71 protein-coding genes, 1 rRNA gene and 2 other annotated features (1 of these 74 only partly in view) are annotated in these 55,905 nt (G+C 39.8%); of the genes, 1 reads left to right on the top strand and 71 read right to left on the bottom strand.

Going from position 1 to position 55,905, the window contains the following annotated elements; translation table 11 throughout:
- On the top strand, positions 1-724 hold the 3' portion of the coding sequence (locus ACFX4N_RS28800) for a LysR family transcriptional regulator (RefSeq protein ID WP_192101314.1). Its footprint begins 185 nt before the window's first position; the window shows 724 of its 909 coding nt (coding positions 186-909); the start codon falls outside the window, past its left edge; its stop codon occupies positions 722-724.
- Positions 725-762: 38 nt separating this feature from the next.
- Here the strand turns inward: ACFX4N_RS28800 and ACFX4N_RS28795 are convergent, their stop codons facing one another.
- The 71 genes from ACFX4N_RS28795 to rrf form a co-directional block, all read right to left on the bottom strand.
- Positions 763-1,836 (bottom strand): Mrp/NBP35 family ATP-binding protein, encoded by a 1,074-nt coding sequence (locus ACFX4N_RS28795; RefSeq protein ID WP_014462004.1) that lies wholly within the window; start codon positions 1,834-1,836, stop codon positions 763-765.
- 90 nt (positions 1,837-1,926) lie between these two features.
- Positions 1,927-2,634 (bottom strand): N-acetylmuramoyl-L-alanine amidase CwlD, encoded by a 708-nt coding sequence (cwlD, locus tag ACFX4N_RS28790; protein WP_013054961.1) that lies wholly within the window; start codon positions 2,632-2,634, stop codon positions 1,927-1,929.
- Positions 2,635-2,704: 70 nt separating this feature from the next.
- The gene (locus ACFX4N_RS28785; RefSeq protein WP_013054960.1) at positions 2,705-3,127 is read right to left on the bottom strand and encodes a DUF2521 family protein; all 423 of its coding nucleotides are present in this window, start codon (positions 3,125-3,127) and stop codon (positions 2,705-2,707) included.
- Between the two features lie 111 nt (positions 3,128-3,238).
- A complete protein-coding gene (gene rpsI, locus ACFX4N_RS28780) occupies positions 3,239-3,631 on the bottom strand; it encodes a 30S ribosomal protein S9 (RefSeq protein WP_013054959.1) in 393 nt (130 codons plus the stop codon).
- Between the two features lie 22 nt (positions 3,632-3,653).
- Positions 3,654-4,091, bottom strand: coding sequence for a 50S ribosomal protein L13 (rplM, locus tag ACFX4N_RS28775; protein ID WP_013054958.1), 438 nt, complete (start codon positions 4,089-4,091; stop codon positions 3,654-3,656).
- Between the two features lie 156 nt (positions 4,092-4,247).
- Positions 4,248-4,988, bottom strand: coding sequence for a tRNA pseudouridine(38-40) synthase TruA (gene truA / locus ACFX4N_RS28770; RefSeq protein WP_192101316.1), 741 nt, complete (start codon positions 4,986-4,988; stop codon positions 4,248-4,250).
- Between the two features lie 18 nt (positions 4,989-5,006).
- On the bottom strand, positions 5,007-5,804 hold the full coding sequence (locus ACFX4N_RS28765) for an energy-coupling factor transporter transmembrane component T family protein (RefSeq protein ID WP_057275198.1): 798 nt from the start codon (positions 5,802-5,804) through the stop codon (positions 5,007-5,009).
- Positions 5,801-6,670: an energy-coupling factor ABC transporter ATP-binding protein gene (locus ACFX4N_RS28760; RefSeq protein WP_192101317.1), complete on the bottom strand. Its 870-nt coding sequence runs from the start codon at positions 6,668-6,670 to the stop codon at positions 5,801-5,803. Before ACFX4N_RS28760 ends, ACFX4N_RS28765 begins: the two co-directional genes overlap by 4 nt.
- A complete protein-coding gene (locus ACFX4N_RS28755; RefSeq protein ID WP_013054954.1) occupies positions 6,646-7,485 on the bottom strand; it encodes an energy-coupling factor ABC transporter ATP-binding protein in 840 nt (279 codons plus the stop codon). Before ACFX4N_RS28755 ends, ACFX4N_RS28760 begins: the two co-directional genes overlap by 25 nt.
- A 138-nt stretch (positions 7,486-7,623) precedes the next feature.
- Positions 7,624-7,986 carry a 50S ribosomal protein L17 gene (rplQ, locus tag ACFX4N_RS28750; protein WP_057275196.1) on the bottom strand — a complete coding sequence of 121 codons (363 nt, stop codon included), beginning with the start codon at positions 7,984-7,986 and terminating at the stop codon, positions 7,624-7,626.
- Between the two features lie 44 nt (positions 7,987-8,030).
- Positions 8,031-8,975: a DNA-directed RNA polymerase subunit alpha gene (locus ACFX4N_RS28745; RefSeq protein ID WP_013054952.1), complete on the bottom strand. Its 945-nt coding sequence runs from the start codon at positions 8,973-8,975 to the stop codon at positions 8,031-8,033.
- A gap of 180 nt (positions 8,976-9,155) precedes the next feature.
- Entirely contained in the window at positions 9,156-9,545 is a 390-nt protein-coding gene (gene rpsK, locus ACFX4N_RS28740) for a 30S ribosomal protein S11 (protein ID WP_013054951.1), read from the bottom strand.
- 23 nt (positions 9,546-9,568) lie between these two features.
- Complete coding sequence (gene rpsM / locus ACFX4N_RS28735; RefSeq protein WP_013054950.1) at positions 9,569-9,934, bottom strand: 30S ribosomal protein S13; 366 nt, start codon at positions 9,932-9,934, stop codon at positions 9,569-9,571.
- Between the two features lie 24 nt (positions 9,935-9,958).
- Entirely contained in the window at positions 9,959-10,072 is a 114-nt protein-coding gene (rpmJ, locus tag ACFX4N_RS28730; protein ID WP_003156543.1) for a 50S ribosomal protein L36, read from the bottom strand.
- A 37-nt stretch (positions 10,073-10,109) separates the two neighbouring features.
- Positions 10,110-10,328: a translation initiation factor IF-1 gene (gene infA / locus ACFX4N_RS28725; protein ID WP_010285101.1), complete on the bottom strand. Its 219-nt coding sequence runs from the start codon at positions 10,326-10,328 to the stop codon at positions 10,110-10,112.
- A 235-nt stretch (positions 10,329-10,563) separates the two neighbouring features.
- Positions 10,564-11,310: a type I methionyl aminopeptidase gene (map, locus tag ACFX4N_RS28720; RefSeq protein WP_014462024.1), complete on the bottom strand. Its 747-nt coding sequence runs from the start codon at positions 11,308-11,310 to the stop codon at positions 10,564-10,566.
- A complete protein-coding gene (locus tag ACFX4N_RS28715; protein ID WP_013054948.1) occupies positions 11,307-11,960 on the bottom strand; it encodes an adenylate kinase in 654 nt (217 codons plus the stop codon). Before ACFX4N_RS28715 ends, map begins: the two co-directional genes overlap by 4 nt.
- A 66-nt stretch (positions 11,961-12,026) precedes the next feature.
- A complete protein-coding gene (gene secY / locus ACFX4N_RS28710) occupies positions 12,027-13,319 on the bottom strand; it encodes a preprotein translocase subunit SecY (protein ID WP_013054947.1) in 1,293 nt (430 codons plus the stop codon).
- Positions 13,319-13,759, bottom strand: a complete 441-nt coding sequence (gene rplO / locus ACFX4N_RS28705; RefSeq protein WP_013054946.1) for a 50S ribosomal protein L15 — start codon at positions 13,757-13,759, stop codon at positions 13,319-13,321. The genes secY and rplO overlap by 1 nt, the downstream gene beginning before the upstream one ends.
- A gap of 33 nt (positions 13,760-13,792) precedes the next feature.
- Entirely contained in the window at positions 13,793-13,975 is a 183-nt protein-coding gene (gene rpmD, locus ACFX4N_RS28700) for a 50S ribosomal protein L30 (protein WP_013054945.1), read from the bottom strand.
- Between the two features lie 14 nt (positions 13,976-13,989).
- Positions 13,990-14,490 (bottom strand): 30S ribosomal protein S5, encoded by a 501-nt coding sequence (gene rpsE / locus ACFX4N_RS28695; RefSeq protein ID WP_013054944.1) that lies wholly within the window; start codon positions 14,488-14,490, stop codon positions 13,990-13,992.
- Between the two features lie 20 nt (positions 14,491-14,510).
- On the bottom strand, positions 14,511-14,873 hold the full coding sequence (rplR, locus tag ACFX4N_RS28690; RefSeq protein WP_013054943.1) for a 50S ribosomal protein L18: 363 nt from the start codon (positions 14,871-14,873) through the stop codon (positions 14,511-14,513).
- A gap of 32 nt (positions 14,874-14,905) precedes the next feature.
- A complete protein-coding gene (gene rplF, locus ACFX4N_RS28685) occupies positions 14,906-15,445 on the bottom strand; it encodes a 50S ribosomal protein L6 (protein WP_013054942.1) in 540 nt (179 codons plus the stop codon).
- A 30-nt stretch (positions 15,446-15,475) separates the two neighbouring features.
- Entirely contained in the window at positions 15,476-15,874 is a 399-nt protein-coding gene (rpsH, locus tag ACFX4N_RS28680) for a 30S ribosomal protein S8 (RefSeq protein ID WP_013054941.1), read from the bottom strand.
- 30 nt (positions 15,875-15,904) lie between these two features.
- The gene (locus ACFX4N_RS28675; RefSeq protein ID WP_013054940.1) at positions 15,905-16,090 is read right to left on the bottom strand and encodes a type Z 30S ribosomal protein S14; all 186 of its coding nucleotides are present in this window, start codon (positions 16,088-16,090) and stop codon (positions 15,905-15,907) included.
- Positions 16,091-16,123: 33 nt separating this feature from the next.
- Positions 16,124-16,663, bottom strand: coding sequence for a 50S ribosomal protein L5 (gene rplE / locus ACFX4N_RS28670; protein ID WP_013054939.1), 540 nt, complete (start codon positions 16,661-16,663; stop codon positions 16,124-16,126).
- A 31-nt stretch (positions 16,664-16,694) separates the two neighbouring features.
- Positions 16,695-17,006, bottom strand: a complete 312-nt coding sequence (rplX, locus tag ACFX4N_RS28665) for a 50S ribosomal protein L24 (RefSeq protein WP_013054938.1) — start codon at positions 17,004-17,006, stop codon at positions 16,695-16,697.
- Positions 17,007-17,055: 49 nt separating this feature from the next.
- Positions 17,056-17,424, bottom strand: a complete 369-nt coding sequence (gene rplN, locus ACFX4N_RS28660; protein ID WP_013054937.1) for a 50S ribosomal protein L14 — start codon at positions 17,422-17,424, stop codon at positions 17,056-17,058.
- 51 nt (positions 17,425-17,475) lie between these two features.
- Entirely contained in the window at positions 17,476-17,739 is a 264-nt protein-coding gene (gene rpsQ / locus ACFX4N_RS28655; protein WP_013054936.1) for a 30S ribosomal protein S17, read from the bottom strand.
- Positions 17,740-17,764: 25 nt separating this feature from the next.
- Positions 17,765-17,965, bottom strand: a complete 201-nt coding sequence (gene rpmC / locus ACFX4N_RS28650) for a 50S ribosomal protein L29 (protein ID WP_013054935.1) — start codon at positions 17,963-17,965, stop codon at positions 17,765-17,767.
- Complete coding sequence (gene rplP / locus ACFX4N_RS28645) at positions 17,955-18,389, bottom strand: 50S ribosomal protein L16 (protein ID WP_013054934.1); 435 nt, start codon at positions 18,387-18,389, stop codon at positions 17,955-17,957. The genes rpmC and rplP overlap by 11 nt, the downstream gene beginning before the upstream one ends.
- A gap of 2 nt (positions 18,390-18,391) precedes the next feature.
- The gene (gene rpsC, locus ACFX4N_RS28640) at positions 18,392-19,048 is read right to left on the bottom strand and encodes a 30S ribosomal protein S3 (RefSeq protein WP_013054933.1); all 657 of its coding nucleotides are present in this window, start codon (positions 19,046-19,048) and stop codon (positions 18,392-18,394) included.
- Positions 19,049-19,051: 3 nt separating this feature from the next.
- Positions 19,052-19,393: a 50S ribosomal protein L22 gene (gene rplV / locus ACFX4N_RS28635; RefSeq protein WP_013054932.1), complete on the bottom strand. Its 342-nt coding sequence runs from the start codon at positions 19,391-19,393 to the stop codon at positions 19,052-19,054.
- Positions 19,394-19,412: 19 nt separating this feature from the next.
- Positions 19,413-19,691, bottom strand: a complete 279-nt coding sequence (rpsS, locus tag ACFX4N_RS28630) for a 30S ribosomal protein S19 (RefSeq protein ID WP_013054931.1) — start codon at positions 19,689-19,691, stop codon at positions 19,413-19,415.
- Positions 19,692-19,748: 57 nt separating this feature from the next.
- Entirely contained in the window at positions 19,749-20,579 is an 831-nt protein-coding gene (gene rplB, locus ACFX4N_RS28625) for a 50S ribosomal protein L2 (protein WP_013054930.1), read from the bottom strand.
- A gap of 27 nt (positions 20,580-20,606) precedes the next feature.
- Complete coding sequence (rplW, locus tag ACFX4N_RS28620) at positions 20,607-20,894, bottom strand: 50S ribosomal protein L23 (protein WP_013054929.1); 288 nt, start codon at positions 20,892-20,894, stop codon at positions 20,607-20,609.
- The gene (rplD, locus tag ACFX4N_RS28615; RefSeq protein ID WP_013054928.1) at positions 20,894-21,517 is read right to left on the bottom strand and encodes a 50S ribosomal protein L4; all 624 of its coding nucleotides are present in this window, start codon (positions 21,515-21,517) and stop codon (positions 20,894-20,896) included. Before rplD ends, rplW begins: the two co-directional genes overlap by 1 nt.
- A gap of 28 nt (positions 21,518-21,545) precedes the next feature.
- Positions 21,546-22,175: a 50S ribosomal protein L3 gene (gene rplC / locus ACFX4N_RS28610; RefSeq protein ID WP_013054927.1), complete on the bottom strand. Its 630-nt coding sequence runs from the start codon at positions 22,173-22,175 to the stop codon at positions 21,546-21,548.
- A 41-nt stretch (positions 22,176-22,216) separates the two neighbouring features.
- A complete protein-coding gene (gene rpsJ / locus ACFX4N_RS28605; RefSeq protein WP_013054926.1) occupies positions 22,217-22,525 on the bottom strand; it encodes a 30S ribosomal protein S10 in 309 nt (102 codons plus the stop codon).
- A 315-nt stretch (positions 22,526-22,840) separates the two neighbouring features.
- Complete coding sequence (gene tuf / locus ACFX4N_RS28600) at positions 22,841-24,031, bottom strand: elongation factor Tu (protein WP_013054925.1); 1,191 nt, start codon at positions 24,029-24,031, stop codon at positions 22,841-22,843.
- 116 nt (positions 24,032-24,147) lie between these two features.
- Positions 24,148-26,226, bottom strand: coding sequence for an elongation factor G (gene fusA, locus ACFX4N_RS28595; protein ID WP_013054924.1), 2,079 nt, complete (start codon positions 26,224-26,226; stop codon positions 24,148-24,150).
- 57 nt (positions 26,227-26,283) lie between these two features.
- Positions 26,284-26,754, bottom strand: coding sequence for a 30S ribosomal protein S7 (rpsG, locus tag ACFX4N_RS28590; protein ID WP_013054923.1), 471 nt, complete (start codon positions 26,752-26,754; stop codon positions 26,284-26,286).
- Positions 26,755-26,804: 50 nt separating this feature from the next.
- Positions 26,805-27,227, bottom strand: coding sequence for a 30S ribosomal protein S12 (gene rpsL / locus ACFX4N_RS28585; RefSeq protein WP_013054922.1), 423 nt, complete (start codon positions 27,225-27,227; stop codon positions 26,805-26,807).
- Positions 27,228-27,326: 99 nt separating this feature from the next.
- Positions 27,327-27,575 carry a 50S ribosomal protein L7ae-like protein gene (locus ACFX4N_RS28580; protein ID WP_013054921.1) on the bottom strand — a complete coding sequence of 83 codons (249 nt, stop codon included), beginning with the start codon at positions 27,573-27,575 and terminating at the stop codon, positions 27,327-27,329.
- A 131-nt stretch (positions 27,576-27,706) separates the two neighbouring features.
- Positions 27,707-31,300: a DNA-directed RNA polymerase subunit beta' gene (gene rpoC, locus ACFX4N_RS28575; protein WP_013054920.1), complete on the bottom strand. Its 3,594-nt coding sequence runs from the start codon at positions 31,298-31,300 to the stop codon at positions 27,707-27,709.
- Positions 31,301-31,362: 62 nt separating this feature from the next.
- Complete coding sequence (rpoB, locus tag ACFX4N_RS28570) at positions 31,363-34,926, bottom strand: DNA-directed RNA polymerase subunit beta (protein ID WP_013081368.1); 3,564 nt, start codon at positions 34,924-34,926, stop codon at positions 31,363-31,365.
- A gap of 245 nt (positions 34,927-35,171) precedes the next feature.
- Entirely contained in the window at positions 35,172-35,774 is a 603-nt protein-coding gene (locus tag ACFX4N_RS28565) for a class I SAM-dependent methyltransferase (RefSeq protein ID WP_013054918.1), read from the bottom strand.
- A 112-nt stretch (positions 35,775-35,886) separates the two neighbouring features.
- The gene (gene rplL, locus ACFX4N_RS28560) at positions 35,887-36,249 is read right to left on the bottom strand and encodes a 50S ribosomal protein L7/L12 (protein ID WP_013054917.1); all 363 of its coding nucleotides are present in this window, start codon (positions 36,247-36,249) and stop codon (positions 35,887-35,889) included.
- 44 nt (positions 36,250-36,293) lie between these two features.
- Complete coding sequence (rplJ, locus tag ACFX4N_RS28555; RefSeq protein WP_013054916.1) at positions 36,294-36,794, bottom strand: 50S ribosomal protein L10; 501 nt, start codon at positions 36,792-36,794, stop codon at positions 36,294-36,296.
- Positions 36,795-36,834: 40 nt separating this feature from the next.
- Positions 36,835-36,978, bottom strand: a sequence feature (ribosomal protein L10 leader region).
- Positions 36,979-37,043: 65 nt separating this feature from the next.
- Positions 37,044-37,739, bottom strand: a complete 696-nt coding sequence (gene rplA, locus ACFX4N_RS28550) for a 50S ribosomal protein L1 (protein WP_013054915.1) — start codon at positions 37,737-37,739, stop codon at positions 37,044-37,046.
- A gap of 110 nt (positions 37,740-37,849) precedes the next feature.
- Complete coding sequence (rplK, locus tag ACFX4N_RS28545; protein WP_013054914.1) at positions 37,850-38,275, bottom strand: 50S ribosomal protein L11; 426 nt, start codon at positions 38,273-38,275, stop codon at positions 37,850-37,852.
- Between the two features lie 165 nt (positions 38,276-38,440).
- Positions 38,441-38,974 carry a transcription termination/antitermination protein NusG gene (gene nusG, locus ACFX4N_RS28540; RefSeq protein WP_013054913.1) on the bottom strand — a complete coding sequence of 178 codons (534 nt, stop codon included), beginning with the start codon at positions 38,972-38,974 and terminating at the stop codon, positions 38,441-38,443.
- 195 nt (positions 38,975-39,169) lie between these two features.
- The gene (secE, locus tag ACFX4N_RS28535; RefSeq protein ID WP_013054912.1) at positions 39,170-39,349 is read right to left on the bottom strand and encodes a preprotein translocase subunit SecE; all 180 of its coding nucleotides are present in this window, start codon (positions 39,347-39,349) and stop codon (positions 39,170-39,172) included.
- Between the two features lie 53 nt (positions 39,350-39,402).
- Entirely contained in the window at positions 39,403-39,552 is a 150-nt protein-coding gene (rpmG, locus tag ACFX4N_RS28530; protein WP_013054911.1) for a 50S ribosomal protein L33, read from the bottom strand.
- Positions 39,553-39,633: 81 nt separating this feature from the next.
- A complete protein-coding gene (gene sigH / locus ACFX4N_RS28525) occupies positions 39,634-40,284 on the bottom strand; it encodes an RNA polymerase sporulation sigma factor SigH (protein WP_013054910.1) in 651 nt (216 codons plus the stop codon).
- A gap of 68 nt (positions 40,285-40,352) precedes the next feature.
- A complete protein-coding gene (locus ACFX4N_RS28520) occupies positions 40,353-40,862 on the bottom strand; it encodes an NYN domain-containing protein (RefSeq protein WP_014462033.1) in 510 nt (169 codons plus the stop codon).
- 2 nt (positions 40,863-40,864) lie between these two features.
- Entirely contained in the window at positions 40,865-41,608 is a 744-nt protein-coding gene (gene rlmB, locus ACFX4N_RS28515) for a 23S rRNA (guanosine(2251)-2'-O)-methyltransferase RlmB (protein WP_013054908.1), read from the bottom strand.
- The gene (locus ACFX4N_RS28510; protein ID WP_192101318.1) at positions 41,598-42,023 is read right to left on the bottom strand and encodes a Mini-ribonuclease 3; all 426 of its coding nucleotides are present in this window, start codon (positions 42,021-42,023) and stop codon (positions 41,598-41,600) included. Before ACFX4N_RS28510 ends, rlmB begins: the two co-directional genes overlap by 11 nt.
- A gap of 7 nt (positions 42,024-42,030) precedes the next feature.
- The gene (gene cysS / locus ACFX4N_RS28505; protein ID WP_025753194.1) at positions 42,031-43,428 is read right to left on the bottom strand and encodes a cysteine--tRNA ligase; all 1,398 of its coding nucleotides are present in this window, start codon (positions 43,426-43,428) and stop codon (positions 42,031-42,033) included.
- Entirely contained in the window at positions 43,418-44,074 is a 657-nt protein-coding gene (gene cysE / locus ACFX4N_RS28500; protein WP_013054905.1) for a serine O-acetyltransferase, read from the bottom strand. Before cysE ends, cysS begins: the two co-directional genes overlap by 11 nt.
- 77 nt (positions 44,075-44,151) lie before the next feature.
- Positions 44,152-44,375, bottom strand: a binding site (T-box leader).
- A 39-nt stretch (positions 44,376-44,414) separates the two neighbouring features.
- Positions 44,415-45,872 carry a glutamate--tRNA ligase gene (gltX, locus tag ACFX4N_RS28495; protein WP_028412658.1) on the bottom strand — a complete coding sequence of 486 codons (1,458 nt, stop codon included), beginning with the start codon at positions 45,870-45,872 and terminating at the stop codon, positions 44,415-44,417.
- A 105-nt stretch (positions 45,873-45,977) separates the two neighbouring features.
- Positions 45,978-46,457 (bottom strand): 2-C-methyl-D-erythritol 2,4-cyclodiphosphate synthase, encoded by a 480-nt coding sequence (ispF, locus tag ACFX4N_RS28490; RefSeq protein WP_013054903.1) that lies wholly within the window; start codon positions 46,455-46,457, stop codon positions 45,978-45,980.
- The gene (gene ispD, locus ACFX4N_RS28485) at positions 46,454-47,155 is read right to left on the bottom strand and encodes a 2-C-methyl-D-erythritol 4-phosphate cytidylyltransferase (protein WP_057275193.1); all 702 of its coding nucleotides are present in this window, start codon (positions 47,153-47,155) and stop codon (positions 46,454-46,456) included. The genes ispF and ispD overlap by 4 nt, the downstream gene beginning before the upstream one ends.
- Positions 47,156-47,180: 25 nt before the next feature.
- Complete coding sequence (locus tag ACFX4N_RS28480; protein WP_013054901.1) at positions 47,181-48,278, bottom strand: PIN/TRAM domain-containing protein; 1,098 nt, start codon at positions 48,276-48,278, stop codon at positions 47,181-47,183.
- Between the two features lie 147 nt (positions 48,279-48,425).
- On the bottom strand, positions 48,426-49,505 hold the full coding sequence (gene disA / locus ACFX4N_RS28475) for a DNA integrity scanning diadenylate cyclase DisA (protein ID WP_013054900.1): 1,080 nt from the start codon (positions 49,503-49,505) through the stop codon (positions 48,426-48,428).
- 3 nt (positions 49,506-49,508) lie between these two features.
- A complete protein-coding gene (gene radA / locus ACFX4N_RS28470; RefSeq protein WP_057275202.1) occupies positions 49,509-50,885 on the bottom strand; it encodes a DNA repair protein RadA in 1,377 nt (458 codons plus the stop codon).
- A gap of 123 nt (positions 50,886-51,008) precedes the next feature.
- Complete coding sequence (gene clpC / locus ACFX4N_RS28465; protein WP_014462041.1) at positions 51,009-53,450, bottom strand: ATP-dependent protease ATP-binding subunit ClpC; 2,442 nt, start codon at positions 53,448-53,450, stop codon at positions 51,009-51,011.
- Between the two features lie 20 nt (positions 53,451-53,470).
- Positions 53,471-54,544 (bottom strand): protein-arginine kinase McsB, encoded by a 1,074-nt coding sequence (mcsB, locus tag ACFX4N_RS28460; protein ID WP_013054897.1) that lies wholly within the window; start codon positions 54,542-54,544, stop codon positions 53,471-53,473.
- A 3-nt stretch (positions 54,545-54,547) separates the two neighbouring features.
- Complete coding sequence (mcsA, locus tag ACFX4N_RS28455) at positions 54,548-55,090, bottom strand: protein-arginine kinase activator protein McsA (RefSeq protein WP_013054896.1); 543 nt, start codon at positions 55,088-55,090, stop codon at positions 54,548-54,550.
- A 41-nt stretch (positions 55,091-55,131) separates the two neighbouring features.
- Positions 55,132-55,593, bottom strand: coding sequence for a CtsR family transcriptional regulator (locus ACFX4N_RS28450; RefSeq protein WP_013054895.1), 462 nt, complete (start codon positions 55,591-55,593; stop codon positions 55,132-55,134).
- Between the two features lie 235 nt (positions 55,594-55,828).
- Positions 55,829-55,905 (bottom strand): 5S ribosomal RNA (rrf, locus tag ACFX4N_RS31130); the annotation flags it as partial.

The raw sequence follows: 55,905 nt of genomic DNA, 5'->3' as shown, positions 1-55,905 counted from the left end.
CTTTTACGAGCGGGCAAATATTTTACTAAAGGAATATGAATATCTAAATAACACCTTAAAGGATTATTCAACAGGCGAAGCTGGCACGATCCGTATAGGTGCTGCGGAACCTACAGCAAGCAGTCGACTGCCTTCCATTCTCTCATTATTTAAAAAAAGATATCCCAACACAGAAATTAGCTTACTCGTTGCAGACGAAAAGCACCTTCATCAACATATACGCAATCAAGAAATTGATTTCGCGATTGGCACTGTCTCAGAATCGTTCAGAGATATAGAATTTGAGGCATTACTAACGGAAAAACTTGTGCTGCTACTACCATTCAATCATGCTCTAACAAAAAGAAAAACAATCTTTGCAAAAGATTTAATACACGAAACGCTGATTACAGCTGGGCAATCTTCCGTTCAAAAGAAAATTGAGCAGCTAATCTTTGAGCGAACAGGCCAGCTGCCTGCTAAAGTCCAGTTAGGCACTATTAGCACACTTCAGCATTTTGTAAAAGAAAACTTAGGAATAGCCGTTGTTCCACAAATAAGCGCAACTCTTCCGCCAGATCAAGTGGTGGTTAAAACAATTCATGACTTGCATGACGGGCCTGCAATCGGCATTTTAAAGCACCAGTCTCACACCGTAAGTACAGCTGGAAAAACATTTTTAGCTCTCTTAAAACAAAACCTTGCATTTGATTTAAAAAAGGCGCAGATTGAACTCTCTGTATAATAACAAAAAGCACGCGCTCGAACAGCGCGTGCTTTTTGTTATTTTCCTGTTGCTGCTTTTTCATTTTCGCAAATAAATGCAATCTTGCTTGCAATCTCTCCGTATATTTGACCTAAACGATGCGATTCATCGTAAATGGAAGGTGCAAAATCTTCTTCATTCCAGTCGGGCTGACTTAACGGAAGCTGTCCTAACAGCTCTGTCTGAAGTTCCTCAGCAAGTTTTGGACCTCCGCCTTTGCCAAATACATACTCTTTTTCCCCTGTTAGCTGGCTTTCAAAGTAGGCCATATTTTCTACAACTCCAATTACCTCATGATCAGTTTTCAAAGCCATAGCACCCGCTCTAGCTGCAACAAATGCGGCTGTAGGATGTGGTGTCGTAATAATGACTTCTTTACAAGCAGGAAGCATGGAGTGAACGTCTAATGCGACATCACCTGTTCCGGGAGGTAAGTCTAGTAAAAGATAATCTAATTCTCCCCATTCAACTTCTGTAAAAAAGCTCGTCAACATTTTTCCAAGCATAGGTCCTCGCCAAATAACGGGTGAATTATCTTCTACAAAGAAGCCCATGGAAATAACTTTTACTCCGAAACGGTCAACTGGAATAATCTTTTCACCTTCTACTACAGGACGCTGTGTGATTCCCATCATATCTGGGACGCTGAATCCATAAATGTCAGCATCAATTAAACCAACTTTCTTTCCTAAACGAGCTAGAGAAACGGCCAAGTTAACAGAGACTGTTGATTTACCAACGCCTCCTTTACCGCTGGCAATAGCAATAAATTCAGGTGCATTCGGACTAGTTAGTAAGTTGCCAGTATTCGGTTGCTCAGCGCGGTACTGCTGAAGTTCTTCAGGCGTAAACTCAACAAATCGCAGTCCAACCGACTGTACACCTGCTTTTTTTAATTCTTCTACAATCGTGCCTTGAAGGCTCAGCTGTTCACTAGTACCTGTTTTTGCAACAGCAATCTTCAGGCTTATATGCTGTTTTTCAGCTTTGATTGTTATTTCTTTAATCGCATCTGTTTCTGATAGTTTTTTATTTAAAAATGGATCCGTAATTTCCCCTACTACTTCTTTTACTTGCTTTTCCGTTAGCATACTCCCACCACCATGTTAAAATCTATTTATTTATACTATCAAGTATATCATACATATTAGATTTTTCTGAATAGAAGGATGCTATGCTTTTTATTTGGGCTTTTCTCCAGTAAAATACCGGCTGACTCCTTCATAAATGGATTCAGCTAACTTTTTTTGATAGCGTTTCGATTGAAGCATTTTACGTTCTGTAGGATTTGATAAGAATCCTACTTCAACCAAAGCACCTGGTGGCTTGGAATGCTTAAGAAGGTAAAGCGTTTGAATAGCTTTTGCTTCACGACTCGTATTATCCAGATTATTTCTTAGCTCTTGTTGAATGAGTTTGGCCACTTGCTCGTTTTCTTTTAGGGACCCGTAATAGAAAGTTTGAGCCCCTCTCCACGCAGAGGATGGAATAGCATTCAAGTGAATACTTAAGTACAAATCAGCATTGGATTTATTAATCATCGTTAAGCGATTTTTTAAGTCTTCTACTTTTCTGCGACTGTATCCTCTTGTGTCTTTGGCCGCTAGGTCTTCGTCTTTTTCTCTTGTCATAATAACAAGTGCCCCTTGCTCTTGCAGATAGTCCCGAAGCATTAACGAAATTTTAAGAGTTATTTCTTTTTCAAGCACTTCATCCCCTCCTACGGCTCCTCCATCAACACCGCCGTGTCCAGGATCTAGTACAATAACTTTCCCGCTAAGAGGAAGTGAAAGCGAACCGGATGATGTTCTATGATCTATCTGATATTGTACAATGACAAAAAGAACGAGAAGCGCTATAATTGTGCTCATTATTTTTACTTTAGACATTTTATCCCTTCCCTTCTTGCCTCACCTATTTATTTCTATATGGGACAAGAACGGGAATTATGAGTACTTTTTAATGCAAACGTAACCGACGTCTTTTTTCTGCGGTTCGATAACCTTCTTTCCACCAGTCTTGCACATATCCTTGACACAAATAATACAGACCATCTTGATAAAGATCTGTTACAGACATGCTGACGGCTCCGTACAATGTATCAATTAAAAGAGACTCTTCTTGCTTACTGTGCTTCTGAAAGTCTTCGTAGCCTTTACCACGTTTACTCACCCGGGCACCTAATAAAAATGATTCGATGGCAATATCAAGACAGTACTCCTCTACATGTTCGTCTCCTAGCATATTCCACTGAAACATTGGATGAAAATAACGGCGCAGCCTCTCTTGAAGCAAATCAAACGACAGTTCCCTTAGGACTTTGCGTTCATATTTCATTTCTTTTTCATAACGTTTTTCTTTTAAATATGTAACCTCATTCACGATAACGCCTCCCTTTTTTACATATTGTCTGCACAAGCCTTCGTCTCATACGCAAACAACAAATAAAAAAAGCCTTGGTCCAAAGACCAAGGCTTGAAACGTAATATAAAATTAACGTTTTGAGAATTGTGGTGCACGACGAGCGCCTTTAAGACCGTATTTTTTACGTTCTTTCGCACGAGCGTCACGAGTTAATAGACCAGCACGTTTTAATGTTCCACGGTATTCAGGGTCTGCTTCTAATAAAGCACGAGAGATTCCGTGACGAATAGCGCCAGCTTGACCTGCATAACCTCCACCATTAACGTTTACAAATACGTCATAGTTACCTACAGTTTCAGTTAAAGCAAGTGGTTGTTTTACTACTTCACGTAGTGCAGCAAATGGAATGTATTCTTCGATTTCACGACCGTTGATTGTTACGCGACCGTTACCTGGTACTAAACGTACACGAGCAACAGAGCTTTTACGACGACCAGTTCCGTAATATTGTACCTGTGCCAAGATAATAACCTCCTCTTATTAATTATCCGCGAAGTTCGTAAACTTCTGGTTTTTGTGCTTCATGTGGATGTGTTTCACCAGCATACACATGTAATTTTTTGAACATTTGACGGCCTAGGCTACCTTTTGGAAGCATGCCTTTGATTCCTAATTCAAGCATTTTCTCAGAGTAGTTAGTACGCATTTCTAATGCTGTACGTTGTTTCAAACCACCTGGGTGCATGCTGTGACGGTAATAAATTTTATCAGTTAATTTTTTACCTGTTAGTTCGATTTTTGACGCATTGATAAGGATCACGTGATCACCAGTATCAACATGTGGTGTAAAAGTTGGTTTATGTTTACCGCGTAAGATTGATGCTACTTCACTTGCTAAACGACCTAAAGTTTTACCTTCAGCATCGACAACATACCATTTACGCTCTACTTCGTTTGCTTTCGCCATGAAAGTTGTACGCATGAGTTTCCCTCCTAATTTTCATCATCAATTATAAAATTATTTCAACCTTCTATTTCAACACGATTAATTTCCGGGGCTAACCGTGGGGTTAAAATACATACCATATGATATATTATATCTTTAAGCTACTAATGTCAAGAAAATGTTACACCAGGTTTAGTTGTCATAGAAAACGCGCCATAAATATAGTCCTTGCGAAGGTGCAGTTTTCCCTGCACGAGGACGTGATTTGCTTTCTAGAATATCTTTTATAGCATCTGGTTCAATACGCCCTTGTCCTACTTCTAAAAGCGTTCCAACAAGAATACGAACCATATTATACAGAAAGCCACTTCCAACGAATCTAAACACAAGCTGACTATTCTCTTCATACATATCAATCTTGTAAATCGTACGAATCTTATCTTCCACTTCTGTTCTCGCTGAACAGAAGCTTGTAAAGTCGTGTGTACCGAGTAAATATGTGATGGCTTTTTTCATTTTTGAGTAGTCTAATGGATAAGGGTAATGGTATGCATAAGAACGAGTGAAAGGATTTCGATCTTCGCCGCGCAAAATATGATAGCGATACTCTTTTGAAATAACGTCATACCGGGCGTGAAAATGTGCATCAACTTCACATACATTCTTCATTACAATATCATCTGGTAGCATTGAATTCAATGCTTTTTTCCACTTATCACATGGAATATTTAGGTTTGTATCAAAATGAATGACTTGCCCCTGTGCATGAACATTTGTGTCCGTTCGTCCAGAGGCGTAAATCGGCACTTTTTTGTTATGCATTTTCTCTAAAACGGCTTCAATCTCCAGTTGAACAGTTCGCTTATTGGGCTGAACTTGATAACCTGAAAAGTGTGTGCCGTCGTATGCAACTATACATTTTAAACGTTTCATCTTTTCACCAAACAATCTTTACGTTCTAATCAGCACTAAAACAACTGCTACTGCCAGCAGAAGTAAAAGCATAATTGTATCTATGCTTCCCCATTTCAATTGACGATACTTTGTACGCCCTTCTCCGCCTTTATAACCCCTTGCCTCCATGGCAATAGCTAGCTCTTCAGCACGCTTAAATGAACCTATAAATAGAGGAACAAGCAAAGGAACGACAGCTTTCAAACGATCCGTAACGGGGCCGCTGCTAAAGTCCACTCCTCGTGCTGTCTGCGCTTTAATAATTTTATCTGTCTCTTCCATCAATGTAGGAATAAAGCGAAGAGAAATGGACATCATTAAAGCTAATTCATGAACAGGAAGCTTGAGCTTTTTAAATGGATTCAGCAAGCTTTCCATTCCATCTGTTACTTCAATGGGCGTAGTCGTTAAAGTGAGCATCGTCGTAATTAAAATTAAGAACAAGAAGCGCAAGGAAATTAAAACACCTTGAATAAGGCCACCTTTATAGACAGAAAACCATCCCCATTCAAACAAAAGAGGACCTTCCTTTGTCATAAAAATGTGCAAAAGAAACGTGATGATAATAATAAACAGAACGGGCTTTAACCCTCTTAAAATAAATGAAACAGGCACTTTACTCATGGCCACTATCATAAGGGTATACACACCTAAAAAAGCATAGCCGATAGGGTTATTTGCTAAAAACACAATTAATACATACGCAAACACAAGAAGCAGCTTGGCCCGAGGATCCATTCGATGGACAACCGATTGACCCGGCACATACTTACCAATAATGATTGAGTTCATCATAATCGTTCACCTTGCTGCATAAGGTGCTGCACTTTCTCTACCACTTCAGAAAAGGTAATTACCGTATCCGATGCTTCAAGCTGAAATTTCTCTTGCAGCTTCAGCATAAAGCGAAGCGATTCTGGAACATCCAATCCATATTCTTTTAGCTGCGTATGCTGACCAAACACTTCTCTAGGTGACCCTTTCATCGCAACCGTTCCCTTATTCATCACAATTAGCTCATCAGCGTACATAGCTGCATCTTCCATGCTGTGAGTCACGAGAATCGTCGTCAAGCCTTTTTCTTTATGAAGACGATAAATCATATTCATAATTTCTTGACGCCCTCTAGGGTCCAATCCAGCAGTTGGTTCATCTAAAATTAGCACATTAGGATTCATCGCTAAAATACCTGCTATCGCTACACGACGCATTTGTCCACCGCTCAAATCAAAAGGAGATCTGGTGAGAATGTCTTCTGGCAACCCTACTAACTTGATAAGCTCTCTTGCTTTTTGCTTTGCTTCTTCTTCCGAAACGCCATAATTCATTGGTCCAAAAGCTATATCTTTTTCCACCGTTTCTTCAAAAAGCTGATGTTCTGGAAATTGAAACACCACGCCTACTTGCTTACGAATAGCTTTTAAATTCTTTTCTTTTCGATTGGCTTTAATGGTGCGCTCACCGATTTGAATTTCACCAGCAGTTGGCTTCAATAAGGCATTCAGATGCTGTATGATTGTTGATTTCCCAGAACCAGTATGGCCAATAACAGCCAAAAATGTACCTGATTGAATGTTTAAATTTAAGTCATGTAGAGCAATTCGTTCAAATGGTGTATTAACTTGATAACGATGCTCTACTTCTTTGAATATAATGTCCATAGTTCGTCCACCAAGTCCTCATCTGTTAAATGAATTTTTGATAAAGGAATTCCTACGGAAGCAAAACGATGGCTTAGTTTAACGGAAAACGGCAAGTCTAGTCCAATATCCGTTAACTTGGAACCTAATGCAAATACTTCGCGTGGAGTACCTGTTGCATATATCTTCCCTTTGTTCATCACAACGACTCTGTCAGCCATTGCTACTTCATCTAAATCGTGAGTAATTGAAATAACCGTCAGTTGTTTTTCTTCTTTTAATTTTCTAACAGTTTCAAGCACTTCAGTTCGCCCAATAGGATCTAACATAGATGTTGCTTCATCTAGAATGATGACAGATGGCTGTACGGCAATTATACCCGCAATGGCCACACGCTGTTTTTGTCCACCTGATAGCTGATGAGGCTCTTGATCCAGAAAAGCACTCATATTGACCATTTCGATTGCTTCAGGTATACGTTTTTCCATAATCTCAAATGGAATCCCGTTGTTTTCAAGCCCAAACGCAATATCGTCTTGAACGGTTGAGCCAACAAATTGATTATCTGGATTTTGAAACACCATTCCAATCTGCTTGCGCACATCCCATATTGTTTCTTCAGATAAAAGAGTATCGCCCACTCGAACCGTTCCTTTTTCAGGTAGCAAAAGGCCGTTTAGAATTCGTGCCAGCGTCGACTTACCAGATCCATTATGTCCAGCTATTGCTAACCATTCACCTTTATAAGCAGAGAGAGAAAGGTGATCTAATGTTAGGTCTGCTTCAGGATCGTATCGAAAGCATAAATCTTTTACCTCTAAAGACATTTCTTTCAACGCTATCTTCCTCTCAGCTTTTTCTATTGCAGCATTGCCTACATTGATTTTTTACACTATTTACCCGGTTTTAGGTATAAAAAAAGGGCAACGACTAGTTACACACTGTCTCGCCCTTTTCTATCTGTATTAAAAATATTAAACTAATTCAATGATAACCATTGGAGCACCGTCACCACGGCGAGGTCCAACTTTTAAGATACGAGTGTAACCGCCTTGGCGATCTTCGTAGCGAGTAGCGATATCGCTGAATAGTTTTTGTAAAGCGCTTTGACCAGCTTCTTCGTTAGCTACTTCATTACGGATGTAAGATGCAGCTTGACGAAGAGCGTGTAGATCTCCACGTTTACCTAAAGTAATCATTTTTTCAACAGTTGAACGTAATTCTTTTGCACGAGCTTCAGTTGTCTCAATGCGTTCACTGATGATTAAATCAGTTGTTAAATCACGAAGAAGCGCCTTGCGTTGTGCGCTTGTACGACCTAATTTACGGTAAGACATGTGAGGTCCCCTCCTTTGTTAAGTAGTTAAACAGGTAGATATAATCAGTCGTCCTTACGTAGACCCAAACCTAATTCTTCAAGTTTAGCTTTAACTTCTTCTAAAGATTTACGGCCTAAGTTACGAACTTTCATCATATCTTCTTCTGTTTTATTAGCAAGCTCTTGTACAGTATTGATGCCTGCTCGTTTTAAGCAGTTGTAAGAACGAACAGATAAATCCAGTTCCTCGATCGTCATCTCTAGAACTTTTTCTTTCTGGTCTTCTTCTTTTTCTACCATAATCTCTGCTTTTTGAGCTTCATCTGTTAAGTTAACGAAGATATTTAAGTGTTCCGTTAGAATCTTTGCACCTAAAGCAACAGCTTTTTCTGGCTCGATGCTACCGTCAGTCCAAACATCCAACGTTAACTTATCGTAATTTGTCATTTGACCAACACGAGTATTCTCTACATAATACGATACGCGAGTAACAGGCGTATAGATTGAATCAATTGGAAGTACACCAATTGGTTGGTCTTCACGCTTGTTAGCATCGGCAGGATTATAACCTCGACCTGTGCGAGCAGTAAGTCTCATACGGAAATGAGCATCTGACTCAAGTGTTGCAATATGAAGATCCGGATTTAGAACTTCGATATCGCTGTCTGCTTGAATGTCAGCAGCCGTTACTGTACCAGGACCTTTAACATCGATCTCAAGTGTTTTCTCTTCATCAGAGTAAATCTTTAACGCTAACTTTTTAACGTTTAAAATGATGTTTGTTACATCTTCAACAACTCCAGGAACTGTTGAAAATTCATGTAATACACCTTCAATTTGAATAGATGTTACAGCTGCACCAGGGAGTGAGGATAATAGGATACGACGTAAGGAGTTACCCAAAGTAGTACCATATCCACGCTCAAGTGGTTCGACGACGAATTTACCGTACTTTCTATCATCGCTGATTTCTACCGTTTCGATTTTTGGCTTTTCAATCTCTATCAATATAAACCCTCCTTCAAAACGTCGAAACCTCGGCTAGACGGCTGATTTCTCAAATGCCTAACCGAAATTCCCTATTAGACAGTTCCCGAATGTGCACAACAAATGGAAAACATTTCGTTGCATGAATAAATTCTACACCATCATCATTATAGACAACGAAATAGAATCTATACATATTAATTATACACGACGACGTTTTGGTGGGCGGCATCCGTTGTGAGGTACAGGAGTAACATCTTTAATAGCTGTTACTTCTAAACCTGCAGCTTGAAGAGCACGGATAGCTGCTTCACGACCAGCACCAGGGCCTTTAACTGTAACTTCAAGAGTTTTCATTCCGTTATCCATAGAAACTTTAGCAGCAGTTTCAGCAGCCATTTGCGCAGCAAATGGAGTAGATTTACGAGAACCTCTGAAGCCAAGTGCGCCTGCACTAGACCAAGCAATCGCATTACCGTGAACATCTGTAATTGTTACAATAGTGTTGTTAAACGTTGAGCGAATATGAGCTACACCAGCTTCAATATTCTTTTTCACGCGACGTTTACGTGTATTAGTTTTACGTGCCATCTGTTAATGACCTCCCTTACTAATTATTTCTTCTTGTTCGCTACAGTACGGCGTGGGCCTTTACGTGTACGAGCATTGTTTTTACTGTTTTGACCACGAACTGGTAAACTACGACGGTGGCGGATACCACGGTATGAACCAATCTCAATTAAACGTTTGATGTTTAAAGAAACTTCACGACGAAGATCGCCTTCTACTTTATAGCTATCTAAAATATCACGAATTTTACCTAATTCTTCTTCTGTTAAGTCACGAACGCGAGTATCTTCAGAAACTCCAGCTTCAGCTAGAACTTTTTCAGCAGTTGGACGACCAATACCGAAAATGTATGTTAATGAAATTACTACACGCTTGTCACGAGGAATATCAACACCAGCAATACGTGCCATATGAATAGTGCACCTCCTTATTGATTAACCTTGTTTTTGTTTATGCTTAGGGTTTTCACAAATTACCATTACTTTACCTTTTCTACGGATAACTTTACATTTTTCGCAGATTGGTTTAACTGATGGTCTGACTTTCATGTTTCATACCTCCTTGATAGTACGGAGTGCATAGGTTTTATTTGAAACGGTACGTAATTCTACCGCGAGTTAAATCGTATGGTGACAATTCTACAGTTACTTTATCACCAGGTAAGATTCGAATGAAATGCATGCGAATTTTTCCTGATACGTGAGCAAGTACTGTATGACCATTTTCTAATTCTACCTTGAACATAGCGTTAGGTAAAGTCTCAGCAACTGTACCTTCAACTTCAATTACATCGTCTTTTGCCATTAAAGTGCTCTCCTTTCTTTGAAACAGTAACAAGCTATCATTAAACGACTTAAAAAGAACCTGTTCTGAACATCCGGAGATCGTAATCATTAAATTCAAGATGATTGACGCTAATATACATCTTTACCATTTTAACAGCAATTCAGACGAAAAACGATCATCGTGAATTTAGATAATTACTGTTTACTGTCCAGTGCATCTAGCGAGGAATGGATAGAGATAACATCCTTTAACATTACAATGCTGTCAGAATTTCATATCCCGTCTCAGTAATTGCAATAGTATGTTCGAAGTGCGCACACATTTTACCATCTACTGTGACAACTGTCCAGTTATCAGGTAATGTTTTTACATATCGCATACCAGCATTCACCATTGGCTCAACTGCCAATACCATGCCTGGACGTAGACGCGGTCCTTTATTCGGTGGACCATAATGAGGTACTTGCGGATCTTCATGTAAGTCTTTGCCGACCCCATGGCCAACATATTCTCTTACAATCGAAAAGTTACGTGATTCTGCGTACTGTTGAATAGCATGTGAAATATTCGACAAACGCTCACCCGGCTTAGCTTCTGCTAATCCTTTGTAGAGAGATTGCTCAGTCACATCAAGCAGCTCTTGATTTTCTAATGAAATCTTTCCTACTCCATATGTCCAAGCTGAATCACCGTGATAGCCACCGAATTTAGCTCCGATGTCTAAACTGATGATATCCCCTTCATTAAGCTTGCGTTCACCCGGAATACCATGAACTAATTCTTCATTCACAGAAGCACATACACTGCCGCGAAAACCATTATACCCTTTAAAAGACGGAATTGCATCATGTTGACGAATAAAATTTTCAGCAATTGCATCCAATTCTATAGTCGTAATACCTGGAGCGATATGCTTTTTTAACTCTTGATGAGTTAAAGCCACGATTCGTCCAGCTTCACGCATGACCTCAATTTCCTCTGGTGTCTTGCAAATGATCATTGCTTAACCCCAGCAAGTAATTGACGAACATCCTCAAACACAATGTTAATATCTTGATTACCATTAATATTGCGTAGATAACCTTTTTCTTGATAGAAATCAAGTAGAGGTTGAGATTGTTTAACATTAACTGAAAGTCTAGTTGAAACCGTCTCAGCATTGTCATCTGCACGTTGGTAAAGCTCTCCGCCACATTTGTCACAAACTCCTTCTTTCGCAGGAGGATTGAATACTAAGTGGTAAGTAGCTCCGCAATCTTTACAAATGCGGCGTCCAGTAAGACGCTCCATTAAAATGCTTTGATCTACATCAATATTAATCACATAATCAATTTGCTTGTTTAGTTCTTTTGTAATTGTTTCAAGAGCTTCTGCTTGGGCTACTGTTCTTGGGAAGCCATCAAGTAAAAAGCCGTTTTCACAATCTTGTTTGTTTAAACGCTCGCGCACAATTCCAATTGTTACTTCATCAGGAACAAGGTTACCTTGATCCATAAATGATTTAGCTTTTAAACCTAGTTGCGTTCCTTCTTTAATTGCAGCTCGGAACATATCTCCTGTTGAGATATGAGGGATATCGTAATGCTCAACGATTTTTTCTGCTTGAGTACCTTTCCCAGCACCAGGAAGGCCCATTAACACTAAATTCATTTCTTGCTTCCCCCTCAGTATCTTATCCGTTTAATGGGAAAGCAGCTTGCTTCCCACTAAACAGCTTTACTTAATAAATCCCTTATAATGGCGTTTCACTAATTGACTCTCAAGCTGTTTCATTGTCTCAAGAGCTACACCGACAACAATTAACAAACTAGTACCGCCGATCTGAGCAGATGATGGTAAGTTTGCAATTTTGATGAACAGAACCGGCAACACAGCAATTAACGCAAGGAATATCGAGCCGATTAATGTCAGACGATATAACACTTTCGTTAAATAAGCTTGTGTGCTTTTACCAGGACGGATGCCTGGGATGTAGCCACCTTGCTTTTTCAAGTTCTCTGCTACTTGTTCAGGGTTAACTTGAACAAATGTATAGAAGTAACAAAAAGCAATGATTAACGCTACATACACTATCATACCAATTGGCTTAGTATAGTCAAATGTATTCTGAATCCACGTCGTTACATCATTTGGACCGAAAAATGATGCAATTGTTGGTGGTGTAATAATAAATGAAACTGCAAAGATAACAGGAATAACCCCAGCAGCATTTACTTTTAACGGTAAATGAGTGGATTGACCTCCAACAGGATTACGACCAGCTGAACCCTTTGCATATTGAATAGGAATTTTTCGTAGCGCTTGTTGGAAGTAAATAACCCCAACAATAATAGCTAAAACTGCAATTGCAATTAAAACTACCGTTACGATACGAATGAATAATTGATCCCCAACGTCTTCAAATTGCTGTGCATAAATTTGATTTAATGTTGTCGGAATACCAGCTGCAATCCCAGCAAAGATAATGATAGAAATACCATTACCTACGCCTTTTGCAGTAATCTGCTCTCCTAACCACATTAAGAAGGCAGTACCTGCCGTTAACACTGTAGCAATTAGAAGATACGTAGAAATTCCTGGATTAGCGATCAATTGTCCGCCCGAAATATTGTTGAATCCTATAGACATACCTAAAGCCTGGATAAATCCAAGCACAATTGTTCCATAACGAGTTACTTGAGCTAATTTACGGCGCCCAACATCTCCCTGCTTTGACCATTCTGTAAACTTAGGTACAACATCCATCTGCAATAATTGGACGATGATGGATGCTGTAATATAAGGCATAATGCCCATAGCAAGAATGGAGAAGTTTTTTAACGCGCCGCCGCCAAATGTATTCAGAACTCCGAATACATTTAACCCATCTTGCAATTTTAGTACATCCGTATTAACACTTGGTACAGGAATAAATGTACCAATTCGGAAGACAATTAACATTAACAAAGTGAAAAAGATTTTTTGTCTTATTTCACGCACGCGCATTAAATTGGAGATTGTTTGAAACATTAGATCACCTCAACTGTACCGCCAGCAGCTTCGATAGCTTCTTTAGCAGTTGAAGAGAATTTAGCAGCTTTAACAGTTAGCTTAGAGTTTAATGTACCGTTTCCTAGTACTTTAACGCCAGCTTTTGCTTTGCTTACTAAACCAGTTTCGATTAATAATTCTGGTGTTACTTCAGTTCCATCTTCAAAACGGTTAAGAGCTTCTAAATTAACGATCGCGTATTCTTTGCGATTGATATTAGTGAACCCACGTTTTGGAAGACGACGGAATAAAGGAGTTTGACCACCTTCGAAGCCAGGTCTTACGCCACCGCCAGAGCGAGCGTTTTGCCCTTTGTGACCTTTACCTGAAGTCTTTCCGTTACCTGAACCAGTACCACGACCTACACGGTTACGTACTTTACGTGAACCTTCAGCTGGTTTCAATTCATGAAGTTTCATTCCGGAGCACCTCCTTAGAGTGACAATTTATACTTATTGCTCTTTTACTGTAACAAGGTGAGCTACTTTGTTAATCATTCCGCGAATTGCAGGATTATCGTCTTGAACGACAGTTTGATTTAACTTACGTAGGCCAAGTGTACGAACAGTTACACGTTGATCTTCTGGACGACCAATTACGCTACGAGTAAGGGTAATTGCTAGTTTGTTTGCCATTCTATATCCCTCCCTTATCCTAACAGTTCTTCTACAGTCTTGCCACGTAGTTTTGCAACATCTTCAGCACGTTTTAGGTTAGCTAAACCGTTAAGAGTTGCACGTACCATGTTGATTGGAGTGTTTGAACCTAAAGATTTAGATAGAATATCACTTACTCCACCCAATTCTAGTACCGCACGAACTGGGCCACCAGCGATAACTCCTGTACCTTCAGAAGCAGGTTTTAAGAAAATTTGACCTGCACCAAATTGTCCAAGGATTTCGTGTGGAATAGTTGTACCAACCATAGGTACAGTAATTAAGTTTTTCTTCGCATCTTCAATAGCTTTACGGATTGCATCTGGTACCTCTTGTGCTTTACCAGTACCGAATCCAACGTGACCGTTTTTGTCACCAACTACAACTAATGCAGCGAAGCGGAAACGACGTCCACCTTTCACAACTTTAGCTACGCGGTTAACGGTAACAACACGTTCTTCAAGCTCTAATTTATTTGGATCAATACGACGCATGATTTTCCCTCCTTTTACAATTAGAATTGTAATCCAGCTTCACGAGCAGCGTCAGCTAATGCTTTAACACGGCCATGATATAAATAACCGCCACGGTCGAATACTACTTCGTTTACACCTTTTTCTACTGCGCGTTTAGCGACTAATTCGCCAACTTTGATAGCAGCTTCAGTGTTACCAGTGCTTTCTAAAGTCAGGTCTTTATCTAACGTTGAAGCACTTGCGATTGTTACTGAATTTAAATCGTCGATAACTTGTGCGTAAATATGTTGATTAGAACGGAACACGTTTAAACGCGGACGAGTTGCAGTTCCAGATAACTTCGCACGAACACGAGCATGTCTTTTTTTACGAACTTTGTTTTTATCAAGCTTCGTGATCATTTCGGGCACTCCTTTCTTTTACCTAACCGGCATTACTTCTTAGCAGTTTTACCTTCTTTACGACGTACATATTCGCCTTCGTAACGAATACCTTTACCTTTGTAAGGCTCTGGTGGACGAACGTCACGAATATTTGCAGCTAATGCACCTACGCGTTCTTTATCAATACCTTTAATAACGATCTTAGTTTGAGAAGGAACTTCGATTTCGATTCCTGTTTCAGGAGTAATCTCAACTGGGTGAGAGTATCCAACGCTCAATACTAATTTGCTACCAGATTTTTGTGCACGGTAACCTACACCGACTAATTCTAAACCACGTTCGAATCCTTTAGTAACACCTTCAACCATGTTACCTAAAAGGCTACGAGTAGTTCCGTGAAGAGCGCGGTGCTCTTTATTGTCGCTAGGACGATTAACAACTAGTACGTTGTCTTCAACTTTAATTTCGATTTCAGGGTGGAATGTACGAGTTAATTCACCCTTTGGTCCTTTTACAGTTACAGTGTTGCTCTCGTTCGTAACTGTAACACCTGCTGGAAGTTCTAAAGGCTTTTTACCAACACGTGACATAGTTACACCTCCATTCACATTTAAAACTTATTACCAAACGTACGCTAATACTTCTCCACCAGTTTGCTTTTGACGAGCTTCTTTGTCAGTTAAAACACCTTGAGAAGTAGAAACGATTGCGATACCTAAACCGTTAAGTACACGTGGTACTTCGTTAGTTTTTGCATAAACACGTAGACCAGGTTTACTGATACGTTTTAAGCCTGTAATTACACGTTCGTTATTTGAACCGTATTTTAAGAAGATACGGATAATACCTTGTTTGTTGTCTTCGATGTATTCTACATCACGTACGAAACCCTCACGCTTAAGGATTTCTGCAATTTGCTTCTTAATGTTAGAAGCAGGAACTTCAATTTTCTCATGACGAACCATGTTCGCATTGCGGATACGAGTTAGTAAATCTGCAATAGGATCAGTCATTACCATATTAATTTACCTCCTTCCCAAACTTGGGTTTTACCAACTAGCTTTTTTAACACCAGGAATTTGACCTTTATAAGCAAGCTCACGGAAACAAATACGGCAAAGCTTGAATTTACGTAGTACTGAGTGTGGACGTCCACAACGTTCGCAACGTGTATACTCTTGTACTTGGAATTTTTGCTGGCGTTTTTGCTTCGCAATCATTGATTTTTTAGCCACATTTTCGCCTCCTCTGCTTAACGTTGGCAGTTATTACTTCTGGAATGGCATACCGAACTGAGTTAAAAGCTCACGAGCTTCTTCATCAGTGTTTGCTGTTGTAACAATAACGATATCCATACCACGAACTTTAGTTACTTTATCATAATCGATCTCTGGGAAGATCAATTGTTCTTTAACACCTAACGTGTAGTTTCCACGACCATCAAATGCTTTTTTAGATACACCACGGAAATCACGCACACGTGGAAGTGATACTGATACTAGTTTATCGAAGAATTCGTACATACGCTCGCCGCGTAAAGTAACTTTCGCACCGATTGGCATACCTTCACGAAGACGGAAACCAGCGATAGATTTTTTCGCACGAGTTACAACAGGTTTTTGACCAGTGATTTCAGCTAGTTCTTCAACAGCGTTATCTAAAGCTTTTGAGTTAGAAACAGCATCACCGATACCCATGTTGATTACGATCTTGTCGATTTTTGGCACTTGCATTACAGATTCATAATTAAACTTGCTAACTAGAGCAGGAGTAATCTCTTTTGTAAATTTCTCTTTAAGACGGTTCATGTGAACTAAACCTCCCTTCACATTTCATTAATTATTTATCTAAAGTTTCACCAGATTTTTTTGCTACACGTACCTTTTTGCCATCGATAACTTGGTACCCAACACGAGTTGGCTCACCAGATTTAGGATCCAACGGCATTACGTTTGATACGTGGATAGGTGCCTCTTGGCTAACGATTCCACCTTGTGGATTTACTTGAGAAGGTTTAGAGTGTTTTTTAACAACGTTCACGCCTTCAACAAGTACACGGTCTTTCTTTGGGAAAGCTGCAAGTACTTCACCTTGCTTACCTTTGTCTTTACCAGAGATAACCACTACTTTGTCGCCCTTTTTAACATGCATCCTATTCGCACCTCCTTAAAAGGCATTTTGTATTTGTTCTATATATCAATTAGATAACTTCTGGAGCTAATGATACGATCTTCATGAAGTTGTTATCACGTAATTCACGAGCAACTGGTCCGAAGATACGAGTACCACGTGGTCCTTTGTCGTCACGGATGATTACGCAAGCATTTTCGTCGAAACGGATGTAAGAACCGTCAGTACGGCGAACACCACTTTTTGTACGTACAACAACAGCTTTAACAACGTCACCTTTTTTAACAACGCCTCCTGGTGTTGCTTGTTTCACCGTACAAACGATAACATCACCAATGTTTGCTGTCTTGCGACCTGAACCACCAAGTACTTTAATAGTAAGTACCTCACGTGCACCAGAGTTGTCTGCAACTTTTAAACGAGATTCTTGTTGAATCATGTACGAAACCTCCCTTCGGATGAATCATTCTTATCCGATCTATCTTAACTATTAGATGATAACAGCTTTTTCTACAACTTCTACTAGACGGAAACGTTTAGTAGCTGATAACGGACGAGTTTCCATGATCTTCACGATATCGCCTAGTTGAGCTGTATTGTTTTCATCGTGAGCTTTGAATTTCTTTGAGTATTTTACACGCTTGCCATAAAGCGAATGCTTTTTGTAAGTTTCAACAAGAACAGTAACAGTCTTATCCATTTTGTCAGAAACTACGCGGCCAGTGTAAACTTTACGTTGGTTGCGTTCACTCATTCTGAAAGCCTCCTCTCAGACTTAATTATTTATTAGCAGCAATCTCTCTTTCACGAACTACAGTTTTCATACGAGCGATCGATTTGCGCACTTCGCGAATACGAGTAGTATTCTCTAATTGTCCAGTCGCTAATTGGAAACGAAGGTTAAACAACTCTTCTTTTAAAGCCTTAACTTTTTGTTCAATTTCAGCAGTGGTAAGGTCACGAATTTCATTAGCTTTCATTAGAATCACCACCAATTTCTTCACGTTTTACAAACTTACATTTTACAGGTAGCTTGTGTGCAGCTAAACGTAAAGCTTCACGTGCAACCTCTTCAGATACACCTGAAATTTCAAACATTACTTTTCCAGGTTTAACAACTGCTACCCAACCTTCAGGAGCACCTTTACCAGAACCCATTCGGACTTCTAGAGGCTTAGCAGTATAAGGTTTAGAAGGGAAAATTTTAATCCATACTTTACCGCCACGTTTCATGTAACGAGTCATTGCGATACGAGCAGCTTCGATTTGACGGTTTGTAATCCAAGAAGCTTCAGTAGCTTGTAAACCGAATTCACCGAAATGTACTTCCGTACCACCTTTAGCGCGTCCACGCATTTTTCCGCGGTGTTCGCGACGATATTTAACGCGTTTTGGTAATAACATAATTATTTTCCTCCTTCCTCAGTTTTCTTTTTAGTAGGAAGAACCTCTCCACGATAGATCCATACTTTCACACCAAGTTTACCATAAGTAGTATCTGCTTCAGCGTGAGCATAGTCAATATCAGCGCGAAGTGTATGAAGTGGAACTGTACCTTCACTGTAATATTCAGAACGAGCAATATCAGCTCCGCCTAAACGACCAGATACCATTGTTTTGATACCTTGTGCGCCAGCACGCATACTACGTTGAATAGCTTGCTTTTGAGCACGACGGAATGATACACGGTTCTCAAGTTGGCGAGCGATGTTTTCAGCTACTAGTTTAGCATCTAAATCTGCTCGTTTAATTTCAAGGATGTTAATGTGTACACGCTTGCCTGTTAATTGGTTAAGAGCTTTACGAAGTGATTCTACTTCAGTACCACCTTTACCAATTACCATACCAGGTTTTGCAGTGTGGATCGTTACGTTTAAGCGGTTAGCAGCGCGTTCGATTTCAACTTTAGAAACAGCTGCATCGTTTAAACGTTTAGCGATATATTCACGTACTTTTAAGTCTTCATGTAATAAGTCAGCGTAGTCTTTGCCAGCGAACCATCTTGATTCCCAATCACGGATGACACCGACGCGAAGACCGACCGGATTTACCTTTTGACCCATGAATTATCCCTCCTTCTTTTCTGATACCACGATTGTGATGTGGCTTGTGCGCTTGTTGATTTGGCTTGCACGTCCCATAGCGCGTGGACGGAAACGTTTTAAAGTTGGACCTTCGTTAACAAAAGCGTCAGTAATAACTAAATTGTTAGCGTCCATTTCATAATTGTGTTCTGCATTGGCAATAGCAGATTTTAATACTTTCTCAACGACTGGAGAAGCAGCCTTTGGCGTGTGAAGTAGCACTGCTAGCGCTTCACCCACTTGCTTACCTCGAATTAAATCTACAACTAAACGAACTTTACGAGGAGCAATACGTACTGTTCTCGCGACAGCTTTAGCTTGCATTTAAAAGCCTCCTCTCATATTAGCGTCTTGTTTTCTTATCATCACTTGCGTGACCTTTGTAAGTACGAGATGGTGCGAATTCACCAAGTTTGTGACCTACCATGTCTTCAGTAACATAAACTGGTACATGTTTACGACCGTCATATACAGCAATTGTATGACCAATGAACTGAGGGAAGATAGTTGAACGACGAGACCAAGTTTTTACTACTTGCTTGCTGTCAGTTTCGTTTAACTTCTCAATTTTGTTGATTAAATGGTCATCTACAAAAGGTCCTTTCTTTAAGCTGCGACCCATAAATGAACCTCCCTTCGTGATTGTCCTACGGTTCGTTTGAACCGTAGCTCAATCCCGTTATTTTTTACGACGACGAACGATAAATTTATCGGATTTGTTTTTCTTCTTACGAGTTTTGTAACCAAGTGTTGGTTTACCCCATGGACTCATTGGAGACTTACGTCCGATTGGAGCACGTCCTTCACCACCACCGTGTGGGTGATCGTTAGGGTTCATTACAGAACCACGTACAGTTGGACGGATACCTAACCAACGAGAACGACCGGCTTTACCGATGTTGATTAACTCGTGTTGTTCGTTACCAACTTGACCTACAGTTGCACGACAAGTTGCAAGAATCATGCGTACTTCACCAGAAGTTAAACGTACTAATACGTATTTACCTTCTTTACCAAGTACTTGAGCAGATGTACCTGCAGAACGAACTAATTGTCCACCTTTACCAGGTTTCAATTCGATGTTGTGTACTACTGTACCAACAGGAATGTTAGCTAAAGGAAGCGCGTTACCTACTTTAATGTCAGCTTCAGGACCTGACATAACTTCTAAACCTACTTTTAGGTTTTTAGGAGCAAGGATGTAACGTTTTTCACCATCAGCATAATGAATTAATGCGATGTTAGCTGAACGGTTTGGATCATATTCGATTGTAGCAACGCGTCCAGGTATTCCATCTTTATCGCGTTTAAAATCGATGATACGGTATTGACGCTTGTGCCCACCACCTTGGTGACGAACAGTCAATTTACCTTGGTTGTTACGACCACCTTTTCTCTTGACAGGTGCAAGTAACGATTTTTCTGGTTTGTCAGTAGTAATTTCAGCGAAATCAGAAACTGACATGCCACGACGACCATTTGAGGTTGGTTTATACTTTTTAATCGCCATCTCAATTTCCCTCCTTCTCTAGTAATCTTAAGCTTCGAAGAATTCGATTTCGTTGCTCTCTTGAGTTAGTGTTACTACCGCTTTACGACGACGGTTAGTAAGACCACTGTAGCGACCTACACGCTTGAATTTACCTTTGTAGTTCATGATGTTTACTTTTTCAACTTTTACGTCAAAGATTTTTTCGATAGCATCTTTAACCTCAGTTTTATTAGCTCTTACATCAACATCAAACGTATATTTTTTCTCAGCCATTAAGTCTGTTGAACGTTCTGTAATTACGGGGCGCTTAATAATATCACGAGGATCTTTCATTATGCAAGCACCTCCTCTACTTTTTCAACTGCGTCTTTAGTGATTACAAGCTTATCATGGTTCATAACGTCTAATACGCTTAAACCATTAGCTGCAACAACTGTTACACCAGGAATATTACGTGCTGAAAGTGCAACGTTTTCGTTAAGATCAGCAGTTACTACTAATGCTTTGCGTTCTACTGTTAGGTTTTTAAGAACTGCTACCATTTCTTTTGTTTTTGGAGCATCAAAAGAAAGAGCTTCAAGAACAACGATGCTGTTATCTTGAACTTTAGTTGATAATGCAGACTTAATTGCTAAACGACGAACTTTTTTAGGTAATTTGTAGCTATAGCTTCTTGGAACTGGACCAAATACTACGCCACCACCACGCCATTGTGGAGAACGGATAGATCCTTGACGAGCACGACCAGTACCTTTTTGACGCCATGGCTTACGGCCACCGCCTCTTACTTCAGAACGATTTTTAACTTTAGAAGTACCTTGACGTTGAGATGCGCGTTGCATTACGATCGCGTCGAAAAGTACTTTGTTGTTTGGTTCGATACCGAAAACGGCATCTTGAAGTTCGATTTCTCCAACGTTTTCACCGTTTTGGTTAAACAATGCTACTTTTGGCATTGGTTATTCCTCCTTTCTCGAAGAATTATTATTTAGATTTAACTGCAGATTTAACAGTAACTAGAGATTTTCTAGCTCCTGGCACGTTACCTTTTACTAATAAAAGATTGCGTTCTGCGTCAACTTTAACGATTGATAAGTTTTGCACAGTGATGCGCTCTCCACCCATGCGTCCTGGTAATAATTTACCTTTGAATACGCGGTTTGGAGCTACAGGACCCATTGAACCTGGGCGACGGTGGTAGCGAGAACCATGAGACATAGGTCCGCGAGATTGTCCGTGGCGTTTAATAGCACCTTGGAAACCTTTACCTTTTGAGATTCCTGTTACATCAATTACATCGCCTTCTGCGAAAATATCAACCTTGACTTCTTGACCAACTTCATATGCTGAAGCGTCCACACCGCGTAACTCACGGATGAAGCGCTTAGGAGCAGTATTAGCTTTAGTAGCATGTCCTTTTGCAGGTTTGTTAGATAGTTTTTCACGGATATCTTCGAAACCTAATTGGATTGCTTCGTAACCGTCTGTCTCAGCGTTTTTAACTTGAAGAACTACGTTAGCAGAAGCTTCAATTACTGTTACTGGGATCAAGTCACCATTTTCAGCAAATACTTGAGTCATACCGATCTTTCTTCCTAAGATTCCTTTGGCCATTAGTCACACCTCCTAAGTATCTTTTCATTCTTTATTTTAAATTAAAGTTTAATTTCGATATCTACACCAGATGGTAAGTCTAAACGCATTAATGAATCAACAGTTTGTGGTGTTGGATTCACGATATCAATTAAGCGTTTATGCGTGCGCATTTCGAACTGCTCACGAGAATCTTTATATTTGTGTACTGCACGTAGAATTGTATAAATTGATTTTTCAGTCGGTAATGGAATCGGACCGGATACAGCCGCACCAGAACGTTTTGCAGTTTCTACGATTTTCTCAGCAGATTGATCAAGAATTCTGTGATCATATGCTTTTAAACGAATGCGAATTTTTTCTTTTGCCATTATTTTCCCTCCTTTTTCGCCTATTTTACAATAGACATTCTCCGCGGAAATTTCCCCACACTCGCCATGGCAAAGCGGCCGGGTGTGTCGGCAACCTTCCGCATCATCGCAGTCAAAGACCAACATTTTTATTATACTAAAAATGGGTTCATATTGCAACAATAAAGTTAAAAAACTTTTTCATGTGTCGCACACTTTTTTCATTATATATAAAAGGAGATCATTTTGCAAGTGTAATAGTAAAAACTATCTTTACCTTTTATCACCAAATAAAAAAGGAGTAGGTTACCCTACTCCCTTTACTGAAACGAGAAATTACTCGCTGATTTTAGCTACAACGCCAGCGCCTACTGTACGTCCACCTTCACGGATTGAGAATTTAGTACCTTCTTCAATCGCGATTGGAGCGATAAGTTCAACAGTCATTTCGATGTTGTCGCCAGGCATTACCATTTCTACGCCTTCAGGTAAGTTACAAATACCAGTTACATCAGTTGTACGGAAGTAGAACTGTGGACGGTAGTTTGTGAAGAATGGAGTGTGACGTCCACCTTCGTCTTTAGAAAGAACGTATACTTCAGCAGTAAATTTAGTGTGTGGAGTGATTGAGCCTGGTTTAGCTAATACTTGTCCACGTTGGATTTCTTCACGTGCTACACCACGAAGTAAAGCACCGATGTTGTCGCCAGCTTCAGCATAGTCAAGAAGCTTACGGAACATTTCTACACCTGTTACAGTAGTAGATTTTGGCTCTTCAGTTAAACCGATGATGTCGATAACGTCACCAACTTTAACTTGTCCACGCTCTACACGACCTGTAGCAACTGTACCACGACCAGTGATTGAGAATACGTCCTCAACTGGCATCATGAATGGTTTTTCAGTGTCACGTTCTGGAGTTGGGATGTACTCATCAACAGCGTCCATAAGCTCGATGATTTTAGCTTCCCAATCAGCGTCGCCTTCAAGAGCTTTAAGAGCAGAACCTTTGATTACTGGTACATCGTCACCAGGGAAGTCGTATTCAGAAAGAAGGTCACGTACTTCCATTTCTACTAATTCAAGTAGCTCTTCGTCGTCTACCATGTCACATTTGTTTAAGAATACAACTAGGTAAGGTACACCTACTTGACGAGAAAGAAGGATGTGCTCACGAGTTTGTGGCATTGGACCATCAGCAGCAGATACTACTAAGATACCGCCATCCATTTGAGCAGCACCAGTGATCATGTTTTTAACATAGTCAGCATGTCCTGGGCAGTCAACGTGTGCATAGTGACGAGTGTCAGTTTCATACTCAACGTGTGCAGTTGAGATTGTGATTCCACGCTCGCGCTCTTCTGGAGCAGCGTCGATCATGTCGTAAGCCATTGCTGCACCTTTACCACTTTTCTTAGCAAGAACAGTAGTGATAGCAGCTGTTAAAGTTGTTTTACCATGGTCAACGTGACCAATTGTACCGATATTGGCATGTGTTTTTGAACGGTCGAATTTTTCCTTAGCCATTCGAAAATCCTCCTTAAAATTCATGTAGTTTATGTTTTATGAGGCCGTGAAAGGGAATGAGCTCCACTTTCACAGCGTACATAAGTAGTTATACTTCAATAAAGAATGAAAATCAATTATTCACCTTTATTTTTTTTAATAATTTCTTCTGAAATTGATTTAGGAACTTCTTCGTAGTGATCGAAGTGCATAGAATATGTTCCGCGACCTTGAGTGTTTGAACGTAATGCAGTTGCATAACCAAACATTTCAGAAAGTGGAACGAATGCACGTACAACTTGAGCGTTACCGCGTGCTTCCATACCTTCTACACGTCCACGACGAGACGTAATGTCACCCATGATATCTCCTAAGTATTCGTCAGGGATAACAACTTCAACCTTCATCATTGGTTCAAGGATAGCTGGGTTACATTTTGATACTGCGTTTTTAAGAGCCATAGAAGCGGCAATTTTAAACGCCATCTCACTTGAGTCAACGTCATGGTAAGATCCATCAACTAAAGCAGCTTTGATATCGATTAATGGATAACCAGCAAGAACACCGTTTTGTAATGCATCTTCAAGACCAGCTTGAACTGCAGGGATGTATTCACGTGGAACTACACCACCAACGATTTTGTTCTCAAATTCAAAGCCTTTTCCTTCTTCGTTAGGTTCGAACTCAATCCAAACGTGACCGAATTGTCCACGACCACCAGATTGACGAGCGAATTTACCTTCAACTTTCGCACCAGCGCGGAAAGTTTCACGGTAAGCTACTTGAGGAGCACCAACGTTTGCTTCTACTTTGAATTCGCGACGCATACGGTCAACGATGATATCAAGGTGAAGCTCACCCATACCAGAGATGATGATTTGACCAGTCTCTGTATTAGTTTCCGCACGGAAAGTTGGATCTTCTTCTTGTAACTTTTGAAGAGCTGTAGTCATTTTATCTTGGTCAGCTTTTGATTTTGGCTCAACAGATAAAGAGATAACTGGCTCTGGGAATTCCATAGACTCAAGAATTACAAGACTCTTTTCGTCACATAGAGTATCACCAGTAGAAGTATCTTTTAATCCTACAGCTGCCGCGATATCTCCAGCGTATACTTCAGAAATCTCTTCACGAGAGTTAGCATGCATTTGTAGGATACGACCTACACGCTCACGCTTACCTTTTGTAGAGTTTTTGATGTATGAACCAGAGCTTAGTACACCAGAGTAAACACGGAAGAACGTTAATTTACCAACATAAGGGTCCGTCATAACTTTGAACGCTAATGCTGAGAAAGGAGCGTTGTCGCTAGACTCACGCGTAACTTCTTCTTCTGTTTCAGGTACGATACCTTGGATTGCTGGTACATCAACTGGAGATGGTAGGTAATCAATTACTGCATCTAGCATTAATTGTACACCTTTGTTTTTGAATGCTGAACCACAGATAACTGGGTAGAATTCAACGTCACAAGTACCTTTACGGATACCAGCTTTTAGTTCTTCAACTGTAAGCTCGCCTTCGTCTAAGTACTTCATCATTAATTCTTCGTCAAGTTCTGCAACAGCTTCTACTAAGCTTGCACGGTATTCTTCAGCTTGCTCTTTGTATTCCTCAGGAATTTCACGAGCTTCTGAACGAGTACCTAAGTCATCTTCGTAGAAGTATGCTTTCATTTCCACTAGGTCAATGATTGCTTCGAACTCATCTTCAGCACCAATTGGCAACTGAATTGGGTGAGCATTTGCACCTAAACGATCGTGGATCGTTTTTACAGAGTACAAGAAGTCAGCACCAATTTTGTCCATTTTGTTAACGAATACGACACGGGGAACACCGTACGTAGTCGCTTGACGCCATACTGTTTCTGTTTGAGGCTCAACACCAGATTGAGCATCAAGAACTGCCACAGCGCCATCAAGTACACGTAATGAACGCTCAACTTCAACAGTGAAGTCTACGTGTCCAGGAGTATCGATGATGTTAACGCGGTGACCTTTCCAAGAAGCAGTTGTCGCAGCAGACGTGATAGTGATACCACGTTCTTGCTCTTGCTCCATCCAGTCCATTTGTGAAGCTCCTTCATGAGTTTCACCAATTTTATGGATACGGCCAGTATAATAAAGAACACGCTCAGTTGTTGTTGTTTTACCAGCATCAATGTGAGCCATGATCCCAATATTACGAGTGTTTTCTAAGGAGAACTCTCTTGCCATCTTAGGTATTTCTCCTTCCATATTTTAGTTTGTTTTTTAAAAAGTTTCGTTAAAAGATTACCAACGGTAATGAGCAAATGCTTTATTAGCTTCTGCCATTTTGTGAGTATCTTCACGTTTCTTAACTGCAGCACCAGTGTTGTTAGCTGCATCAAGGATTTCGTTAGCTAAACGCTCTTCCATCGTTTTTTCTCCACGAAGACGAGCATAGTTTACTAACCAACGAAGACCTAGAGTAGTACGACGCTCTGGACGTACTTCTACAGGAACTTGGTAGTTAGAACCCCCTACACGGCGTGCTCTAACTTCTAGTACAGGCATGATGTTTTTAAGAGCTTGGTCGAATACTTCCATAGCTTCTTTACCACTGCGCTCTTGTACTAAATCGAATGCTCTATAAAGAATAGCTTGTGACTTACCGCGCTTTCCATCAAGCATCATTTTGTTGATTAAGCGAGATACAAGCTTAGAATTGTAAATCGGATCTGGTAATACGTCTCTTTTTGCAACAGGTCCCTTACGTGGCATTCTACTTCCTCCTTTCACTTTTAAAAGTTTATCTATTAATTGTTAAGCTATTATTTTTTAGCTGCTTTTGGTCGCTTAGTACCATATTTAGAACGACCTTGCATACGGCCATCCACACCAGCAGTATCAAGTGCACCACGTACGATATGGTAACGTACCCCTGGTAAATCTTTTACACGTCCACCGCGGATAAGTACCACGCTGTGTTCTTGTAAGTTGTGACCAATACCTGGGATATAAGCTGTTACCTCGATACCGTTTGTTAAACGTACACGAGCATATTTACGAAGAGCCGAGTTCGGTTTCTTCGGTGTCATAGTACCCACACGTGTACATACACCACGTTTTTGTGGAGAAGATTGGTTAGTTTGAGCTTTTTTGAAGCTGTTGTAACCTCTGTTTAAAGCAGGTGAGTCAGATTTTTTACCTTTACTCACACGACCATTACGGATTAATTGGTTAATAGTAGGCATTTAAATTTTCCTCCTTTCGCCTTTTGTAAGACCACACATCCAGGTGGTTCATTTTTTAGCAAAAAACAAAGTCTTTGAAACTAAAAGTTCAAAAACGTGTTAACTAATAATTGCAACAGTTGCAGCGTTAACTTCTATCCTACAAGCTTGACCAAGCTTTCGCATAGAAGGGACATACGTATACGGAACGTTTTCTTGCTGTGCCGTTTTTGCCACAATAGATGTGACATAAAAATCAGCGTCTTCAGCAATGATGACTTCCTTTACTGTACCTTTTTTTAATGCTTTCACCGTCTGCTTTGTTCCTACAATAATATGATCAGCCTGTAATACTTTTTCATAAGACATTATCATATCCTCCAAAGTAACAGGTAGTTTATAGGAGCACCTTTGATATAGTATCATTCCCTAGAATGGATGTCAACTAACGTTTTGTAGTTTTTTTAAAAAACATCCATTCTAGAGTAATGATTTTATAATTAGTCGATTGTTACCGTTTCTTCAGCTTGGTTTTTGATCGGTTCAGCATTACGATATCTCGTCATACCTGTACCAGCCGGAACTAGCTTACCAATGATAACATTCTCTTTAAGTCCAAGCAACTCATCACGTTTTCCTTTGATTGCAGCATCCGTAAGAACACGCGTTGTTTCTTGGAATGATGCAGCAGATAAGAAGGAATCAGTTTCAAGAGATGCTTTTGTAATACCAAGTAATACAGGACGGCCTGTCGCTGGACGATTGCCTTCAAGTAATACTTTTTCATTTGCATCAGTGAATTGGTGAATATCAAGTAATGAACCTGGTAATACATCTGTATCTCCTGAATCCATTACGCGCACTTTACGAAGCATTTGGCGAACCATTACCTCTACGTGTTTATCTCCAATTTCTACCCCTTGCATACGGTATACTTTTTGCACCTCACGAAGCAAGTACTCTTGTACAGCCGTGATGTCTTTTACTTTTAGTAATTCTTTAGGATCAATTGAACCTTCTGTTAATTCTTGACCACGTGCAATGCGCTGTCCTTCAATAACTTTCAGACGTGCACTGTACGGAGCTGTGTAAGAACGAGTTTCAATCTCTCCTTGAACAGTAATTTCATGTTGACGATCGCGTCCTTCAGAAATGCCGGCAATTGTACCTTCAATTTCAGAAATAACGGCTTGACCTTTAGGGTTACGCGCTTCGAAGATCTCTTGGATACGCGGTAAACCTTGAGTGATATCGTCTCCAGCAACCCCACCTGTATGGAATGTACGCATCGTTAACTGTGTACCTGGCTCACCGATAGATTGAGCAGCGATGATACCAACTGCTTCACCCACTTCAACTTCTGAACCAGTTGCAAGGTTACGACCGTAACATTTTTTACATACACCGTGGCGAGTGTTACAAGTGAATGCAGAACGAATCCATACTTCTTCAACACCAGCATCCACAATTGTTTCAGCTAGGTCTTCTGTAATTAGTTCGTTTTCTTTCACTAACACTTCGTTTGTTCCTGGGTGAAGTACTGTTTTTCTTGCATAACGTCCAATTAGACGCTCATCAAGTTTCTCAATTTCTTCTGTTCCTTCTTTGATTGCAACAGCCAAAATACCGCGGTCTGTACCACAGTCGTCATCACGTACGATAACGTCTTGTGCCACGTCAACCAGACGACGAGTAAGGTAACCTGAGTCAGCTGTTTTAAGAGCCGTATCGGCAAGACCTTTACGTGCACCATGGGTAGAGATAAAGTACTCTAATACTGTTAAACCTTCACGGAAACTAGATTTGATTGGTAACTCAATGATACGACCAGACGGGTTGGCCATTAGTCCACGCATACCTGCAAGCTGAGTGAAGTTAGATGCGTTACCACGGGCACCAGAGTCACTCATCATGAAGATTGGGTTGCGTTTGTCTAATGATGCCATTAATTTACCTTGGATAACGTCTTTCGCGCTGCTCCATACAGAGATAACACGATCATAACGCTCATCTTCAGTAATTAAACCGCGACGGAATTGTTTTAGTACGTTATCTACTTTAGCTTGCGCTTCTGTTAAGATAACTTCTTTTTCTCCTAAAACCACGATATCAGCTACACCAACTGTAATACCAGCTTTAGTAGAATATTTGAAACCTAGGTCTTTCATACGGTCAAGCATTTTAGAAGTCTCAGTAATTTTGAAACGTTTAAATACTTCAGCGATGATATTACCTAAGATTTTTTTCTTGAACGGTGCGATAGCCGGTTGATTCTTGATGAATTCCTTCACATCTGCACCTTTTTCAACAAAGTACTTCTCAGGAGTTTTCACTTCTAAGTTTTCTCTTGTTGGTTCGTTAATGTATGGGAACGATTTTGGTAAAATTTCGTTGAAAACTAATTTACCAACCGTTGTAACAAGCAATTGTTGATTTTGTGCTTCTGTAAACGTTTCGTTGTTTAAAGAACCTGCATACACAGCTACACGTGTATGAAGATGCACATAACCGTTTTGGTACGCTAATAGTGCTTCGTTCGTATCTTTGAACACCATACCTTCTCCAACTGCCTCTTCACGCTCAAGTGTTAAGTAGTAGTTACCTAATACCATATCCTGTGAAGGTGTAACAACTGGTTTACCATCTTTAGGGTTCAAGATATTTTGAGCAGCAAGCATTAAGATACGTGCTTCTGCTTGTGCTTCTGCAGATAATGGAACGTGAACCGCCATTTGGTCACCGTCAAAGTCAGCGTTATATGCTGTACATACAAGCGGGTGAAGACGGATAGCGCGACCTTCTACAAGCGTAGGTTCAAATGCTTGAATACCTAGTCTGTGTAGCGTTGGTGCACGGTTTAAAAGAACTGGATGCTCTTTAATAACCGATTCTAATACGTCCCATACTTCAGGTTGCACACGTTCAATTTTACGTTTTGCACTCTTGATGTTATGAGCTAAACCGCGTTCAACAAGCTCTTTCATTACGAAAGGTTTGAAAAGCTCTAACGCCATTTCTTTTGGAAGACCACATTGATACATCTTTAAGTTCGGACCTACAACGATTACCGAACGGCCAGAGTAGTCAACACGTTTACCTAATAAGTTTTGACGGAAGCGACCTTGCTTACCTTTTAACATGTGAGAAAGAGATTTTAATGGACGGTTACCTGGTCCTGTTACCGGACGGCCGCGACGACCATTATCGATTAATGCATCTACAGCTTCTTGAAGCATACGCTTTTCGTTTTGAACGATAATGCTAGGAGCTCCAAGGTCTAATAAACGCTTTAAGCGGTTGTTACGGTTAATTACACGGCGATATAAATCATTTAGATCAGACGTAGCAAAGCGTCCACCATCTAATTGAACCATTGGACGAAGTTCTGGCGGAATAACCGGTAGAACGTCTAAAATCATCCAAGAAGGTTCGTTACCAGAATGACGGAAAGCCTCTAGTACTTCTAAACGTTTAATAGCACGTGTACGACGTTGACCTTGAGCAGTTTTCAATTCTTCTTTCAAAGCATCTACTTCTTTATCAAGATCGATGTCATGCAATAATTTTTTAACAGCTTCAGCACCCATTGCTGCATGGAAAGTTTGTCCGTACTTCTCACGATACGCACGGTATTCTTTCTCTGATAAAAGCTGTTTCTTTTCAAGTGGTGTATCACCAGCATCTGTTACTACATAAGAAGCAAAATAAATGATTTCCTCTAGCGCACGAGGGGACATGTCTAAGACAAGTCCCATGCGGCTAGGAATACCTTTAAAGTACCAAATATGAGAAACAGGTGCAGCTAGCTCGATGTGACCCATGCGTTCACGACGAACTTTTGCGCGCGTAACTTCTACGCCACAACGATCACATACAACACCTTTATAACGAACGCGCTTATATTTTCCGCAGTGACATTCCCAGTCCTTTTGTGGACCAAAAATACGCTCACAGAATAAGCCGTCTTTTTCAGGTTTTAACGTACGATAGTTGATCGTTTCAGGTTTTTTTACCTCACCGTACGACCAAGAACGAATTTTATCTGGCGAAGCTAGACCGATTTTCATATACTCAAAGTTATTTACATCTAGCAAGGAGCCTACCTCCCTTTTAATCTACAGGTTTTTTCCCTTAACGTTTATATGAAAGTAATTCCTTACTCTTTTGTGACAGGATCTTTTTGTCCTTCAGAAAGGCTTTCTTCGTTATCTGCAATAATTGATTCTGTTGGTTGCTCATGGTCCTCTTCTGAGTCCATGATATCAATTTCTTGCTCGTCAGCAGAAAGCATCTTCACATCCATACCTAAACTTTGTAGTTCTTTAATTAATACTTTGAACGATTCAGGTATGCCAGGTTCTGGAATGTTTTCACCTTTAACAATTGCTTCGTATGTTTTCACACGACCTACTACGTCATCTGATTTCACTGTTAAGATCTCTTGTAATGTGTAAGCAGCACCGTATGCTTCAAGTGCCCATACCTCCATCTCACCAAAACGCTGTCCACCGAACTGCGCTTTACCACCAAGTGGTTGTTGTGTAACAAGTGAGTATGGTCCAGTAGAACGAGCGTGAAGTTTATCGTCTACCATGTGAGCAAGTTTGATCATGTACATGATTCCTACTGATACACGGTTATCGAATGGTTCACCTGTTCGACCATCATATAGAACTGTTTTAGCATCACGAGACATGCCAGCTTCTTCGATTGTTGCCCAAACATCTTCCTCACGCGCACCATCAAATACTGGAGACGCAACGTGAATGCCAAGCTTACGAGCAGCCATACCTAAATGAAGCTCTAGCACCTGACCGATGTTCATACGAGATGGTACCCCTAATGGGTTTAACATGATGTCAATTGGCGTACCGTCTGGTAGGTAAGGCATATCTTCTTCAGGTAAAATACGTGAAATTACACCTTTGTTACCGTGACGACCGGCCATTTTGTCACCTTCAGAAATTTTACGCTTCTGAACAATATATACACGGACTAATTGGTTTACACCTGGTGGTAATTCGTCGCCATCTTCACGGTTGAAGACTTTAACATCAAGAATGATTCCACCGCCGCCGTGCGGTACACGAAGAGAAGTATCACGAACTTCACGCGCTTTTTCACCGAAAATAGCGTGTAGAAGACGTTCTTCAGCTGTTAGTTCTGTTACACCTTTTGGCGTTACTTTACCAACTAAAAGATCTCCGTCTTTTACTTCTGCACCAATGCGGATGATTCCACGCTCATCTAAGTTGCGAAGCGCATCTTCACCTACGTTTGGAATGTCACGCGTAATTTCTTCAGGTCCAAGCTTCGTATCACGAGACTCAGATTCATATTCTTCAATATGAACAGACGTATATACATCGTCTTTCACAAGGCGTTCACTCATGATGATGGCATCCTCATAGTTGTAACCATCCCATGTCATGAAACCAACCATTACGTTTCGTCCTAAAGCAAGCTCACCTTTTTCCATTGAAGGACCGTCGGCTAAGATCTCACCTTTTACTACTTCGTCGCCAACTGAAACAATCGGACGCTGGTTGTAACAAGTACCTTGGTTAGAACGAACAAATTTTAATAATTTGTATTGATCTAAGTTACCTTTAACTTTTTGTCCGTCTACTTCTTCATAGCGGCGAACAAAAATTTGTTTTGCTTCTACGCGCTCTACAACGCCAGGATATTTACAAATCACGGCTGCACCAGAGTCTTTACCAGATACGTATTCCATACCTGTACCTACGATTGGTGCTTCAGGATTTAATAAAGGTACTGCTTGACGTTGCATGTTCGCACCCATTAATGCACGGTTAGAGTCATCGTTCTCTAAGAATGGGATACATGCTGTAGCGGCAGATACAACTTGTTTTGGTGATACATCCATATAGTCTAAACGATCGCGACGGATAACCGTGTTTTCTCCACGGAAACGTGCAACGACATTTTCATCTAAGAATGAACCATCATCACCTAGACGAGCGTTCGCTTGGGCTACAACATAGTTATCTTCTTCATCAGCTGTTAAGTAGTCAATTCGCTCTGTCACTTTACCTGTTTCAGGATCGATACGACGGTAAGGTGTTTCGATGAAACCGAATTTGTTTACTTTTGCATAAGAAGATAGTGAGTTGATTAACCCGATATTCGGACCCTCTGGTGTTTCAATCGGACACATACGGCCATAGTGGGAGTAGTGAACGTCACGCACTTCGAAACCAGCGCGCTCACGCGTTAAACCACCAGGTCCTAGAGCTGAAAGACGACGTTTGTGCGTCAATTCGCCTAATGGATTCGTTTGATCCATGAACTGTGATAATTGAGAACTTCCAAAGAACTCTTTAATCGCCGCAATAACTGGGCGAATATTAATTAATTGTTGAGGTGTGATTGTATTCGTGTCTTGAATTGACATTCTTTCACGAACAACACGTTCCATACGAGATAAACCGATACGGAATTGGTTTTGTAACAATTCACCTACAGAACGCAGACGACGGTTACCTAAGTGGTCGATATCATCTGTGTCTCCTACTTGATGAAGCAAGTTAAAGAAGTAACTGATTGATGCTAAAATATCAGCAGGTGTGATATTTTTAACTTCTTCTGTTACATATGCGTTACCTGATACAGTGATGATTTTTTCACCTTCTGGATCATTTGGCGCATAAATCTTAATAGATTGTAATGTAACATCGTCTTCTACTACTCCACCAACCGGACTATAAGTTTTGAAGTTTACTCCACCTTCAAGCATCGGAATCAAGCGATCTAGCAGACGGCGGTCAATCATTGCGCCTTTTTCTGCAATAATTTCACCTGTTTCAGGATCAACTAATGTTTCAGCTAGCTTTTGATTAAATAAGCGATGTTTGATATGAAGCTTTTTATTAATTTTATAGCGACCTACGTTCGCTAAGTCATATCGTTTTGGATCAAAGAAGCGAGATACTAATAGAGACTTCGCATTCTCAACTGTCGGTGGTTCACCCGGACGTAAACGCTCATAGATTTCTAATAGCGCTTTTTCCGTTGTTTCCGTATTATCTTTTTCAAGCGTATTACGGATGTATTCATTATCACCGATTAAATCGATAATCTCTTGGTCAGAACCGAAACCTAGCGCGCGTAACAGCACTGTTACTGGCAGTTTACGAGTACGATCAATACGCACGTATACTACATCTTTTGCATCAGTTTCATATTCTAGCCATGCACCACGGTTAGGGATAACAGTTGCTGTATATCCTTTTTTACCGTTTTTATCAAGCTTTCCACTATAGTAAACACTTGGTGAACGAACCAACTGTGATACGATAACACGCTCAGCACCGTTAATTACAAAGGTACCTGTTTCGGTCATCAATGGGAAATCTCCCATGAACACATCTTGGTCTTTTACTTCACCTGTTTCTTTATTAATTAACCGCACCTTAACACGAAGAGGTGCTGCATAAGTTACATCACGTTCTTTAGACTCTCCTACTGAATACTTTGGCTCACCTAAGCTGTAATCAATAAATTCTAGTGATAAGTTACCTGTAAAATCATCAATTGGAGAAATATCTTGGAACATTTCTCGTAAACCTTCATCTAAAAACCATTGGTATGAAGCCGTTTGAATCTCGATTAAGTTCGGTAACTCTAAAACTTCACTAATACGAGCATAACTTCTGCGTTGGCGGTGGCGTCCATACTGAACTAGTTGACCTGTCAACTGATTCACCCCTCAAATCAAGCGTTATTATTCAAAATATATAATAAACCATATGTTTATTATTGAACAAAAGAAAAATGGTCTCTTTAAATAGAAAACCACAATTTCATAAAAACGTACTATTGATTTTATTAGTTTTTCCCATATAATTCAAAATTATACCTTTTATTTTATGTATAACCCGAGCTTATATGGAATATTTATATATTGGCATTTTATAATGCTAACATACTAAAAAATATTAGTCAACATTTTTTAGCACATATGATATAATACCCTTTTTTCTTTTCTACTACTTCTACTTCATTAAATAGAGATTCTAATTTCGCAAGAGCAGATGGCGCTCCTTGCTTTTTCTGAATCACAATCCAAAGCTCTCCTTGGTCAGCAAGGTGATCTAATGATTTTTCTAGAATTTCATGAACAACTTTTTTACCCGCACGGATCGGCGGATTACTAAGAATAGCTGCAAAATTCGTTTCCTTCACATTTTCATAGCAAGAGCTTTGATAGATTGAAACATTTGATACTGAATTAACTTCAGCATTTTTTTGAGCTAGTGCTAATGCACGTTCATTAACATCAACCATATGAACGTTTCTTTGGCTGTCCTCTTTTGCAAGTGCCAACCCAATTGGACCATATCCGCATCCAACATCCAGAAGCGGGCCGGGACTCTCGGGCATTTGAAACGTTTCAATTAACAGGCGCGATCCAAAATCGACCTCTTTTTTTGAAAAAACACCGCGGTCACTCGTAAATGAAAAAGAGGTTCCTCTCAATTCAAATGAAAAGCGCTCTTCATTACTTGCAGACGATGGTGTATTAGAAAAATAATGTTCTGTCAAAATAGAACCTCCTAATCAATATGTTCTTCTTTACTATAAATGAAAAGGATGACAGAAGCAAAAAAGCTCGCTTGTACAAGCGAGCTTTTTTATATCAGTTGTTAAGCAATAATTACTTAACTTCTACAGAAGCGCCAACTTCTTCAAGTTTAGCTTTTGCTTCTTCAGCTTCTTCTTTAGAAATACCTTCTTTAAGAGCTTTTGGAGCGTTATCAACGATTTCTTTAGCTTCTTTTAAGCCAAGACCAGTGATTTCACGTACTACTTTGATAACTTTGATTTTTTGTCCGCCAGCACTTTCAAGTACTAGGTCAAATTCAGTTTTCTCAGCAGCAGCTTCACCAGCAGCACCGCCAGCTACAGCTACAGGAGCAGCAGCAGTTACGCCAAATTCTTCTTCGATTGCTTTTACTAAATCGTTAAGTTCTAAAACAGTCATATTTTTAACTGCTTCAATGATTTGTTCTTGAGTCATTGTTAATTTCCTCCTTGTGATTGTGTTATATATAACAGACTAGATTATGCACCTTGTTCTTCTTTTTGATCTGCCACAGCTTTTGTAGCAAGAGCAAGGTTGCGAATTGGAGCTTGAAGCACGCTAAGCAACATAGAAAGTAAGCCTTCGCGAGATGGTAGTTCTGCAAGTGCTTTAATTTCTTCAACAGATGCAACATTACCTTCAATTACACCAGCTTTGATTTCTAACGCTTCGTGTTCTTTCGCGAAGTTGTTTAGAATTTTAGCTGGAGCAACAACATCTTCTCCACCAAATGCGATTGCATTTGGACCTACTAACGCATCATTAAGATCTGTTAGTTCAAGTTTTTCTACAGCACGGCGAGTTAAAGTGTTTTTGTAAACTTTGAACTCAATGCCTGCTTCACGTAATTGCTTACGAAGTTCAGTAACTTCAGCAACATTCAAACCACGGTAGTCAACGACAACTATTGAGTTACTCGCTTGAAGTTTTTCAGCAATTTCGTCTACGACTTGTTTCTTTTGTTCAATTACGTTGCTCATCTTTACACCTCCTGTAGATTTCCTTCCGTACACTCAGACAAGGTGCAATAAAAAACCTCCATGACAATAAAGACATGGAGGTGTAGTAAGCGAACCATAACGTTTCACTAATTTATCTCACACACCTCGGTAGGAAATTAAGCTTTGCAGCACCTACTGTCTACGGTACAAATGTTATTCTTTTTAACAACATTATCTATTATAATCAGGGACTTTCAAAAAGTCAACACCGATTTATTTCCAAATTTATTAAGCAGAGAATGAAGCAGTATCAACTTTGATACCAGGGCCCATTGTTGAAGTAACAGCTACGTTCTTCATGTATGTGCCTTTTGCTGCTGCTGGCTTAGCTTTTACCATAGTTTCGAAGATTGTAGTGAAGTTTTCAACTAACTTGCTCTCTTCGAAAGATACTTTACCAATTGGTACGTGGATGTTACCAGCTTTATCAACGCGGTATTCTACTTTACCAGCTTTGATTTCGTTAACTGCTTTTTGAACATCAAATGTTACTGTACCAGTTTTAGGGTTTGGCATTAAACCTTTAGGTCCTAATACACGACCAAGTTTACCAACTTCACCCATCATGTCTGGAGTAGCTACGATTACATCGAACTCGAACCAACCTTGTTGGATTTTGTTGATGTAGTCAGCATCGCCAACGTAGTCAGCGCCTGCAGCTTCAGCTTCTTTAGCTTTTTCGCCTTTAGCGAATACTAATACACGTTGAGTTTTACCTGTACCGTTTGGTAGTACTACTGCACCACGAATTTGTTGGTCAGCTTTCTTAGGGTCAACTCCTAAACGGAATGCTACTTCTACAGTTGCATCAAATTTAGTTGTGTTTGTTTTCTTTACTAATTCAATCGCTTCTTGTACTGAATAAGTTTGTGTACGATCTACAAGCTTAGCAGCTTCAACGTACTTTTTACCTTTTTTAGCCATTTTTGTTTCCTCCTTATGTGGTTTTAACGGAATAACCTCCCACTAATAAAGGTTGCGAGCATAGGAAAACTTCCATTTCTCGCAACCTTCTAACACCCAATCAAATGGAATTAGTCTTCAACTACGATTCCCATACTGCGCGCTGTACCTTCTACCATGCGCATTGCAGATTCAACGCTAGCAGCGTTTAAGTCAGGCATTTTAGTTTCAGCAATCTCACGCACTTTGTCACGCTTGACTGTTGCAACTTTATTACGGTTTGGTTCACCAGAACCAGACTCAATACCAGCCGCTTTCTTAAGTAGTACAGCAGCAGGTGGAGTTTTCGTAATAAATGTAAATGAACGGTCTTCAAATACCGTGATTTCAACAGGAATGATAAGACCAGCTTGATCAGCTGTGCGAGCGTTAAACTCCTTACAGAAACCCATGATGTTAACACCGGCTTGACCTAATGCAGGACCAACTGGTGGCGCTGGATTTGCTTTACCTGCAGGAATTTGTAACTTAACAAGTTTAATTACTTTTTTAGCCACGAGACACACCTCCTTAAGTCCGTGATGTGGTAATAGGGCGATGCCCTCCCACTCAATGTTCTTTATATATAAAATAAAGAAATAGTTGTTTTAGTCTCTAGTTTTGAGACATACTGACTTATGAAATATTAACATTAAACTTCATGAATTGCAAGGTCTTACAGATTATATTTTTTCAATTTGTGTAAAGTCTAGCTCTACTGGCGTTTGTCTTCCGAACATATCCACATGAACCTTAACTTTACGTTTATCTGTATCGATTTCTTCAATGGTACCTTCGAAGTTTGCAAACGGACCTTCTTGAACCAATACTGTTTCTTTTAGTTCAAAGTCAAAGTCAGCATGCTTCTCGTCCATGCCCATTTGTTTTAAGATCATTTCTACTTCTTCTGGTAGAAGAGCAGTTGGCTTTGATCCAGAACCTGCTGAACCTACAAAGCCCGTAACGCCAGGTGTATTACGAACTACATACCATGAATCATCCGTCATGATGATTTCAACTAACACGTACCCTGGAAATACTTTTTTCTTTGTAATCTTTTCTTTGTTGTTCTTAATTTCTCTTTCTTCTTCTTCAGGAACAACAACGCGGAAAATTTTATCTTGCATACCCATTGTTTCTACGCGCTTTTCTAAATTTGTTTTTACTTTATTTTCATATCCAGAATAAGTATGGACTACATACCAATTTTTCTCCATTTCTGAGGACTATACGTCCTTCCCTCCCAGCTCACTATAAAATAAGATGTCCTAATCTATTGCACAGACAACGCACTAGGAAAATAGTTGACTCCTAGCACAATCATTCTTAAAGCAAATTAAAAAACCCGTCTCCGGGCTTTTCTGAAAAAAACATAATTTAGCTTTATTATACCATGATTTAAGTCAATTTATTCAAGGGATTAAACGAATAAGTGACGAAATTCCGTAATCAACTACTACAAAAAAGAGTGTCATAAATACAACTGTAGAAATAACAGTAATTGTATAACGAGTTAGCTCATTTTTTTTAGGCCAACTTACCTTCTTCATCTCACGCCCAACATCACGCAAGAAATTTCCTACACGGTTCATGTTTGTAACCTCCAATAAATTAAAAGGGGTATTAGTCTGTGCAGATTATTGATCTACTTTGTTTCACGATGAATCGTATGTGCGTTACACGTTTTGCAAAACTTCTTCATTTCTAAACGATCTTCGTTTTGCTGTGTGTTTTTCATAGTCGTATAGTTACGACTAGCGCATTGCACACACGCAAGTACAACTTTTTTACGCATAATGTCAACCACCTATAGAGTGATAATGTCTATAAAAAAGTATCACAGACTTTCTTAGCATGTCAATATGAGGATAGAAGGCTACATTGTGATTTCACGAATCTCGAGGTAGCGCTCTAATTTCCTCTTCACACGCTGAAGTGCATTATCGATGGATTTGACGTGGCGGTTTAACTCTTCTGAAATCTCTTGATAAGATTGACCATCTAAATAAAGAACGAGAACTTTTCGCTCAAGATCACTTAACAGTTCAGCCATCTTTAATTCAATATCATCAAACTTCTCTCGATTAATGAGCAACTCTTCTGGATTTGCTACTTTTGTCCCCGAAATAACATCCATTAAGGTTCGGTCGGACTCTTCATCATATATTGGCTTGTCCAATGATACATAAGAGTTTAATGGAATATGTTTTTGCCTTGTTGCGGTTTTAATAGCGGTAATAATTTGCCTCGTAATGCAAAGTTCAGCAAAAGCTTTAAACGAAGTTAGCTTATCTTCTCTAAAATCTCTAATTGCCTTATATAACCCTATCATACCTTCTTGTACAATATCTTCACGGTCTGCCCCAATTAAAAAATATGACCGCGCCTTTGCTCGCACAAAGTTTTTGTATTTATGAATCAAATACTCTAATGCGTCAATATCGCCTTTATGCACAAGATCGACAACTGTTTCATCCTCTTGTTGTTCGAAATGAGCATGCAGTTTTCTCCCATAATTATCGCCCATATCGATCCCTCCGACCGCACAGTAGATAGAAATATTATACAGTAGCTAATTCCGTACCGTCAATAACCTCACCGCTGTCCCCGGCGCCATTTTTCGAAAATTTCGGCTACTTGATTGGAAAGTTGAATGCGTGCCGCTGGCTTTTGATTTTGAATAGACTTCACATCAAGATTAATATGTTTCTCAATCTGCTCAATTTCGTTGTACAATTCTCGAGCAGAAATTCTAAGCGCACCTTGTCCAAAGATTGCCCACTGCTCCGTAAAATCAGATGTAGCAACATGAATCTGTGTCTTTACATTGTTTAGCTCTTGAGCCAGCTTTTCAATGTACTCATCCGCTGTTTCATTTTCTCTTGTAAATACAACGTCAACCTTATGATTTTTTGCCTTCTTTTCAATTCCTTCGACCATATGAGCATCGAAGACAATAATGACACGATAACCCATATATGCTTGATACTCTGCCATCTTTTCGATTAACAGGTCTCGAGCACTGGCTAAATCATTATCTCTAAGCTTTCTTAGGTCGGGCCACGCACCTATCATGTTATAACCATCCACCAGTAGAATATCCATTCTTATTCACCTAGAGGATGGCGTTTTCGGTAAACCTCATACATGAGAAGACTAGCTGCTACAGATGCATTTAACGATGTAACATGCCCAACCATTGGAAGCTGTACAAGGAAGTCGCATTTTTCACGAATCAAACGACTCATGCCTTTTCCTTCGCTTCCAATCACTAACGTAAGCGGCATACCTCCATCTAAGTTGCGGTAATCATCGCTTTCTTTCGCATCTGTTCCAACAATCCATACGCCTCGATCTTTTAATTCATCAATCGTCCTTGATAGGTTTGTTACCCTTGCTACGGGAACATGTTCAATTGCTCCTGTAGAGGCCTTAGCTACAGTGGCGGTTAATCCAACTGAACGGCGCTTTGGAATAATAATACCGTGTGCGCCAACGGCATCAGCTGTTCGCATAATAGAACCTAAATTATGGGGATCTTCAAGCTCATCTAACAGAAGAAAAAACGGACTTTCATTACGTTTTTCCGCTAAGTTAAATAAATCATCTAACTCTGCATACTGATAAGCAGCAACTTGTGCAGCTACTCCTTGATGAATACCGTCTACCATTTGCTCAATTTTCTTTTTCGGTACAAACTGCACCAATACACCATTACGTTTTGCTAACTGCGTGATTTGCCCCATAGAACCGCCTTGCGATCCTTCGGCAATCCATAGTTTGTTAATGTCGCGCCCAGACTTTAGGGCTTCTAGGACCGGATTACGTCCAATGATAAATTCATGTTCCATGATTCATTCCTCCCTCTCCTTCATCGATGAAAGAGATAGCTTTAGTAATAAGTTCCATCATTCTTTCTTCTTCACCTAAAAGATACAAATAGCCTACGACCGCTTCAAATGCCGTACTGTAGCGATACGTTTGCACATCTGTGTTTTTAGGGACTGTACCGGACTTTGCATTGCGTCCTCGGCGCAGTACACCTTCTTCTTCTTCAGTAAAAAAGTTTTCATTTTTAAAATAATATACGATTTGCGCTTGTGCTTTTGCTGATACATATTTTTTAGCTTTATTATGAAGCTGGTTAGGGCGCACTGTCCCTAACACCAGCAGGTGGCGGCGAACATGTAAATCAAACACCGCATCACCCATATAAGCAAGAGCTAAGCTATTTAGCTGTTTTACATCTAATTTACTGCTGCTCATAACACTATTATCCTCTTTTCCATCTTGTTCCTTGTGCCGTATCTTCTAAAATAATATTTTTAGCCTTTAATTCATCTCGAATTTGATCTGCTAATTGGAAATTACGATCTTTACGAGCCTGAATACGATCTTGGATCAATTGATCAATTTCTTCGTCTAGAAGTTCAGCTTCTCCAAACGTAATGCCTATTGCAGCACCTAATTCTTTAAACTCTTTAATAAAGGCTTCAATTACATCTGTAGACGTTGTTTGTTCTAACAAATACAAGTTAGCTTGCTTTGCTAGCTCGAACAGAACAGAAATGGCATTTGCCGTATTAAAATCATCATCCATCTCTTCAACAAACGTTTCGCGAAGCTCTTTTAGCTTTTCGAACCATTCTGAAGCATCTTCTTGAAGATTTGTTGCTGCCTCTAGACGGTGAGTTAAGTTGCCGTAAGCTGTTTGCAGACGCTCAAACCCTTTGCGCGTATTCTCTAAAATTTCTTCGTTATAGTTAATTGGGTGACGATAGTGAACAGATAAAATAAAGAATCGAAGTAGGGAAGGATCATGCTTTTTAATAATGTCATGAACTAACACGAAGTTCCCTAGTGATTTAGACATCTTTTCATTATCAATATTGATATATCCGTTATGAAGCCAGTATTTCGCAAACGATTTCCCAGTGAGCGCTTCTGATTGGGCAATTTCATTTTCGTGATGAGGGAAAGCTAAATCCTGGCCGCCTGCGTGGATATCAATTGTATCACCTAAATACTTGCGTGCCATCGCAGAGCACTCGATATGCCAGCCTGGTCTTCCTTGACCCCAAGGGCTATCCCATGCGATCTCTCCATCTTTGGTTGCTTTCCAAAGAGTAAAGTCTAATGGATCTTCTTTCTTTTCTCCAACTTCGATACGAGCACCGGATTGCAATTCATCAATAGACTGATGTGATAATTTTCCGTATCCTTCAAACTTACGTGTACGATAGTATACATCACCCTCTGACTCATATGCATATCCTTTTTTCACCAGTTCATCGATGAACTCAATAATGATATCCATATTTTCAGTTACGCGTGGATGCACATCGGCATGCTTGCATCCAAGAGCTGACGTATCTTCAAAGTAGGCATCGATAAAGCGGTTTGCGATCGTTGGAACATCTTCTCCTAACTCTTTTGCTGCCTTAATTAATTTATCATCCACATCTGTGAAGTTTGAGACATACTCCACATCGTAGCCTCTAAATTCTAAATAGCGGCGCACCGTATCAAATACGATCGCAGGACGCGCATTTCCAATATGAATATAGTTATACACGGTCGGTCCGCACACGTACATTTTGACTTTGTTTTCTTCTAGCGGTACAAACGTCTCTTTTTGACGTGTTAACGTGTTATATAGCTTAATTGCCATGGTGAATCTTCCCTTCTTTTAATTCCTTTAATTGATTTTGCAGGTGTAAAATTTCTTTCTCTAGCTGTTTGAAACGCTCTGCATCTGGATCTGGTAAATCTTGATGATTCAAATCTTTTGGAATCCGGACGCCATTTTGAATGACGACTCGGCCAGGGATACCAACAACCGTTGAGTTTTCTGGGACGTCATTTAACACAACTGAGCCCGCTCCAATTTTGGAGTGCGCATGAATCGTAATCGACCCTAGTACTTTAGCACCTGTTGCAATTAAGACATTGTCTTCGATCGTCGGGTGACGCTTTCCTTTTTCTTTCCCTGTTCCTCCGAGTGTTACTCCTTGATATACTGTTACATTATCTCCAATTTCGCACGTTTCCCCAATAACAATTCCCATTCCGTGGTCAATAAAAAATCGGCGGCCAATTTTCGCACCCGGATGAATTTCAATCCCTGTGAAGAATCGGCTAATTTGTGAGATTACACGTGCCAGAAAAAACCACTTTCTTTTAAAAAGCCCGTGAGCTAATCTATGTGCCCAAATAGCATGCAACCCCGAATAGGTTAATATCACTTCAATATAACTTCTTGCTGCAGGATCTTGTTCAAATATGGCCTCAATGTCTTCCTTTAACAACTTTAGCATCATCTCACCCCAATTCCGCTATTCCTCTATCTACTCTACTCATTGATTGTATAAAAAAACGCCCCTATGTCAAATGACACAGAGACGTATATACGCGGTTCCACTCTGTTTGGATCAACAAACGATCCCAACTCTTCTCTCATAACGTGAAAGTACCCGCTTTTGCCTACTTACTTAGTAGCATTCAACAAAAGACTCAAAGGCGCACTTCAACAAGTTTTGTCATAGGTTACTTTCAGCCGGTGATAACCCTCTCTGATATGCAATGAACTTGCCTACTCTTCCTTCTCAACGATATCCATATTTGATTATTTTATCATATGGGCAAAATAGAAATTTGTTAACTATAAATGCTTTCTAAACGAGCTAAAACTGTTTCTTTCCCTAAAAGAGAAATAGCTTTTGGAAGCTCAGGACCGTGTGTTTCGCCTGTTGTTGCTACACGAATTGGCATAAATAGTTTTTTACCTTTTTGACCTGTTGCTTTTTGTACAGCCTTTGTTGCTGCCTTAATTTCATCAGCGCTGAATTCTTCTAAGGAAGAAATCTCTTCAGCAAATGCTTTTAACACTTCCGGTACTTGCTCTTCAGCAAGCACTGCTTTTGCTTCTTCACTGTAATCAATTTCTTTCTTAAAGAACATTTCAGTAAGTTCAACAATCTCGGCGCCAAAGCTCATTTGTTCTTGGTATAGAGCGACTAGGTCACGTACCCATTGTTCTGTTTCTGCATCGCGCGTTTCTTCAACTTTTCCAGCTTTCACTAAGTGAGGAACTGATAAAGCTACTACCTCGTCTAAATCCAATTGTTTCATGTATTGGTTGTTCATCCAACGTAATTTGCTTGTATCAAATAGTGCTGGAGATTTTGATAAACGAGCTGGGTCAAAAATTTCAATGAACTGTTCTTTAGAGAAGATTTCTTCTTCTCCCACAGGTGACCAGCCAAGCATTGTAATAAAATTAAACAGTGCTTCCGGCAAGTAGCCTAATTCTTTATATTGCTCAATAAACTGAATGATTGACTCATCACGTTTACTTAGCTTACGGCGATTTTCATTTACGATCAATGTCATATGACCAAATACAGGAGGCGTCCAGCCTAAAGCTTCATACACAAGAATTTGCTTCGGTGTATTAGAAATATGGTCATCTCCGCGTAGAACATGTGTCATCTTCATTAGATAATCATCAATGGCTACAGCGTAATTATATGTTGGTGTACCGTCTTTTTTCACAATAACGAAGTCACCAATGCCTTCAGACTCAAATGATACTTCATCTTTGACAATATCATTCCATTTAATTTCTGTGTTACTAGGAACACGGAAGCGAATGCTTGGCTCACGGCCTTCTGCTTCTAGTTCAGCACGCTGTTCAGCTGTTAAGTTACGGCACTTCCCTGAATAGCGCGGCATTTGACTGTTCGCCTGCTGTTCTTCACGCTCTTTTTCAAGCTCTTCTGACGTACAGTAACAGTGATAAGCTAATCCTTTTTCAAGAAGTTCTTCCGTATATTTTTGATAGATTTCCGTACGTTCAGACTGGCGGTAAGGACCGTACTCGCCGCCTACGTCGATACTCTCATCCCATTCAATACCTAACCATTTTAAATAGCGCAGCTGACTTTCTTCTCCGCCTTCGATATTACGCTTTTGATCTGTATCTTCAATACGGATAATAAATTTACCGTTTTGATTTCGTGCAAATAAATAATTAAATAGTGCTGTTCTTGCATTCCCTATATGAAGATGTCCAGTTGGACTCGGGGCATAACGAACTCTTACTTCGCTTGACATAACTAAGATGACCTCCAATTTAATATTACTTATAGTATGTATTTATATATTTTAGACATGTTCTAATTTTATCACCAAATAGGTATCTGTCAAAGTCAACTGTTTTTATTTTTGATAAACTAAAACGGCTGCTTGGGCGGCAATTCCTTCTTCACGTCCCGTAAAACCTAACTTTTCTGTTGTTGTTGCCTTGACGTTAATTTGAGAAATGCTTGCTTCTAACAGCTGCGCAATACGCTCTCTCATTGGTTCAATGTAAGGAGCCATTTTAGGTTTTTGCGCGATAATTGTGCAATCTACATTGCTTAATTCATAGCCTTCATCTTTTAGTAGTTTCCATACGTGTTGAAGAAGCTTTGCTGAATCAGCATCTTTAAATTCAGGGTCTGTATCCGGAAAATGCTTTCCGATATCTCCTTTAGCCGCCGCTCCTAATAAGGCATCTGCGATTGTATGCAACAGCACATCTGCATCTGAATGGCCTAATAATCCTTTTTCATACGGAATTTCTAAACCGCCGATGATTAAAGGTCTTCCTTCTGCAAATTCATGTACGTCGAAACCTTGTCCTACTCGAATGTTCATTTTTCCACTCCTTCAGTCCTGTTTAGCTTTGTTAATATAGCTTCTGCATATAACAAATCTTCTGGTGTTGTTAGTTTTATATTATCGTAATTTCCCTCTACAATCGATACTTTTTGCCCCGCTCTTTCTACTAAGCTTGCATCATCGGTGCCTAAGTATTCATTTGTTTTTGCTTTTTCGTGTGCATCCATTACTACATCAAAAAGAAAAGCCTGCGGCGTTTGAATAGCCCACAAGCTAGAGCGCTCAACTGTTTCAATGACAGTACCCTGTTCCACACGCTTAATTGTGTCTTTTACTGGAACAGCCAGCACAGCAGCCTTATCACTAGCAGCTTTTTCTACTAACTCATGGATTGTGTTTTGTTGAACAAATGGACGAGCGCCATCATGAATTAATACCATCTGAGCCTGCTTTAAACTTTTAAGACCGTTATAAACGCTATGTTGACGTTCATCGCCCCCAACTGTCAATGATTGAACCTTTTGAATTGGATATTCGATTAATAACTCTTCAAAAATCTCCACTTCTTTTTCGTTTACGACTAGTACAATTCCACTGCACCAAGGATCTTGTTCGAATTTTTGCAGCGTATGAATGATAAGCGGAACGTTTTGAATAGTTAAAAATTGTTTGTTCCGCCCCGCTTTCATTCGCTTCCCCTGACCTGCAGCTAACACGATAATTTCATACTTCATAGGTATACTCCCTTTACCTGTTACGTCACAGTGCTTTTTCTAATAACTTGGGTTTCGCAAAAATCATACGGCCTGCTGAGGTTTGGAGTACGCTCGTCACCAGTACATCAATTTGCTTTCCAATATAATTTCTTCCTTCTTCTACCACGATCATTGTACCGTCATCAAGATAGGCAATACCTTGATTGTGCTCTTTACCGTCTTTTATAACCAATACGTTCATTTCTTCTCCTGGAAGTACAATTGGCTTGACGGCATTTGCTAAGTCATTGATATTTAAAACGCCAACATTTTGAAGTTCACATACTTTATTTAAATTAAAATCGTTTGTCACGACCAAACCGGAAGTCAGCTTTGCCAATTTAACCAGCTTGCTGTCTACTTCTTGAATGTCTTCGAAATCGCCTTCATAAATTTCTACCTTCATTGCCAGTTCTTTTTGAATACGGTTTAGAATATCTAGACCTCGTCTACCTCTGTTTCGTTTTAGAACATCCGACGAATCAGCAATATGCTGAAGTTCCTCAAGCACAAAGCGCGGAATAACAATCGTTCCGTCTAAAAATCCTGTTTGACAAATATCTGCGATACGGCCGTCAATAATAACGCTTGTATCTAAAATCTTAAGAGACTTTAATGATTCTTCGTTATCTGTTTCTTCTTCTTGTCCTTTTTTCTTCCCAATTCGAGCCGGCATCGAAAACACGCTTACAAGTTCATCACGTTTTTTAAACCCGACTTGAAACCCTAAGTAACCTAAAAGAATACTTAGAAAGATTGGTAAAATGGTACTTACTACTTGAAGTTGAATTCTGCCTAAAAAAGCTCCGACCAAGTAGGCCACAATAAGCCCTAAAATCAATCCTAAGCTCCCGAAAAGCACATCCGTTACAGGCGCCTTCAGTAACGCCTCTTCCACTCGGCGAATTAATTCAACTATATAATCAACAATCCAAAACGTGACAAGGAAAAACAAAATGGCTCCCAGTATTGCATCGACGTAAGGCTTTTCTAGAAATGCTACATCTTGCAGATTTAATAATTGAATAAGTTCAGGTATAAAAAAGACACCCAATGTACCACCTGTAATAATAAAAAATAACTGTACAAAACGTTTTAACACGCCTTCACCTCCCTTTATCATTATAAACAGTTTACAATGATTGAAACCTGTTATTTAACCAAAAAACAGAATTTGTAAACAAACTGTCACTTTTTTGGTATTTTCACAATATCTTAATGAATCAAACATTTAATGTCAATTAATATCCTATAGCTGACGGTTTGTAAGATGCTGCTCTTTTAGTCTTTTTAGGCCTTCTCTGATTTTCCTTGCTCGAATTTCACCGATGCCTTCTACCTCATCCAATTCTTCTACCGACGCATCTGCTATCGTTTTTAAATCCCCTAATTCATCAATGAGATTTTCAATAATAATCGATGGAAGTCTTGGAATTTTATGAAGCATTCGATACCCTCTAGGAATAACGCTGTCTTCAAAGCTTGTATACATAGGATATCCCATTAAGCGAAGGAGCGTTTGGTCATCGAGAAGAACATTATTTGACGGCTGCTGCATGCGTTCAATTACTCGGTAAGGGTCAAAGCTGAGGTCATACATATAATCTTTGATTAATAAAGTTGCTTCTTCCTCTAAGTGGGAAAGTAGTTCATTCATTTGGAGACGGATTAGTCTTCCTTCTGTTCCTAACTCGCTAATATAGCTCAAAATTTCATTTTTAATACGCAGAACCATTTCTGTACGATGAAGCGACTGCAGCACATCTGTATGAGTTACTTGCTCTTCAAACTCTAATGCACTGAGACTTGTAATCGATTCGTCTAATACCGCCTTGTACTTTTCAAGTGTCCCAAGCGCTTGATTCGCTTTTGCTAAAATAACACTAATGTCTTTCAATACATACTGCAGAGACCCTTTGTAAAGCGTAATCACATTTCGTCTTTGTGAAATGGCTATCACCAATACACCTGACTGCTTAGCTACGCGCTCTGCTGTACGGTGACGCATTCCTGTCTGTGAAGAAGGAGTAGAGGGATCTGGCATGAGCTGAGCATTAGCAAATAATATCTTGCTTCCGCTGTCGTTTAAAATAAGCGCTCCATCCATTTTGGCTAACTCGTATAAATGCGCAGGTGTAAATGCACAATTAATCGAAAATCCTCCATCTACCATCTTTTTGACTTGTTCATTGTAGCCCATAACAATTAAGCCGCCCGTCTTTGCCCGCAAGACGTTATCGATACCGTCACGAATAGGGGTTCCTGGTGCTACAAACTGCAGAATTTCTGATATTTGTTTTTGACTAACTGTTGTTTTTTCTCCTTCCACTGCTTATCCTCCTAATGTATATTGCAGAGCCTCCGCTACTGTTGATACCCCAATCACATCAATACCATCTGGGACTTTCCATCCTCCTAAATTTTTCTCCGGGATAATAATTCGTTGGAACCCTAATTTTACCGCTTCTTGAACGCGCTGTTCAATTCTAGACACTCGGCGTACTTCACCTGTTAATCCTACCTCTCCTACAATAACATCTGTAGCGCTAGAAGCAGCATCTCTGAAGCTTGAAGCAATGCTAACGGCTACAGCTAAATCGATTGCTGGTTCATCTAATTTCACTCCACCTGCTACTTTTAAATAAGCATCTTGATTCTGCAGCAGCATTCCTACACGCTTTTCTAAGACAGCCATGATAAGCGAAACGCGATTATGATCTACTCCCGTCGCCATTCTTCTAGGGTTTCCAAAGCTCGTTGGACTGATTAGCGCCTGCAGCTCTACTAATACGGGTCTTGTCCCTTCCATTGAAGCGACAACAACCGATCCTGCTGCTCCCTGAGATCGTTCTTCTAGAAAGATTTCAGATGGATTCAATACTTCTTCTAGCCCACTTTCTTTCATTTCAAAAATGCCCATTTCATTTGTAGATCCAAACCGGTTCTTAACCGCTCTTAATATACGATACGTATGATGGCGCTCTCCTTCAAAATAAAGAACCGTATCCACCATATGTTCAAGAAGTCTTGGACCTGCAATGGCCCCTTCTTTCGTTACATGACCCACAATAAAGATGGCAATTCCATTCGTTTTAGCAACACGCATTAGTTCAGCCGTACACTCTCGCACCTGTGAGACGCTTCCTGGCGCTGATGTCACATCAGCATGGTAAATGGTTTGAATTGAATCAATCACCACAAAATCAGGCTGCATGCTTGAGATGGCCTCTAGTATTAATTCTAAGTTTGTTTCTGCGTGAACATAAAGCTCTTCAGCTTTTACACCTAGCCTGTCCGCTCTTAACTTCGTTTGTTTGGTTGATTCCTCTCCCGAAATATATAGTACTTTATTTTGTTTCATTGCTAACTGCGCAGAGGTTTGCAAAAGTAAAGTAGACTTTCCGATACCCGGATCTCCCCCTATTAAAACGAGTGACCCTCTGACAATGCCTCCTCCTAATACACGATTTAACTCTGCAGAAGGTGTAAAAATTCGTGGTTCTGTTGTAGATTCAATCGCTGTAATTGGCTGAGGTTTTTGAACTTTAGAAGCAGTAGCTCCGGAAAAAGCTCCTCGGCGTGATGATTTCGTTTCTTCCATTTCTTCTACCATAGAATTCCAGCTTCCGCATCCGGGACATTTCCCCATCCATTTTGCTGATTCATATCCGCAATGCTGACATGCAAATTTTGTTTTTCGTTTCGCCATTATGTTATCAATCTCTCCGTTCATTCAATCGATTTCTATCTCTATTGTACACTATTTCCTAAGCTAAAATAAAAAGGGAGGCATACGTGTTTTTTCGTATGCCTCGTCTTGGTTTGAGTAAATTTAGCTGATGCTGCTTGGAGCGGAGGATTTAACAACAAATTCTCCTTTGTCTACATCTAGCGTCACTTTCTGACCTTTTTGAACAACCCCTTTTAGCAGCTCTTCAGATAAACGGTCTTCAATATGTTTTTGAATTGCTCTACGAAGTGGACGAGCACCGTATTCTGGATCAAAACCTTCCTCTGCAATCTTATCAATTGCCTCTTTTGTTAATTCAAGATCAATTTCTTGCTCTTTTAAGCGTTTTGTTAACTGATCCGCCATTAATTTAACGATTTCAGCTAAGTGAGGTTTCTCTAATGAATGGAAGACGATAATTTCATCGATACGGTTTAGGAACTCCGGACGGAACGCGCGCTTCATTTCCGCCATTACTTTTCCTTTCATATCTTTGTAGTCTTGCCCTTCTGCTTCTACTGTGAACCCTAAGTGCTTGCTTCGTTTTAATGTATCAGCACCTACGTTTGATGTCATAATTAAAATCGTATTACGGAAATCAACTGTACGGCCTTTTGAATCTGTTAAGCGTCCATCTTCTAACACTTGTAATAAAATGTTAAATACATCCGGATGCGCTTTTTCAATTTCGTCTAAAAGAACAACTGAGTAAGGTTTTCTTCTTACTTTTTCCGTTAACTGGCCGCCTTCTTCGTATCCAACATACCCTGGAGGTGAACCTACTAAGCGTGAAGTAGAATGTTTCTCCATGTACTCAGACATATCGATACGAATCATTGCATCTTCATCGCCGAAGATTGACTCCGCTAATGCACGTGCAAGCTCTGTTTTACCAACCCCTGTTGGTCCTAAGAAAATGAATGAACCAATTGGACGTTTTGGATCTTTCAAGCCTGCTCTAGCACGGCGCACAGCTTTTGCAACTGCTTTTACCGCTTCTTCTTGCCCAATTACACGAGAGTGAAGAATCTCTTCCATGTTCAGCAGTCTTTCTGTCTCTTCCTGTGCCAGTTTAGAGACCGGTACACCCGTCCAGCTAGATACCACCATCGCAATATCTTCTACGGTTACAGCTGAGTTTTCTTTACCTTGCTGCTCTTTCCAAATTTTCTTTGTGTCTTCTAATTCTTCGCGTAGGCGTTGCTCTGTATCGCGTAAAGATGCTGCTTTTTCAAATTCTTGACTTTGAACAGACGCATCTTTTTCATTGCGTACTGATTCTAATTTTTGCTCTAATTCCTTTAAATTTGGCGGCGTTGTAAATGAACGTAAACGCACTTTTGAACCAGCTTCATCAATTAAATCGATTGCTTTATCCGGTAAGAAACGATCGGAAATGTAGCGATCTGATAGTTTCACCGCTTGCTCGATTGCCTCATCAGAAATAGATACTCGGTGATGCGCTTCATAACGGTCACGAAGCCCTTTTAAGATTTGAATAGACTCTTCCAACGTTGGTTCATCCACTTGAATTGGCTGGAAGCGACGCTCTAACGCTGCATCTTTTTCAATGTACTTTCTGTATTCATCTAAAGTGGTGGCACCGATACACTGAAGTTCTCCACGAGCAAGAGACGGTTTTAAAATATTAGAAGCATCGATAGCTCCTTCTGCGCCACCAGCGCCAATTAATGTGTGTAACTCATCGATAAAGAGAATGATATTACCTGCTTGACGAATTTCATCCATTACTTTCTTCAGGCGATCTTCAAATTCTCCGCGGTATTTTGTACCAGCAACGACCGTTCCCATATCCAAAGTCATAACGCGTTTGTCACGTAAAATTTCTGGAACTTCATTGTTGACGATTTGCTGAGCCAAACCTTCAGCGATTGCCGTTTTACCGACACCTGGCTCCCCAATTAATACAGGATTGTTTTTTGTACGTCGGCTTAACACTTCAATAACACGCTGAATTTCTTTCCCACGTCCGATAACAGGGTCTAAGCTTCCTTCGCGCGCTACAACTGTTAAATCGCGTGCTAAGCTGTCTAGCGTAGGTGTATTGGCATTTGAAGAGCCTCCGCCTTGATGGCTTGAAGCAGCTTCATTGCTACCTAATAAATGAAGCACTTGCTGACGAGCTTTATTTAGGCTGACACCTAAATTATTTAAAACGCGTGCTGCAACGCCTTCACCTTCACGAATTAAGCCTAGTAAGATATGTTCTGTTCCTACATAAGAATGACCAAGCTTTCGGGCTTCGTCCATTGAAAGTTCAATGACTTTTTTCGCTCGAGGTGTATAATGAATGGTCTGCGTTAATTCTTGGCCTCTGCCAATTAATGCTTCCACTTCTTTTTGAATTTTTTCAGTGCTTAGGCCTAGAGCAGAAAGAGCTTTTGCTGCAATTCCTTCACCTTCACGAACGATACCTAATAAAATATGCTCTGTTCCAATGTTGTTGTGACCTAGGCGTAGTGCTTCTTCCTGTGCTAAAGCTAATACTTTTTGTGCGCGCTCTGTAAATCTACCAAACATCATATAATCGTCACCCTCCACGTTTAATTTGTGTTTTTATTTATAGTGAGACGTTCTCGAATTAAGGTGGCTCTTTTAATGTCACGTTCTTGAGGCTTTAGGGGACCTCCCGAATACTTCTGTAAAAAGCCTGGCTGCGTCATAATGATAAGTTCATTCAATATATTTTGACTCAGTCCTTTTATATACCCTAAATCGATTCCTAATCGAACATCTGATAAACATTGTGAAGCTTCTTTTGACTCAATAATACGGCTATTGGCCAATACTCCATATGAACGATACACTCGATCTTCTAACTCTACATGAGATGTTTTAAACAGCGCGTCTCGTGCAGAGTGCTCTTGTGTAATTAACTGCTGTACGACACTATTTAAATCTGCCACAATATCTTCTTCAGATTTCCCTAAGGTTATCTGATTAGAAATTTGAAAGATATTCCCTAAAGCTTCGCTACCTTCTCCATAAATTCCTCTCACCACTAAGCCGAGCTGGTTAATAGCGGGAATAATACGATGAATTTGACGGGTCATCACTAAAGCCGGCAGATGCATCATCACAGATGCACGTAGCCCAGTACCCACATTTGTGGGACAGCTGGTTAAATACCCTCTATTTTCATCAAACGCATAATCTACGTATTTCTCAATCCAATTATCTACTTTATTCGCTGTGCTTAAAGCTTCAGATAATTGAAGGCCTGGAAATAAACATTGTATGCGTAAATGATCTTCTTCATTAACCATAATACTCAAATCTTCTTTTTCTGATAAAAAACAAGCTCCGTTGTTATCTCCTTCAGCCAAGTTAGGACTGATAAGATGCTTTTCAACCAACACTTGCTTTTGAAGAGGCTGTAATTCGTTCATCTTTAGTAAATGCAAATTCCACTGATTGGTGTTCTCACTTTTTTGAAAAACTTGCTCGAATACTCGAACCACTTCAACTGCTTGTTCTTTAGAAAAGAGAGTTGGAAAAAGATAATGAGTTAAATTTCGAGCCAGCCTGATTCGACTGCTTAGAACAATATCTGAATTCGAAGCTTCTTGACGCATCCAAGAGCTAACAGGCTGGGAAAAGAACAAATCCTGGGACATGAATTACGCTTCCTCCTCTCTCGATTCGTTCATCTTCTTTTCTAGTAATCGAATGTGATCTCGGAGTTCGGCTGCTTTCTCAAACTCCTCTTTTTCGATATACTCTTTTAAGTTCAATCTTAATGCCTGTAATTCCTTTTTTAAATGAAGATTACTTGCAATTCTTGCTGGTATTTTTCCATGATGCAGATAATTACCTCCATGCAGCCTCTTCAAGAAAGGAATAAGAGGTCGCTCAAATGTTTTGTAGCAATCTGCACATCCAAACCTGCCGATTTTAGCAAATTTTTGATATGTCATGCCACAAGTAGGACAAGAAAGAACCTCCTGACTTTGTTGCTTATAATTTTCAGTTACTGCTGGATCTAGGTTAAGTAGGCCAGCTAGTAAGTTATTGATTGAAAAACCTTGCTGATTTGAAAAAGAAAATGTATCTCCATTTTCTGAAGCGCATTGTTCACATACATGCATCTCCGTCTTTTCACCATTAATAATTTTTGTGAAGTGAAGAGTTGCAGGTCTCGTTTCACATTGCTGACAAATCATCCTGTCATCACTCCCTGTTCTAAATAAAATAGATCATGAGTTTATCGGTAGCGTAATGAATTAAGCATTGCTTTTAAAAGATTAGCCCTTAGCTCATCACGATAAGGAAGTTCAATATTAATAACTGAACGATTGATAACACTCAACATGATTTTTGCTTCTCGTTCTGTGATGACTTTTTCTTCAACTAACCTAATAATGACGTTTTCAGCACTTACTTGTGAAATTTCATTTTGAATCATCTCAATTACTTGCTGAAACAAATCCGCTGCATCATGCATTTTTACTTTTGCAATACGAATAAAGCCGCCGCCGCCTCGCTTACTTTCTACAAGATAACCTCTCTCAACTGTAAAACGGGTATTGATAACGTAATTAATTTGCGACGGAACGCATTGAAATTTATCAGCAATCTCACTGCGCCTTATTTCAACAATTTCTCTTTCACTTAATTCAAGTACTTGTTTTAAATACTGTTCGATAATGTCAGAGATATTTGGCACGCTGCCCCCTCCTTCTGACTTTGACTATATTTGACCTTAATTTAAATATAAAAGGAAACGAAAAAATTTTCAACTATGTACTATTAAAGTTTATTCTTTACTTTTATCGTTGCCACTAAAATTTATTTCAAAACCTGCAAATCGTGAATTTTATTGTTCTTACTATACTTTTTCATAAAACAAATAAATTGTAAACAAAAAAGGACTAGCTAAAATAGCTAGTCCTTTTTCAGGTGCCTGGCAACGTCCTACTCTCACAGGGACAAAGTCCCAACTACCATTGGCGCTAAAGAGCTTAACTTCCGTGTTCGG

Origin of the sequence: Priestia sp. YIM B13551 (genome assembly GCF_042787905.1) — a bacterium.
Taxonomy (GTDB): Bacteria; Bacillota; Bacilli; order Bacillales; family Bacillaceae_H; genus Priestia.
The sequence above is the reverse complement of the archived record's forward strand: the minus strand, read 5'-3'. Positions and strand labels throughout refer to the sequence as shown.

Excerpts from the sequence above, each read along its gene's own strand:
- rlmB (WP_013054908.1), bottom strand. The coding sequence starts at position 41,608 with ATGGAACATGAATTTATCATTGGACGTAATCCGGTCCTAGAAGCCCTA.
- fusA (WP_013054924.1), bottom strand. The coding sequence starts at position 26,226 with ATGGCAAGAGAGTTCTCCTTAGAAAACACTCGTAATATTGGGATCATG.
- rpmG (WP_013054911.1), bottom strand. The coding sequence starts at position 39,552 with ATGCGTAAAAAAGTTGTACTTGCGTGTGTGCAATGCGCTAGTCGTAAC.
- map (WP_014462024.1), bottom strand. The coding sequence starts at position 11,310 with ATGATCATTTGCAAGACACCAGAGGAAATTGAGGTCATGCGTGAAGCT.
- nusG (WP_013054913.1), bottom strand. The coding sequence starts at position 38,974 with ATGGAGAAAAATTGGTATGTAGTCCATACTTATTCTGGATATGAAAAT.
- rplE (WP_013054939.1), bottom strand. The coding sequence starts at position 16,663 with ATGAACCGTCTTAAAGAGAAATTTACAAAAGAGATTACTCCTGCTCTA.
- secE (WP_013054912.1), bottom strand. The coding sequence starts at position 39,349 with ATGAACCGTGTAGGAAATTTCTTGCGTGATGTTGGGCGTGAGATGAAG.
- rpsJ (WP_013054926.1), bottom strand. The coding sequence starts at position 22,525 with ATGGCAAAAGAAAAAATTCGCATTCGTTTAAAAGCATATGATCACAGA.
- rplD (WP_013054928.1), bottom strand. The coding sequence starts at position 21,517 with ATGCCAAAAGTAGCATTGTTTAACCAAAACGGTGAAAACGTTGGAGAA.
- gltX (WP_028412658.1), bottom strand. The coding sequence starts at position 45,872 with ATGTCAAGCGAAGTAAGAGTTCGTTATGCCCCGAGTCCAACTGGACAT.
- ispF (WP_013054903.1), bottom strand. The coding sequence starts at position 46,457 with ATGAACATTCGAGTAGGACAAGGTTTCGACGTACATGAATTTGCAGAA.
- rpsS (WP_013054931.1), bottom strand. The coding sequence starts at position 19,691 with ATGGGTCGCAGCTTAAAGAAAGGACCTTTTGTAGATGACCATTTAATC.
- rplQ (WP_057275196.1), bottom strand. The coding sequence starts at position 7,986 with ATGTCTTACCGTAAATTAGGTCGTACAAGCGCACAACGCAAGGCGCTT.
- cysE (WP_013054905.1), bottom strand. The coding sequence starts at position 44,074 with ATGCTAAAGTTGTTAAAGGAAGACATTGAGGCCATATTTGAACAAGAT.
- ACFX4N_RS28760 (WP_192101317.1), bottom strand. The coding sequence starts at position 6,670 with ATGGACATTATATTCAAAGAAGTAGAGCATCGTTATCAAGTTAATACA.
- ACFX4N_RS28765 (WP_057275198.1), bottom strand. The coding sequence starts at position 5,804 with ATGATGAACTCAATCATTATTGGTAAGTATGTGCCGGGTCAATCGGTT.
- rplV (WP_013054932.1), bottom strand. The coding sequence starts at position 19,393 with ATGCAAGCTAAAGCTGTCGCGAGAACAGTACGTATTGCTCCTCGTAAA.
- rplA (WP_013054915.1), bottom strand. The coding sequence starts at position 37,739 with ATGGCTAAAAAAGGTAAAAAGTACGTTGAAGCTGCTAAGCTTGTAGAT.
- rplC (WP_013054927.1), bottom strand. The coding sequence starts at position 22,175 with ATGGCCAAAGGAATCTTAGGAAGAAAGATCGGTATGACTCAAGTATTT.
- mcsA (WP_013054896.1), bottom strand. The coding sequence starts at position 55,090 with ATGATTTGTCAGCAATGTGAAACGAGACCTGCAACTCTTCACTTCACA.
- rplJ (WP_013054916.1), bottom strand. The coding sequence starts at position 36,794 with ATGAGCAACGTAATTGAACAAAAGAAACAAGTCGTAGACGAAATTGCT.
- rplP (WP_013054934.1), bottom strand. The coding sequence starts at position 18,389 with ATGTTATTACCAAAACGCGTTAAATATCGTCGCGAACACCGCGGAAAA.
- ACFX4N_RS28715 (WP_013054948.1), bottom strand. The coding sequence starts at position 11,960 with ATGAATTTAGTGTTAATGGGCCTTCCTGGTGCTGGGAAAGGTACTCAA.
- ACFX4N_RS28520 (WP_014462033.1), bottom strand. The coding sequence starts at position 40,862 with ATGGATATTCTACTGGTGGATGGTTATAACATGATAGGTGCGTGGCCC.
- ACFX4N_RS28510 (WP_192101318.1), bottom strand. The coding sequence starts at position 42,023 with ATGAGCAGCAGTAAATTAGATGTAAAACAGCTAAATAGCTTAGCTCTT.
- rpmD (WP_013054945.1), bottom strand. The coding sequence starts at position 13,975 with ATGGCAAACAAACTAGCAATTACCCTTACTCGTAGCGTAATTGGTCGT.
- rpsQ (WP_013054936.1), bottom strand. The coding sequence starts at position 17,739 with ATGAGTGAACGCAACCAACGTAAAGTTTACACTGGCCGCGTAGTTTCT.
- secY (WP_013054947.1), bottom strand. The coding sequence starts at position 13,319 with ATGTTTCAAACAATCTCCAATTTAATGCGCGTGCGTGAAATAAGACAA.
- ACFX4N_RS28795 (WP_014462004.1), bottom strand. The coding sequence starts at position 1,836 with ATGCTAACGGAAAAGCAAGTAAAAGAAGTAGTAGGGGAAATTACGGAT.
- tuf (WP_013054925.1), bottom strand. The coding sequence starts at position 24,031 with ATGGCTAAGGAAAAATTCGACCGTTCAAAAACACATGCCAATATCGGT.
- rpsC (WP_013054933.1), bottom strand. The coding sequence starts at position 19,048 with ATGGGTCAAAAGGTAAATCCGGTCGGTCTTCGCGTCGGTGTCATCCGT.
- rpsM (WP_013054950.1), bottom strand. The coding sequence starts at position 9,934 with ATGGCACGTATTGCTGGTGTTGATATTCCTCGTGACAAGCGTGTAGTA.
- rpsL (WP_013054922.1), bottom strand. The coding sequence starts at position 27,227 with ATGCCTACTATTAACCAATTAATCCGTAATGGTCGTGTGAGTAAAGGT.
- rplO (WP_013054946.1), bottom strand. The coding sequence starts at position 13,759 with ATGAAACTTCATGAATTGAAACCAGCTGAAGGTTCACGTAAAGTACGT.
- clpC (WP_014462041.1), bottom strand. The coding sequence starts at position 53,450 with ATGATGTTTGGTAGATTTACAGAGCGCGCACAAAAAGTATTAGCTTTA.
- rpmJ (WP_003156543.1), bottom strand. The coding sequence starts at position 10,072 with ATGAAAGTCAGACCATCAGTTAAACCAATCTGCGAAAAATGTAAAGTT.
- cysS (WP_025753194.1), bottom strand. The coding sequence starts at position 43,428 with ATGGCAATTAAGCTATATAACACGTTAACACGTCAAAAAGAGACGTTT.
- radA (WP_057275202.1), bottom strand. The coding sequence starts at position 50,885 with ATGGCGAAACGAAAAACAAAATTTGCATGTCAGCATTGCGGATATGAA.
- rplX (WP_013054938.1), bottom strand. The coding sequence starts at position 17,006 with ATGCATGTTAAAAAGGGCGACAAAGTAGTGGTTATCTCTGGTAAAGAC.
- rplW (WP_013054929.1), bottom strand. The coding sequence starts at position 20,894 with ATGAAAGATCCTCGTGATATTATTAAGCGCCCCGTAATTACAGAACGT.
- rpmC (WP_013054935.1), bottom strand. The coding sequence starts at position 17,965 with ATGAAAGCTAATGAAATTCGTGACCTTACCACTGCTGAAATTGAACAA.
- rplB (WP_013054930.1), bottom strand. The coding sequence starts at position 20,579 with ATGGCGATTAAAAAGTATAAACCAACCTCAAATGGTCGTCGTGGCATG.
- sigH (WP_013054910.1), bottom strand. The coding sequence starts at position 40,284 with ATGGGCGATAATTATGGGAGAAAACTGCATGCTCATTTCGAACAACAA.
- infA (WP_010285101.1), bottom strand. The coding sequence starts at position 10,328 with ATGGCAAAAGACGATGTAATTGAAGTTGAAGGTACAGTTGCTGAGACT.
- rpsG (WP_013054923.1), bottom strand. The coding sequence starts at position 26,754 with ATGCCACGTAAGGGACCTGTTGCAAAAAGAGACGTATTACCAGATCCG.
- ACFX4N_RS28580 (WP_013054921.1), bottom strand. The coding sequence starts at position 27,575 with ATGTCTTATGAAAAAGTATTACAGGCTGATCATATTATTGTAGGAACA.
- mcsB (WP_013054897.1), bottom strand. The coding sequence starts at position 54,544 with ATGTCCCAGGATTTGTTCTTTTCCCAGCCTGTTAGCTCTTGGATGCGT.
- truA (WP_192101316.1), bottom strand. The coding sequence starts at position 4,988 with ATGAAACGTTTAAAATGTATAGTTGCATACGACGGCACACACTTTTCA.
- rpsK (WP_013054951.1), bottom strand. The coding sequence starts at position 9,545 with ATGGCACGTAAAACTAATACACGTAAACGTCGCGTGAAAAAGAATATT.
- rplF (WP_013054942.1), bottom strand. The coding sequence starts at position 15,445 with ATGTCACGTGTTGGTAAAAAGCCTTTAGAACTTCCAGCAGGTGTTACA.
- ispD (WP_057275193.1), bottom strand. The coding sequence starts at position 47,155 with ATGAAGTATGAAATTATCGTGTTAGCTGCAGGTCAGGGGAAGCGAATG.
- rpsE (WP_013054944.1), bottom strand. The coding sequence starts at position 14,490 with ATGCGTCGTATTGATCCAAATAAATTAGAGCTTGAAGAACGTGTTGTT.
- rplL (WP_013054917.1), bottom strand. The coding sequence starts at position 36,249 with ATGACTCAAGAACAAATCATTGAAGCAGTTAAAAATATGACTGTTTTA.
- cwlD (WP_013054961.1), bottom strand. The coding sequence starts at position 2,634 with ATGTCTAAAGTAAAAATAATGAGCACAATTATAGCGCTTCTCGTTCTT.
- rplN (WP_013054937.1), bottom strand. The coding sequence starts at position 17,424 with ATGATTCAACAAGAATCTCGTTTAAAAGTTGCAGACAACTCTGGTGCA.
- rplR (WP_013054943.1), bottom strand. The coding sequence starts at position 14,873 with ATGATCACGAAGCTTGATAAAAACAAAGTTCGTAAAAAAAGACATGCT.
- rpsH (WP_013054941.1), bottom strand. The coding sequence starts at position 15,874 with ATGGTAATGACTGATCCTATTGCAGATTTACTAACTCGTATCCGCAAT.
- rplM (WP_013054958.1), bottom strand. The coding sequence starts at position 4,091 with ATGCGTACAACTTTCATGGCGAAAGCAAACGAAGTAGAGCGTAAATGG.